Genomic DNA, 57424 nt, shown 5'->3' on the forward strand with positions numbered 1-57424 from the left:
GAAGCCTGGAACAAGCTGGTCGATCAGCCGTGGCGCATCATGACTATCGGACGCCGTAAATGGGCGCGTGGGTCGTGATCAATGCATCTTGGTATTATCCGCATCCTTGACGCCTTCATCGCTCAGCATCGCTTCACCTCCGCGCTTACGCCGGCAGATTGAGGCAAGCTACTCTGTGCAGCCACCTTGTTGGCTGTAGGGGAAGTTGCTTTTGATCCGGTGACCGGTTCCCGGACCAGAAGTCAGACGATAATGCGCGGGTTTTTCCCGATTTTAACTAAATCACATCGCTCCAGAGCGCGAAAGAGCGAGGCCATGGAAGCGATCTTCTAACCTAGCGCAAACTAGAGGCGGTTGTATTCACGCTGCCGATCGACATAATCTTTCGCGTGCGTGATGATTGGAGACGCTGAATGGAAGACCATCTGAAGGCCGCTGCGCTTGCGGCCGATATGTCAGATGCCGAGCTGATTAAAGCCTGGTCGGCCATAGGCGACCGCGACGATCTGACGAAAGATCAACAAGCTGTCATGGACGAAATGATCTTGAGGGGCTTATGCGATGAAGCGTGAGAGGCATCAGTCGGACACCATATTGATGATCGAAGCTTGCGTCCTCGCCCTGCTGATGATCATCAGCGCGGCCAGCGGGATCGTCAGTTTGGTAGACTGATACCAAAATGCATTGATCAGAACCCGTAAGCCCATACCGTCGTCCGAGGAAGATGACGTCCCAAAGCTGCTAGATGAGAGCTTGTTCCAGGCAAAGCAACGGTGGTCGACGATCTCGTCAGCGGCATCAGAGTGATGTCGGGCGGCACGAGCAGTTCCGCAGGCCCGCGCCCCGTCTTGATCGAGGCAATATTCCAGAGCCGCATGGACGTGGGCGTGGGACGATATGGCGAGATTTATGGCCGCCAGACGTCGAGCCATTACGGCATCTAGTTTCGTTCCGCCCTCTGACCACGACACTGTGATCAAGCCCGTCGGCGCACATCACCGACGCGGCACCGCTGCGCATCAGAATTTGACGCGGACGCCCGCCCGATACATGCATCCGATTACATCATACAGATTTGGGTTCACGAAATAGGGCGATTTTGCGGGGTCACGGTCGAAGAGATTGTCCACCTTGAAATAGGCCGTCACCTGCGGAGTGATATTATAGTTGCCGCCAATATCCATGTAGAAAGCGCCCGGCATGAAGTTTTGGTCGATTGTGGGGTGATTGTTCGCCGATTCACGGCAGCTCCCCGGCTGGCAGACAACATATTGATTGCCCAGCACGCCATCACTGAACCAACGCTCCAGGATCATGAACGAGAGATGCTCATTCTCGTAACTGTGGATCGCAAGGAACTTCCAGTCCGGCGCGTTACCCCAGATTGACCCCTGCCGAGGCCACTGGAATAGTACCGATCAGTCCTGAATCCGTTACGAACTTGCGCACATGGGTCGCAAGTCCGCGCAAGGTCAGACTGCCTGGCAGACCCTGAGGCTGCCGCCATTGATAGCTTGCTTCGATATCAAAACCGCTGGTGCCGATCGATGCGAGGTTGAATGCGCTGCACGCGACAGCGAAGCGGGATGCGCCACAACCTGCGCTCCATTCAGCAGCCGGGCAGCAAGTTCGGGCATCGTGATGTCCCCATCCTGCTCGACCCAGCCGATCAGCACAGCCCGATAGGGCGCCAGCTTGCCGCCACCGGGCGGAAGCCCTTGCCGCGCAGGCGCAAGCAATCCTGTCTACGCCGTCCGCTGCGCCAGACGCACGCCCGTGCCCGCACTCACCCCAAAGCGCCGCGCTGCACCTCGAGGTGACTGGCAATCGGCTATCTCTCCATTCACCCGCTCACGCAGGTCTCCCAAATAGGCTTTTCCCATGATCCACCTCCAACATCGGTCAATCACAAATTTAGCCCAGCAGGAATCCCAGCGATTCAAATTTCAAGCTCGATGCTCTAGCCAAAGCAGAAGCAGGCAGTCTTAAGTGTCTTCTGCCGGCGACCAGGCAATTATTGCTTCGCCAGCCACCTGCGATCCGACCTATTCAGTGCCCCGCACAACTTAAACATGGCTGGGACATAGTTCGGGTTCATGTCTTGATAGAGGGCGGCTGTCGCGTGTCGCTCGCCAGCTCCCAATTCGCTCGGCGATCAGAGAAGGCATACAAGACGAATGGAAAAGACGACTCCTCACATCATCGACAAAGACAGCCAGCCGACGATGTTGCCCACCCAACAGCGCGGTTCTCAGTTTTGAGCTGCTTGATCGCGCCGTTAGCACCTTTGGTGTTCCGGAAAAGATGCTGGGCAAAGCGAATATGCATTGCGGGAGGCGCAACATTCCAAAGAAAGCATTGAGGCAGCACTATCCAAGCGAAGCGGTACGTTAGAGTGGGCGTGGGGAAAGGTGAACCCGACGCGGCTATATTTCGGGGGGAAATAAAGGGGTGCGCGCCGGGTTCAGTTCTCAGGTAGCACCGTCGCAATAGCGGCGCCAGCCCCATCACGAGAAGGTGTTCCTGACGCGCGCCGCGATGACGTTGAACCTCGCCAGGAACGGTAGCAGAATAATCGCGTAGAAGAAGGCGTTCAAGCCCCCGTCTGCCTCAAGCGGGTCGCTACCAACTGAACTGCAGACGGGGTGTCCAGCGGACCGGGCAGTCTGAAACCGAATCGCGGGACGATCCGCGATAGGAATTTTTTCCCGGCTTAGGAAGCGGAATATGCTGACAAACGATGCGGTGACCCCAGCGCTGCACTGTGAAAAGGGAGTCTCAGCCATCAACGCTGGGATCCTCCGACGTCTACCCTCAACCCCCACGCTTAGGAATAAGGGCCATTACCGGTGGCGGGTGATACTGACCGGCTAACCGATTGCAAATACCGGTCAGTATCGGAGCGTCGCATGTTAGCCGCTCGTCGAACTCGCAAGTTTCTCACCAATTTCAGGGAGGTCATATAGGGTAATCGTCGGTTGCCGCCGGATGCAGGGATGATAACATAAGGCGTGAGCATCGACCCCGACCTTGACCACGAGCTTGTCGACATCGTTAACCCGCACCTTGAAGAAACTAAGGCAGAGCAGCCTACTAAATCTTCGGTGCGGTGGAACGAAATTTGGTTCCTGCTGGTGGGGTTCAGTTTGCTCTTTGGCCTGGTGGCCTGGATGCTTTTGATAGCCCCACAGGCCTCCGGCTAGATCATCCACCGCACGGCCCATAAGACTGCAACAATGTCGATCAGCGACCAGATGAACAGTTGCGTAGCGCCAATCGGTCCGCATCTTAATGCCATATGCTAAACATCGCGCCCCCTCATCGTTTCTAGTCCGCCACAAAATCACCGTTGCCCAGAGCGGGCGCGAGGCGATTGCACGAAAAAGCCCCGCAGCGAGCGATCGCGCGGGGCCAGTCGAAGGTCAGCGAGCAACGGGGGGAGATGCTCGTTGATGGCATTACACGTGAGCGAGAGGATCGTTCCACGAAAAACGATGCCGGGCTAGTTTGGCGGGCAGAAGCGGCAATGCTGGCGCTTCTTCTAGGGCACACGTGACGGCTTCGAGGGACCGCAACATTTTGCCGCGCATGTCATAATCCTTGAACCCCAGCGACTGTTAGGACGCCTCCGCAACTAGGTCGCCCAATGCTGAGATACCTGAGACGAAGATATGAAATGACACTACAGGGCACCATAGTAGATCCATCATCCTCAATATGGCTTGAATGGATGGCCGCTTCGATACCCCGACAGGACCATCGAGGCTCTCGCGGGCAGATGGCAGTTGGAAGCAAAAACTCATCTGCGCCCGGGGCGTATTGCTCTGCAATGACTGCGCCAATAGGCATCTGGCAAGTCGGATAGGCGCACAGGTTGGACCGACTCTATTCCTGATAGGAGATGAAATCCTCGACTGCTCAATCGTCCCGGAATTGGTTGATGCACTCAGCAATCATCGAACGATCAATGCGCTCCGCGATCGAATGCCATGCCGCCACCATTCCGGCATCGCCGGCAATGGCCGATTTTTCCGCCATTGAAGCGACATAGCCGAATGCTTCGGGACCATAGCAGGTCACGATCTTTTGAGCGATCGCCCAGAAAGTTTTATTTTCCAGTTCCACGCTGCTTTATGTACTGCATCTCATCTATTAGTGTCAGCCAAAAAATTTTGGCGGGTCGCTCACTGTCCGTCCAAAGAAATTTCAGCACTTAGCGTCAGCTAGCTTGGTAAGGGTTTACGCCATCATGGTATAGAGCAGGACGACGCTGCATAGCACATGCTTATGGCGACACGCGCTCTAAATACCTACAGCGCGTGAGGATAGCAAGATATGCCCTCGCCCCCTCATTGCTTATCAAGCGGCCGGCCGGTCCTTTCATCCATTAGCTGATCGATCCTTTGAGCGATCTCCCGCCAGGTCCGAGCGGACGCATCGTCGCCGGCGGTTTGCGCCTCCGCAATTTGCGCAGAAGCATATTCCGGTGCTTTCACGCCACACCGCTTTATTACCTCTTGCGCTGAGGCCCATAAGGTCCAGTCGTTCAGTTGCATGGGCGGTCCCTGGATGTTTGCCGGAACCATATCATTACCGGCGAGCGCCATCCAACAGGCAATCGGCCGGCCGCATGCCATCCATAAGCATGTTATCTCAGTCCAGCGAGAGCTCGCGCTGATATTGACTGTAGGCGGTGACGCGCGCCCTACGGAAGGCAGGAGGCAAAGTTCACATAAGAACAGATCATCTGCCTGCTGAAGGAGTAGACGGCTGGCGCGAAGACTGCCTATCTGGATAGTGGGCACGATGTGCCGAAGCGGCAATCTACAACTGGCAGGGCAAGTTTCGCGCCTTGTCGGTGTCGGTGGCGAAGCGGCTTCGGGCGCTCGAGGACGAGAAACCCAAGATGAAGCAGCTGGCACAGGTGATGCTCGATAATGCCGACTTCAAAGATTTTCTCACAACGCCAGCTGCCAGGCCAGCGGCTCGACGCAGGTGGAGGCGGCGCGGTGCCGTCGGCGAGCATGCATCGGCTCCCGTGCTGGCGCTACCCGACCAACGATGGACCACAGACTTCTTCCATGATGAGCGGGCGAAAGGGCCTTGTTCCGGATGCTCAACATCATCGACAGTGTCACCCGCAAGCGCGTATGCGCGGCGCCGGTCCTATCTCAGGCGTCGGTTGGTGCGAAATCTCACCTCGCTAATCGCCGAGCTGGGCAAGCTTGGGATGGTTGTCAGCGACATAAGCACCGAGCGGACCTCGAACGCCGTCCTTGCCTGCTGCGGCAACGTTTAGCGGCACTACATCCCAGCAATTTAGCCGATGGAGAACGGCTGCATCGAATGCTTCAGCGGTGGCGTGCGCGACGGGCTGCTCAACGAGACCCTTTTCCTGAGCCTAGACCCTATCCGCATGATGATTTGCGCCTGTCGCCCGCCGTCGGGCGGACTACAGATCCAGCAGCTTCCTTATCGTGGGACGGTCCGCAAGATGCTCGAATGGGGTATTGGCTCTCCACGGCAGCAGGCATATCTGTCAGGTCACGCGCCCCACCCTTAATCCAGGCAAGGCTCCACCGACACATATTGATCAATCAGCTGAGCTCCGCCAAAAGCAGTGAGGAACGCAACATCGGCCGCATCCCGTCCCACGCCAATCTTCGCCATGCCAGCTTCGCGCGCCATACCGGTAGCATCGACGAGATGCCATTCGCCGCCAAGGAAAATCTCGGCCACCGCATGAAAATCGGGAGGATCAACGCCAAGGGCATAAACGCTTGCTATCCTGGCGGGAATACCGGCAGAGCGAGTCAAAGTGATAAGGAGGTGGGCATAATCGCGACAAATGCCGCGTCGGGAAATGAAGGTATCAGCCGCAGTTGTCATTATGTTGCTTGAACCGGGAACATAGCGCAGATGGTCATGTACCCAGTCCCGCATAGCCATCACAAGCTCGCCGCCCTCAAGCGTCCTGAACTCCTCTTTCACAAAGCTCTGAAAGCGATCAGATTCGCAATAGCGGGAAGAAAGTAGATAGGGAATTGTTTCACCGGGCAGCAGATGCGGCGGCACCCTCTGCAGCTGTCTGCAGTCGGCCAGATTGCGGTTGACGATTATTCTTGCTCGGTAGTCGACCACCATCTTGCCCGACATGCGCAACCAAATCCGCTCCCCGATACAGTCTTGCGCAGGGACATGGGCGATATGATCGGCCTGAGGAAGAATGATGTCCTTCCATTCTATCGCCTGCTCGGGAATATCAGCTGCCTCGATCTGCAAAAGCAGATCCGTGGGGCCAGACAGCTCATAGTCAAGATGTACATGGACGTTTAGTTTCATACGCACTCCATCCCGACAATAATTTTAGATTAAAACGTCTACAAAACTATTTTTTCATAAAACCTAATAATTCATCAAATGAAAATATGTAAAAGACTTTATGCTGACGCTAATACCATTTTACCTGACTTTTATAATCATCAAAACTATCCGATATTTGAATAACCTACTGTGGATAGATATTCGAGCACGACCATGCTTTCACGCGTAATTCTTATATGATCAAGCCCTGCAACGCCGCGACGCCACCGTTTGTAACGATGGCGGCAACGTTGAACGCTATTCTCTAGCGGGCAAGATCATGGTGCCGTTTCGGGCGTTCGAGAGAAGATCTCGACCAGCCGCTCGCAAAAAGCAGGCAGATCTTTGGGGTTGCGACTGGTGATGATGGCCTCGTCGACAACCACCTCCTGGTCCACCCAATTGCCACCTGCATTTTCGATATCAGTGCGTAGCGTCGGAAAGGACGTTACAGTCCGCTCTTCGAGCGCACCGGCCTCGACCAGCAGCCAGGGACCGTGACAGATAGCGGCGATGGGCTTTTTCTGCCTCGCGAAATTGCGCACCAAGCCGACCACCTCCTGACTAGCCCGCAGCTTGTCCGCGCCAACGGTGCCGCCCGGGATGATGAGCCCATCAAATTCCTCGGCCGAGACGTTCGCCACCTGCTTGTCCACGGCATAGGCGTTGCCAGGATCAAGGTCATTATTATTGGTTTGCGCCGCGCCGGCTTCAAGACTGATTATCGTGATTTTACCGCCCGCTGCGATGACTGCATCGCGAGGCTGGACAAATTCCGGCTCCTCAGTTCCTTTCGGGGCAATCAGAATGGCTATGGATTTTCCTTCAAGGGTCATGATGGTCTCCTGCAAAAAATTGATTCAGGCAAGGTCTGTGCCGCAGAGCCGCGCTTACCTGCGACGCCCTGCGCGATTCCTACCTGCATATGCGCCGGCAGTTGCCTATGTAACGGAAGGCCGCGGCTGGTTTCACCATAGCTCATGGCTCCTGCTCGTGCAGTGTTCGCCCGCGTCACCGCCGCCATCACCTTGTCCAGTGACGACATTTTCGTCTCCGTTGTCACTGAAGCTGCCGTCCGGCCTTATTTCCCCTGCTGCGCAGCGAGAAAGCCCGCCGCATCCAGATCGACCTTATATTCCCGGTCCCAAAGACGCAGCGACGCGCAGTTTTTGAGAAAGCCCGCGATGCTTTTCGCGTCAGTCAAGGCGATCAGCCCATCATCCATGTCGCTTTCACCGATACCCGCTGCGTCGATCAACGGCAGCGCGTCTTCGGTATAGCCTATGAATTTCGCATGGGCGAAAGCGTCGCTGACGAAGTCCTTGGCCGTTTTGTCCAAAGCAAGTTGCGCCGCGCCATCAGGAGCGAGGAGTAGGGCAACCGCGTCGTAGAGCACTGATGGACCGCCATCGATCTTTTGCTTGGCGTCGACCATGCTCCCATCGTCGAGCCTTGCGCCCGCGATCTTTGGCGCGATGATTTCAAAAGTGGCACCGGCCGCTTCCACGCCCGCAACAAGTGCCTTGAGCAACTTGGATGGCGCTTCGTCACTGACCAATATGCCAAGCTTGCGACCGGAAAAACTTTCCGGTCCCCGTGCCACGATGCTGAGTGCGGGCGACGGGGGGAGATCGGTGCGGGTCGCTACCAACGCTTGCGCCGGTTCGGGCAGTTCCGTGAGGCCAAGACCTCCGGCAACTACGGTCGCAAGCGTCTCATCGATATGGCGCAAATGACCCACGATCCTTTCGCGAATGTCAGCGCGTTCGCATTTCGACAGCTCGAAAACCAGTGCATCGCCAATATGCTTTTGCTCGATAGGCGTCTGGCTGATGAAGAATTGCCGCGCCTGGCTATAATGATCGGCAAAGCTTTCGGCACGGACTTGCACCTTTGCCCCATTCACCTCCTGCGCAAAATGGCGATAGCCCCTTGTCGGGTCGGCCCGCGGATTATTATCGCCTGGTGCCCAACTATTAGGTTCATAGTTCACGCGCCCCTTCGGGTTACGCATTGCCATATGCCCGTCCTGCTGAAAATTATGGAAGGGACACCCTTTGGGAGCATTGATCGGGATATGGGTGAAGTTGGGACTGCCCAACCTCTTGAGCTGGGTATCGAGATAGGAGAAATTTCGACCCTGGAGCAGCGGGTCGTTCGAAAATCCGATGCCAGGCACAACATTTTGCGTGCAAAATGCAACCTGCTCTGTCTCGGCGAAGAAATTGTCTACATGATTGTCGAGGACAAAACTGCCGATGATCTTTACCGGAACCTGTTCCTCGGGGATGATCTTGGTGGCATCGAGTATGTCGAACTCGAAATTTTCGGCAAAATCCTCGTCAAAAATCTGAACGCCGAAATCCCACTCGGGCGGGTTGCCCTGCTCGATGGCGTCCCAAAGGTCCCGACGATGGAAATCGGGGTCGGCACCATTGATCTTGACTGCCTCGTTCCAGAGGACCGATTGCAGACCTTGCCGGGGCTTGAAGTGGAATTTGACAAATACGCTCTTTCCCTCAGCATTGATGAGGCGGAAGCTATGGACGCCAAAGCCTTCCATGAACCGGAAGGAGCGCGGAATGGCTCGGTCCGACATGGTCCACATGATCATGTGCATGGATTCAGGCGTCAGACCAATAAAGTCCCAGAAATTGTCATGCGCAGTCTGCGCCTGAGGGAAGCCGCGATCGGGCTCCTGCTTGGCCGCATGGACCAAATCAGGAAACTTCATTGCGTCCTGAATGAAGAATACCGGGATGTTGTTTCCTACAATGTCCCAATTTCCTTCCTTGGTGTAGAATTTGGCGGCAAAGCCCCGCACATCTCGAGCCAGATCGAACGAACCCTTATTGCCGGCGACCGTCGAGAAGCGCACGAACATCGGCGTCTGCTCACCAACTTCCGTCAGCATTTTCGCCGTGGTGAATTCTTCCAGGCTCTCAGTCAGCGTGAAAGTACCATGCACGCCAAAACCTCGTGCATGTACGACCCGCTCGGGGATGCGCTCATGGTCAAAATGAAAGATTTTCTCGCGAAAGTGAAAATCTTCCAGCAAGGTCGGGCCGCGTTCGCCCACACGCAAAGAATTTTGGTCATCGGCAACCGGCACGCCTTGCTGGGTCGTGAGAACCGGACTGGCCTCTGCGGGCAGCTGATGCAATTCCCCGCCAGTGCCGATCTTTGTCTCAAATTCGCCAGCCTGGGTATCGGCCCCATTGTCCTGATCGATCTTGCGCGCCATGCGACCTCCTCCTTCTGCGTTAAATTCAGGGCTGTCGCGGAATGCGCCGCTTGGACGCCCGCTGCGCATGGAAGCGCGCAGCCGCGCCTATGTTCCCTGTAATCGACCAAGACTGATCTGCATCAGTGAGATTCCCGCTCTTGCAGAAGAACATCTGCCCGCTCGCACGCGATGCGCGTGCTGGAGCTATTTTTGATCGTGGCAGTTGCTCGCTCATTGGCGGCGATCGGATGGCCTTTAGTCCATAGCCTCACGCAGCGCTTATCACCCGGCCCCACACCCGAGGATGTGCCTTTCGGCAAGCGAAGGCGCCTGTTCTTCTGGTTGCCGGGACCTGACAAGTTCCGCCATGGTACGGCTCGGCAGTTCACATCATGAGGATGTCAAGAGGGCCGCAGGGTGGGAACGAGTCTGGCGCCGCGCGAATTATCCCTTTGTCGAGCAAGCGATGAGGTCGGGACCCACTGATGCCGCGCAAAGCTCAAAAAGCTGAAGTAAAGTCGCTCGAAGGGCTCGCGCGTATCATTCCAAGCGTGATTTCGCCGAACGACCGAGCCGTCGGGCAATACGACAGCCACCAGCGGTAAAGGCTTTGTTGTGCAGAAGCACGACGCAACGCGGTTACACCATGATTTTCGCCTCGAGCTCGATGGCACGCTCAAGGGCTGGGCTGTTACGCGCGGCCCCAGTCTTGATCCCAACGACAAGCGTCTCGCCGTCCGTACAGAAGACCACCCGCTCGACTATGCACGCTTTGAAGGGACGATCCCCAAGGGGCAATATGGCGGCGGTACCGTCATGTTGTGGGATAACGGCATCTGGGAGCCAGTGCCGGGCAAGGATGCAGTCAAGACACTTGGAGAGGGACATTTGCACTTCATCCTGCACGGACACAGTATGAAGGGCGAATGGCTGCTGATCCGGCTCAAGCCTCGCGGCAAGGAAAGGAGCGAGAATTGGCTGCTTCGTAAGATCGCTGATGAGCATGCCGCAGGCTCGGACGATCTGGTTGCTATACATCTCACAAGCATCCAAAGCGGTAGAACCATGGCGGAAATCGCTTCGGGAGCTGCGGCTAAGACAAAGAAAAGGTCGGCCAAAGGCAGGGGTTTGGCAAAGCAGAGGAAGGAAGATGCCCGCGAGAAGCACATTGATGTGCCTCCTCCCTACCAGCCCGTACAACTCGCAACACTTGTGGATCATGTTCCTGCTGGCGATCGCTGGCTTCATGAGATGAAATTCGACGGCTACCGAACCTTGATTTCGTGTGCGGTGGCGATGGCAGGGCATATACGCGCTCGGGTCTTGACTGGTCGGACCGCTTTGCGTCGATCATCGCAGAGGCTGTCGCGCTCAATGCCCGTTCGGCCCTCATTGATGGCGAGGCCGTGATGATCGACGCGCAGGGAAGGACAAGTTTTCAGGCGTTGCAAGCAGCGCTCAAAGGCGATCCTGGCGAGATCCTCTATTATGCCTTCGATCTTCTCGCTGTTGACGGCGAGGACCTGACGAGCCTTCCTTTAATCGACCGCAAGAGGAAGCTGGCCGAGCAGATCGGCCAGGGATCTCCACATATCCGCTACTCTGCCGCGATGCACCGTCGGGATTGTTGCCCATCCAACACATCCAATCAGGCCTTCCTCTTCGGCAACGAGCATACCGACACCGGCCTTGTCGCCGGTAGAGAGATATGTGGCGACATCCTTTCTTGTCCGCTTGATTCCGCGAAACTCGCCAAGCAGGGCGCAAATAGGGCTTATGTCTCGTTTCGTGGGTTTACGCAGCACAACTGGTCGGGAGGCTGCTGGATTGTCAAAAACAGACCGTTTGCGCATCAATGGCTCGCTGGCCTTGGCGCTTGTCGGTCTGCTGTGAGATGATCCCCCCTTTCCCCTAACCTCGATTAAATTTCTGGCCCGAACGTCAGACACTCTTTGTTGGCGTGCCCCCTTTGACGGGCGTGCCTTGTCCGTGCCGGGCTTCTCTTGGGTCTGCTCTCTCCCGGCTCGCCCAGCTGAACCAAGCGCGAATGTCGCCGATGCCTTCCAGCTGTCGAGTGTGCCTGAGCGCAGATAGGCTTCGATCTGCTCTGGCAATGCAGTGAGGCCCTCAGGGCCGACGCCCAGCACCGGCTTGCCTGCGGCATCTGTCAGCCCGTATCGAGCAAAGTCACCAGCACCCGGTTTGCGCCGGCGCGACTTTAACAGCCGGAACCCGCGATGCTGCGCCATCTCCCGAAGCATATCGGGGTCAACATGGTGATCGCCCATGAAGCTTCTCGCCTATTATAGCCGGTCATGATCATATGATTTGCGGGTCAAGCGCGTTCCCCCCGGTGGGCGTAAAGATCGCGATATTGTCAGCTGGCGGCGCGAGAAATCCCCAGCAATCGCGCCATTGCTGGGCACAGCTCGCCTTCATCCTCCATTGCATATTCGCTGCCCCTGGAGCAGGTAGATATCTCATAGGTTGGACGAAGTTCATCAAGATGCAGTCCTTCGCGAGAAAACTCCGTCCGCCATCTTGATACCAGCTTAATTTGAACTCTCCATGACGCACCCGCGGAGATTATCAAACAACCCACCCGGCTTGGCCGGAGTGGGCAGGTATGAAGACTGCGAGAAGGCTCGCACCGACAATACGAAGCCCGATGATCCTGGTTCCTCCAGCCAAGTGACAAAATTGCAACAACTGCAGATTAACGACCGTCGTGTGAAACTAGCTCGCGATCCAACCTGTTCTATGCTCGACCTATCGCAACGAACAGGGATTTGTATGAAAAAGTTTCTTGCCGCCGCAGCGGTTATGGCCGCCTTCCCCGCAGTTGCCTTTGCGCAGGAAACTGCTCCCGATGGTACAGATGCTTTCGGGATTGAGCCTTATGTCGGCGTTTTGGGCGGCTATCACACCTTCGATCGCGGTTCTGAATTCGGCGACATTCCTGGCGAAACAATCATGAATGGCGCGCTGATCAGCGGCATTGCCGGTGTCAATGTTCCGCTTGGACCGGTCTTCGTCGGTGTTGAAGGCAACGCCACCAAGGGCTTTAGCGACATCGACTGGGAATATGGTGTCAAAGGTCGCTTCGGCGCTCGCGCTGGTGAGAGCGGCCTGATCTATGCCTCGGCTGGCTATCAGTGGGTCAATGGTAAGGGCGGTTGGCCCGATCGCAAGGACTGGATGTACGGCGCGGGCGTTGAAGTGGGGCCCAAGGAAATCGGCCTCGGCGGCGTCACGGGCAACAGCGGCGTGCGCCTGCGCGTGCAGCTCGATACCTATGACTGGGACAGCTTCCGTCCCATGGCCGGTGTCATTTTCCACTTCTAGAGTGCTGTGACGTTAGTAGCTCCGTCCGCGAAACCAGCGGACGGGGCTTTTAAATTCCTTCCCAAATGCTCCCATCGCATCCGTGCTGGAAACCTTGCCGGGTAGCGATGTCAACTTCCTATCATGATGGCGCAGACTTTTCGGTGGAGAGCCCTCGCAATCACCTTGGTGACATAGCTGGGTCATATTGCGCCCGCAGCGTCGTGACGCGACCATCATGTCACCGTTCTCAGCTGATCGATATGAGCATGTAAGGTAGAAAGAGGCGTTTCACCATTGCGTTATGACCAAGCGGGGCGGTGAACTGCCGCGATGCTCGACCGGGCGAGCGCCGATTAAGACAGTTGAGCTCTTCCACATTGCTCGAACCGCTGCTGGCCTGTGCCGGGCCATGTTTTCTATCGAAACATCGAGATCGAACGTTGATAACGGAAGCTGCGATCCCAATGGATCGCATAGTAATGCGACATCCGGCAGGGGCTGGAACGCGTTCTTTGCAAGGCACGCATACAGCTACCGCGCCGGTCCATCTGGAACATTCATATCCGGCATTTGTTCTAAAATCGGGTGGCCGATGGCCGCAATCCATATCCCTTGTAGAGGAGGACCAACCATGTTCCGCTGGGCTATCATTCTGGCTGTAGTCGCCGTCATCGCTGCCCTTTTAGGCTTTGGCGGCGTCGCTGGCCTCTCCGCTGAGCTCGCCAAGATTTTCCTTCTCGTAGCGGTTGTACTCGTTGTCCTTGGCTTCTTTTTCGGCCGGGGTGGTAGAGTAAGGTAACTGGCGATCTAAAACCGACGATTTCCTGTTTCGCCTTTTTTTGCATCCGCCACAGCCTAACGACCCTGAAAAGCGCGAGATATTGCGAATTTTCGGGGTCGATAGGCTGTTTGATGTTTCCGCTGCGGGCAGGCCAGTGCGCCCTCTCCCGAAGCAATCGACAAGACTATCGAAACCTATGCGAGATGCCCATCCCTCCAGTATCCGTAACGGGGAATTGCCCAGCGCTCCAGCCGGCCGTCGGCTCTGGGTTAAGCTGAGCAGTTCAGCAGGAGTGTCGTCCGGGCACCAGGAACCCCGCCGCGCGTTGATAGCGGACATCACCATGAAAGGATCCCAATGCCCCATCACAAGGAACGTCCTGCCCGCAAGGCCACCAGTCGCCTTGCACTCTACCTCGTCTTCGCATTCATCGTTGCAGCCATCCTGGCTTTCATCTGGGTCAACATGCACGCTTGACCGGACGATAGACCCTTAGTCCGACCCAGGCTTCGCCACCGTGCGCGCCAGTTCATCGATCTGATCGACCGGGATACGTCTTGCTATCATCGCCATAGTATCCGGCGGCAAGCGCGCGTCGATGACATTATCGTCTTGCTGCCAAAGCCGCAGGCGCGCAGCGAGATAGCCTGGCTTCTGCCCTTCAAGAATGGGCGCGGCCTTGCCGGCCGCATGACAATTGCTGCAGGCGGGCAGGGGCTGGCCGAAACGATCCAGCCCCGGTGAACTGCGTGTGGTCGCAATATTCGCCAGCCCAGGCATCGCAGAGAAATAGGTCGCGAGCCTCGCGATGTCCTCGCGCCCGGTCGTTGCAAGCGCCGTCTGCATGACTGCACTGGTGCGCTGCCCCGACCTATATTGGCGCATGCTGGCGACCAGATAGGCCGCGCTCTGCCCAGCCAGGACCGGAATATCGGATTGCCCTCTCCCCCGACCATCGACGCCATGGCAGCTTGTGCATGCCGACAAGGTTGCCGGAGCAACGCCGGGCAGACGTCTTTCCTCGCCAGCCTGGGTCAGCGCTTGATATTGCGCCGCCGTCATCTGCGGCAAGCGACGGACGAAAGCGGTCATGCGCCTCACCTCGTCCGGTCGATCAGCCGCCGCCCAGGCCGGCATGCCGGTGAATTTGACGCCATGCCGGATGATCCAGAATAATTCGCGATCCCGCCATTCCCCTGCCGTCCGGGCGAGATCTGGCGCTGGCGGGGTTGCCTGCTGCATCACGGGTGATGAACGCACACCCGGCGCGCCATGACAGACCTGGCAGGCCTGACGAAAATGCCCCGCTGCACTGACCAGTCCCTCATCGTCGATCGGATCAGAAGGCGCGTCCAGCCAGGCATAAGTCCGCACGGAATTGCGCATCGTCCAGTGAAGGAACCAGTCGGTGACACGCCAATGGCCCGACGACGCGGAAATCTGCATGGCCCCGGACCATGCGAACAGCATGCCGAAAATCCCAAGTCCGAGCAACGCGGCGATCGCGCGCTTCAAGCTGATGCGAATGATCATGCCGCCCCCCTCTGGCGAAGGAGGCTCGCCAACAGGACAAGACCGCCGATGAAATAACTGGCCCCGCCCACCAGCAGCATCAGGACGCCGCCCAGTTGCTGGTCGATCAGTGGATCCATGCCGGCCAGGTGATGATCCGCAGCCGCGTAGAGAGGCCTTGGCGCCAGGCCGATCAGGACACCAAGCAGGGTCATGTGCATCGATGTCAGCAACAGGGCACCGATGCCAGCGGCCCGATGATCGGCGCGGAGCACCGATGACCAGAGCAGCAGACCTGCTCCGAGGAAACAGAGCTGCTCGAGCCCGAGCAATGGGAAGGAGGTCATTGTCGCCGCGCGAAGGGCCGGCAGGTGCCAGAGCCAGACCGTGACAAGTTCCACCAGCATCATCGCCATAGGGGTTATGAGGGCGGGCCAGAGACGCGCAGGATCAAACCGCCCTTGCGACAGACCAAGGGCAAGAAAAGGCGCTGCAAGCGCCACGGCAATCATATGGCCTGCCATATGGCCAGTCATGCCAAGCGGAACGCCAGCCAGGAGCCAGCCGATCGGTACCAGCGCTACGCCGGCGGCAAGTGCGGCGCGTTTCATCGGCAATCCCGCAGGAAGATGACCGGAAGCGCCGTGAACAGCACCCCGACGAAGCTCAGCCCTGCCAGGAGCAAGGTCGACTTGGCCAGGAAACGCAGCCGGTCGATCCGGGTCGAGTCCTCATGGGGCGGCGGATTGCCCGGCAGGCGTGCCTGCGCCCAGGCGATCCATCCCGAAAGCCCGATCAGCAGCAGCGCAAGCATCGTGCCGATGACGAACAATAGCGGAAAACTGGCAAAGCGCCCGGCCTTGGCACAGGAGATGGCCGCCCAGAGATAGGAGGCGAGGAAATGCCCTGCCCAGATTGCTGGTGGAATGATGAGCGTCCAGAGCGTGACCTTGAGCCGCTCATGCCATTTGCCTCGTTCGCTCATGCGACCTCCGGAAACAGCCCGATCGTCGCATAGGTGACGATCGCGGTGAGCGCATAGAAATGCATGTAGACGGTGACGTTGCGCAGATCCGCGTCATGGACCGGGTCCATGCGTCCGGCGAGACTGCGGGCCAGCGCATAGCCCTGCATGATGGCGGCAACACCCGCATGACCCGCTGCCCAGATGGCGAGCGTCCACACGATTGCAGGATAGCTGTGCGCCTGCGGGTCCATGCCATGCGTCCAGGGGCCGGCAAGCCCCGCCCCGATCCCGGCAAGGCTGAGTAGCAGCGCGACCATGAGGCAGAGCCGTGCCATGCCGACATGCTTGCTGGCATGCACCTCGCGCGCGCCAAGCGTCAGCAGCCAGCTTCCAAGCCCTAGGAAGAGTGCGAGCATGGGCCAGGCCATGCCGGGCCCGTCCGCCAGAGCGACCGGCGGGAAATCTGCATGACGGGTCCAGAAGAAGAAATAGCCGAAGACGAGCCCGGAAAAAGCCGTCGCATCGGCCATCATCGTAATGAACATCGCCCACCAGCCTGGCGCCGAGGGCCCGGAGAGATAGAGCGGCAGCTCAAGGCCGTGGCCGATCGGCTTGCAGGGCTTTTCAGGAATTTCGGCCGTCCCGGTCCAGAGCCACCACAGCGCCATAGCGAGTGTGGCACCACCACTGACGAGCGCAGCCCAGTAGAGATGATAGGTGGTTAGGATGAAGACCCCGCCGAGCGCGACCGCCGTCAGCATCGGCTTGATGCTCGGGGTTCCCAGGCGGATCACTGCCAGTGGCCGGGCATCAAGGACGCTCGTGACAATCGTCTCGCGTCGCCCTTCCTCTGCATCGGGCAGGAAGAAGCGGCCCTCATCCACCTTGCGCACGAAATCTGTCTGGTCCCAGATCGGATAGCGGCTCTCGATCAATGGCACCGACCTTATGCCCCAGTCCTCGTCCTCGGGATGGGCGAGCCACTCAAGGGTGCCGGCATTCCAGGGATTGCGGGCGGCCCGAGCCCGGCGCGGAGAGAGGCTAAGATCGAGGCAAATCACCGCCACCCCCGCGGCAAACAGCCAGGCCCCCAGGGTGGAAGCCATGTTGAGCCCGCCCAGCCCCAGTTCGGCCGGATAGGTGAAGACGCGCCGCGGCATGCCCATCAGTCCTGAAAGATGCATCGGGAAGAAGGTCAGGTTGGCACCGACAAACAGCATCCAGAATGCGATCCGGCCAAGCCGGTCGGACAGCTTCTTGCCTGTCACCAACGGCCAATAATAATAAAGACCAGCAAAAAGCGGCATCAGCGTGCCGCCGATCAGCACATAATGAAGATGGGCGACGACGAAATAGCTGTCATGCGCCTGCCAGTCGAACGGTGCCACCGCCACCATCACGCCGGTAAGGCCGCCGATCACGAAAATGGCGAGACTACCGGTCGCATAGAGAAGAGGTGTGGACCAGGTGACCCGCCCTGCCCACAGCGTCGCGATGAACACGAATATCTGGACGCCGGTCGGAATGGCCACGGCTTCAGAGGCGGCCGAGAAGAAGGCCAGGCTGATCTTTGGCAGCCCGGTGGTGAACATGTGGTGGACCCAAAGCCCGAAGGACAGGAAAGCGGTGCCCACGGCCGCCAGCACGATCCACGGATAGCCCAGGAGATGGCGGTTGGCGAAGGTCGGCACCAGCATCGCGAACAGCGCGATCGAGGGCAGAAATATGATGTAGACCTCGGGATGACCGAAGATCCAGAACAGATGCTGCCACAAGAGCGGGTCCCCGCCCCGGCGCGCATCGAAGAAGGGCCAGTCGAGCAGCCTTTCCATTTCGAACAATATGTCGCCCGCAATGAGCGGCGGAAAGGCAAAGAGGATCATCACCGCCACGACCAGAATGTACCAGGCATATAGCGGCATGAGATTGAGCCGCATGCCAGGCGGTCGACATTTGAGCACGCCGACGATCAGTTCGACTGCGGCCGCGACCGACGACACCTCGATGAAGGAAAGACCGAGCATCCAGATATCGGCCCCCAGCCCCGACAGATCGGTCCGGGTGGTCAGCGGAGGATACATGAACCAGCCGCCGTCAGGGGCGGCATTGAAGAAGATCGATCCCCCGACGAACAGCCCGCCGATCAGGAAGGACCAGTAGCCAAAGGCCGACAGGCGAGGAAACGGCAGGTCGCGCGCGCCCAGCAATTGCGGCAGAAGGATGATCGACACCGCCTCGAACATCGGCACGGCGAAGAGAAACATCATCATCGAGCCGTGCAGGGTGAAGAGCTGGTTGAAGGTACCAGGCCCCACCAGATCATTGTCGGGCACGGCAAGCTGGGTGCGCATGATGAGAGCGAGCACGCCGGCAAAGAGCATGAAGCCGAAGGCGGTCAGCACATACCAGACGCCCACCTGATTATTGTTGCAGTCGGTCCAGCGCAGGAAGACCCCTCTGGGCGGCGCCCACACCGCGCGCAACCTTTCTTCCTGCGCCGCGCGAAGCGCCGGGTCATCCTGATCGTGGAGGCTCATTTCAGCCCCTTGAGATAATGGGCAATGGCAATGGCCTCCTGCTCGGACAGCTGGGGATAGGCGGGCATGCGCGCGCCTGGCTTTGCGATCTGGGGCGCACGGATGAAGGCGGCGATATTGGCGGTGGTCGGTGGCAATATCCCAGCCCCCAGCGTCCGCCTCTGTCCAAAACGGCTAAGGTCAGGCCCGATTGCCGCATCATGCGCGGTTCCCCGGATGGCATGGCAGGCGCCGCAGCCATGCGCATCGAAGAGGGACCGGCCCCTCGATGGCACTAGGCCCTTGCCGGCGCCGCGCGCGCCCGCCAGCCATGCGTCGAAATCAGCCGGGTTCATCGCGATCACGTCGAAGGCCATTAGCGCGTGCGACAGGCCGCAGAATTCCGCGCAAACGCCCCGGAAGCGGCCAGCATTTTCGGCGCGCACAACCAGCCTGTTGGTCCGTCCGGGGATCATGTCCATCTTCCCGGCAAGACCGGGAATCCAGAAACTGTGGATCACGTCCTGCGCGCCGAGTTCAAGGATCACCGTCCGCCCCACGGGAAGGCGGATCTCATTGGCAGAAACAAGTCCAGGCCCTGCGCGTGGTGCCCCATAGGCGACCCGCCACCAGAATTGCTCGCCCTCGACGCGAATGGTGAGGTCGCCAGGCGCTGTCTCGCGCGGGCGCATGGCAGGCAAAGCATAGAGAAGCAGCGCGCCAAGGATCAGGGCCGGGCAGATGGCGCCCAGCCACAAGATGATCCGCATGCCGCTACGATGGCTGAGCGCCCCTGCCGGAGCGCGAAGCGCGCGAACATAGATGAGGACCATGACCGTCACGATGATCGCCGCGCCGATGGTCAACAGGATCGCCATCTCGCGCACCTGCCGTGCTTCGGCGCCGAAGACATGGAGGGCCGACTGCTGCGCATTGCAGGCGCCAAGGCCGAGCAGTGAAATGGTCCAGAGCCATGGATTGCGCATTGCGCCCGCGTCACCCCTTTCGCGCCGCATCCGTGTGCAGCGTCTTTCATGCCAACACGCGAAGCGGCATCCGGTTCAAACATTTCTGTTTCGTAACAAGCGGATGAATTGCTGGTGTCGGCGAAACCAAAAGCCAGCCGGCGCATTAGCGAGGGATCATTCTTGCTTCGACACGGAGACCTGTCTTGCCCAGCGCCCCGCCGCGCACCCGGCCCCTGCTCCATCCGCTTCACGGCCTGCTGCTCGCCTGGCCGGTCGCCCTGTTTCCCGCTGCCCTGCTGTCGGACATCACCTATCTCAACAGCGCGGAAATCCAGTGGAGCAACTTTTCGGCCTGGCTGATCACCGGCGCGCTGATCGGCGGCGGCCTGGTACTGCTATGGGCCTTGATCGCGCTGGCGCGCGCCGAAGGGCCTGCACGCCGACAGCATGGTCTTTATCTGCTGCTGTTGGCGCTGATGTGGGTCTGCGGGCTCATCAACGCCTTCCAGCATAGTCGCGACGGCTGGAGTTCAGTCGGGACCATCGGTCTCATCCTTTCCCTCCTCAGCAGCCTGGCTGCCCTTGCCGCCGGTTGGGTGGCCTTCGCCGGCTACCGGGAGGTTCGGCCATGACCGTGCGTGCCTTCATCCTGGGCGCCAGTCTCCTGGCCCTTGCCGCCTGCGGGCGCAGCCAGTCCGGCCTTGACCAGACCGGTGCGCAGCCGGACCTGCCCGATCAGCGCCAGACATTGCTGCCGCCGATGAAAGTCGCGACGCCCGCAGGCTGGGGCAATGAAAAGCCGACGGCACCGGCCGGCTTTAGCGTGACGGCCTTTGCCACGGGGCTCGCCATTCCGCGCCAGATGCTGGTGCTGCCCAATGGCGACATTCTGGTGGCGGAAGGGTCGGGCGGTTCGGCCCCTGCCCTGCGGCCCAAGGATGTCATCGCGACCCAGATCAAGGCCATGGGGAAGACATCGGTCAAGGGTGGCAATCGCGTCACCCTGCTGCGCGATGCCGATGGCGATGGCCGCGCCGAATTGCGCAGTGCGCTCATCACCGGATTGAATGCGCCCTATGGCCTCGCCCTGGTCGAGGGCCAGCTCTATGTCGCGACACAGGACGCGCTGCTGCGCTTTCCCTATCGCGAGGGCGAAACGCGCATCACCACGCCGGGCGTCGAGGTGACCAGATTGCCCTCACGCATCAATCATCACTGGACCAAGTCGCTGGCAGCTGGCCCGGACGGATCGAAACTCTATGTCGGTATCGGCTCCAACAGCAATGTCGGCGAACGCGGCATGGCGGTGGAGGAAGATCGCGCCGTCATCTGGGAGGTAGATCGCCAGTCCGGCATGCATCACACCTATGCCTCGGGCATCCGCAATCCGACGGCACTTGCAGTTGAGCCGCAGACGCGCCGGCTCTGGGCCGTGGTGAACGAACGCGATGAGCTCGGACCGCAACTGGCGCCCGATTATATGACTGCGGTTCGCCCCAGGGCCTTTTATGGCTGGCCCTACAGCTATTGGGGACAGAATGTCGATCCGCGGGTGCGTCCGCAGCAGCCCGATATGGTGCGACGCGCGATCCGGCCCGATTATGCCCTGGGATCCCATGTCGCGGCGCTCGGCATCAGCTTCGCAACCGGCGGAGGTCTTGGCCCCGCCTATGCGCAGGGCGCCTTCGTCGGACAGCATGGCAGCTGGAACAGGCAAGATCTGGCCGGCTACAAGGTGGTATTCATCCCATTCGCCGATGGTCGGCCCGCCGGCAAGCCCCAGGACTTCCTGACCGGGTTCATCAAGGATGGACATGCGCGCGGACGTCCGGTGGGCGTAAGCTATGATCCGGTCCATGGCGCGCTGCTTGTCGCCGATGACCTGTCCAACAGCGTCTGGCGGATAGCCCCAACCCGTCGCTGACATCAGGCAAAGGGCAAGGAGAGAGGATATGGAGAAACGACAGGAAGATGGCGAAACGGTAACCCATCTCTCGAAAGTCGAGGCACGCAGCGGATCGCGAACGACCGTGACCCGATCCATATTGGTGACAAGCCTCGCGCTCGTCATCGCGGTTCTGCTCATCGTGGTTGCGATCGGCTATTTCAGGGCCGACCAGACCGGCGCAGACGAGGTCAATAGCGACAACAGCGCAAGGTCAGCCGCACCTCAGCGCTGACGTTTTTAATCAGACAGTAAAATGCCAGATTAATTGCGCCGTATGGATGGAAGGAACGCCGTCATGCCCGATGACAGGATGGCGCGTTGCGTCTATCGCCAAGTCATGGCCTCCATTTTTTCTCCGGCGCGCGCGCGCGCGAATTCGCTCAGAGCTCGTGTAGCCGATTTCCCCTGGGAGAAAACAGCACTGGGGGCGAAGGCGGATTGGCCAATATCGCTACGGACCACGGTCGAGCTCGTGCTTTCATCGGATTTTCCGATGCTCATCATGTGGGGAGAGGCGCAACTTTTCCTCTATAATGACGCTTATGCGCCCTTCCTCGGAGCCCGCCATCCCTCAGCGCTCGGTCAGTCGCTGCGCGACGTGTGGCCCGAAATCTGGTCTGAGATCTCGCCCCTGATCGACCAAGCCCTTAGCGGCGAGACGGTCTCGGTCGAAGACATGCACCTCGTCATGACCCGCAATGGCTATGCCGAAGACACATGGTGGACCTTTTGCTACAGTCCCTTGCGCAACGACGCAGGGGAGATTGCAGGCATTCTCGACGTTGCGGTGGATGTCACGCAAAAGTTTATTGACGCCCGCCGGATCGAAGAGAAACGGGCAAGGCTGGAGAAAAGTGAAGCGCGTTTTAGCGCACTGGTGAGCGCGACTTCCGATGCCATCTATCAGATGAGCGCCGACTGGCAGGAGATGCTCCAGCTCGAAGGCCGCGGTTTCCTAACCGATATGCAGGCGCCATCAACTCGTTGGCTCGAACTCTATATCCCAGTAGATGACCAGTCCGTGGTGATGGCTGCGATTGCCCATGCTATCGAAGCTAAAACGCCTCTCATGTTGGAGCATCGCGTCCACAAGGCCAATGGGACCATCGGCTGGACCGCGTCCCGTGCGGTTCCGATTCTCGACGATGACGGCCATATCCTTGAGTGGTTCGGTACGGCCACCGACGTGACCGCATCGCATCTGTCGAGCGAAGCCCTGGCCACAAGCCGGGAGAAGCTGGAACTCGCCACGCGCGCCGCCCGCCTTGGGCAGTTCGACTATTGGCCGCAGACCGGACAGCTTGAATGGGACGAGCGCTGTCGCGCCCTCTTCGGCCTGCATCCCGGCGCACCAGTCAGCTATGAAACCGCCTTTCTGGCCGGCCTGCACCCCGATGATCGCGAAGAGGCCGACGCAGCGGTCCGCGCCGCGCTCGATCCGGCGGGTGCCGGCATCTTCGACACGGAGTATCGCACGGTCGGGATCGAGGACGGGGTCGAGCGGCACATCCATGCCCAGGGCCTGGCGATGTTCGAGGGCGACGTACCGATCCGCCTTATCGGCACCGTACAGGACGTCACCGCCGACCGTCAGGCGCAGGCCAGTTTGCGGGAAGTGGAGGAGCGGCTACGCCTTGCCGGGCGGGCCACCAATGATGCGGTGTGGGACTGGAACTTCCGCGACGATCATGTGACCTGGAACATCGCCCTTGAGCATGCCTATGGCCACAGGCTCGAAAATGTCGAACCGACCGGCGAATGGTGGCTGGACCATATCCACCCGGATGACCGACAGCGGATCAACGACAGCATCCATGCGGTGATCGATGGCGAGGGGACCGACTGGACCGACGAATATCGCTTTGCCCGCTGCGACGGCGGCTATGCCGATGTCCTCGATCGCGGCTATGTCATACGCGGTCCTGCCGGGGAACCGTTGCGCATGGTCGGCGCGATGCAGGACATGTCCGCCCGCAAGGCGATCGAGCGGCAGCTCGAGGAGGATCGCCGCAGGCTTGCCGAGGAGGTCGAGACCAAGACGGCCGAGCGCGACAGGGCGGAGGAAGCGCTGCGCCAGTCGCAGAAGATGGAAGCGGTCGGCCAGCTGACAGGTGGCCTTGCCCATGATTTCAACAATCTGCTGACGGGCATTTCCGGAGCCCTGGAAATGATGCAGATACGCATAGCGCAGGGCCGGGTCGGCGAGATCGACAAATATTCTGTCGCAGCCCAGGGCGCCGTCCGCCGCGCCGCTGCGCTCACCCACCGCCTGCTCGCCTTCTCCCGCCGGCAGACGCTTGATCCCAAGCCGGTCAATTCCAACCGCCTGATCTTCGATCTGGAAGAGCTGATCCGGCGCACGGTGGGACCACAGATCGAGGTCGAGACTGTCGGCAAGGCCGGTATCTGGACGACCCTGGTCGATCCCAACCAGCTTGAAAATGCGCTGCTCAACCTCTGCATCAATGCGCGCGACGCAATGCCGGACGGGGGACGCATCACGATCGAGACTGCAAATAAGTGGCTGGACGACATGGCCGCGCGCGAACGGGATCTGGAGCCGGGCCAATATGTCTCGATCTGCGTGACCGACACCGGCACGGGCATGACACCCGAGGTGATTTCGCGCGCCTTCGATCCCTTTTTCACGACCAAGCCGATGGGCGAAGGCACCGGCCTTGGCCTGTCCATGATCTATGGTTTTGCCCGCCAGTCCGGCGGGCATGTGCGGATCTATAGCGAGATCGGCACGGGCACGACCATGTGCATCTATCTGCCCCGCCACTTCATGGAGGACGAAGGGAGTGACGATGCATCCCCGCCCCCCCTCCTGCCCGCGATGGCAGCCGACAAGGCGATGAAACGGGGCAGTATCCTGGTGGTCGATGATGAACCCACGGTACGCCTCCTCGTCGTCGAGATTGCGCAGGAACTGGGCTATGATGTGCAGGAGGCAATGGATGGTCCGGGCGCCATGCGGCTGCTGCAAAATGGTGCGGCCTTTGATCTGCTGATCACGGATGTCGGGCTACCCGGTGGCATGAACGGTCGCCAGGTGGCCGATGCCGCGCTCAGCCTCCTGCCCGATCTCAAGATCCTGTTCATTACCGGCTATGCGGAAAATGCCGTCATCGGTAACGGACAATTGGCGCCGAACATGGCGCTGGTGACCAAACCCTTCGCAATGGACGCGCTGGCCAAGAGAATTGGCGACATGCTCCCCTGATCCTTCAGGCCACGACCAATCAGCCAACGCACCTGTCGACAACATCACCAACAGCGCTGGCCGGCCTCCGGTTGGCGACTGCCATTTTGCGGCCAGCGTCCAGCAACGACTTCCACAGACGACGGATCATGTGCGGGGTCTTCCGCGTTCATGGGGCAAGCAAAAAGGACAGAGATGATGCTTGCCAACGCCCGCCGTGAAATCCTGACCCGCCCGATCTTCTCCCTCGTCGAGGCAGCCCTGCCCGCCCTTTCCGCTACGGAGAGCGAAGCGATCGAAGCCGGCAACAGCTGGTGGGACGCGGCCCTGTTTACCGGCAATCCGGATTGGGATCAGCTTCTTGCCGTGCCGCCCGCCAGGCTGACCGCCGCAGAACAGGCATTCATGGATGGCCCTGTCGAACAGCTGTGCGGCATGATCGACGACTGGCGCATGACCTGGGAAACGCACGACCTGTCGCAGGAAGCCTGGGACTATCTCAAGCAGGAAAAATTCTTCGGCATCATCATTCCCGAGGAATATGGCGGCCTTGGCTTCTCCAATTTCGCCCATAGCGAGATTGTCCGCAAGATCGCCACCCGATCCGTATCTGCGGCGGTCACTGCGATGGTCCCCAACAGCCTGGGCCCGGGCGAACTCATCCTGCGTTTTGGAACCGAGGAACAGCAGCGCTACTGGCTGCCGCGGCTGGCGGACGGACGCGAAATTCCCGCCTTTGGCCTGACCAGCCCGGAAGCCGGCTCCGATGCCGCCGCGATGGTCGACGAAGGCGTCATCTGCAAGGGTCAGTGGGACGGCGAGGAGGTGGTGGGAATCCGCCTCAACTGGCGCAAGCGCTATATCACCCTGGGTCCGGTCGCGACCTTGCTGGGCCTCGCCTTCAAGCTGCGCGATCCCGACCATCTGCTGGGCGGGCAGGAGGAGATCGGCATCACGGTCGCGCTTGTCCCCACCGACCTGCCCGGCGTGTCGATCGGGCGCCGGCATATCCCCTCGATGCAGAGTTTCCAGAACGGCCCCAATGAGGGCCATGACGTGTTCATCCCGCTCGACAACATCATCGGCGGCCCGGATCGCGTCGGCCAGGGCTGGAAAATGCTGATGAGCGCGCTGGCGGCCGGCCGGGGCATTTCCCTGCCCTCCCTGTCTGCAGCCGCCGGCGCCTTTGCGGCCCATACGACCGGTGCCTATGCGCGGGTCCGCTCCCAGTTCAACCTGCCGATCGGCAAGTTCGAAGGCATACAGGAGCGGCTGGCGCGGATCGCGGCCAATGCCTATCTGCTCGATGGCGCGCGCCGCCTTACCTGCGCGGGGCTCGATCAGGGGAACCACCCCGCCGTCATTTCCTCGATCCTCAAGCTGCATGCGACCGAACGCATGCGGACCGTCATCAACGACGCAATGGATGTGCATGGCGGCAAGGGCGTGATCGACGGACCCAATAATTATCTCGGCAACCAGTATCGCGCGATCCCGGTAGGCATCACGGTCGAGGGCGCCAATATCCTCACCCGCAGCCTGATGGTGTTTGGCCAGGGCGCGATCCGCTCCCATCCCTATCTGCTCAAGGAAATCCGCGCGGTCGCCGATGCCAATCGCGGGCGGGCGCTGGCGCAGTTCGACGATGTGCTGTGGAAGCATGTCGGCCACGCGCTCAAGACCGCGATCCGGGCCTTCGCGCGCAACTGGACCGGCGGCCTGTTTGCGCCGGCGCCCAAAGCCGGACGCGCGACCCGCTATTATCGCCAGATGAGCCGCTATGCCGCGGCCTTTGCCTTCATATCCGACATATCCTTCCTGACCCTGGGCGGCGAGCTCAAGCGGCGCGAACTCCTGTCCGCCCGGCTGGGCGACATCCTGTCGGAACTCTATCTTCTTTCCGGCGCGCTCAAGCGGTGGGAGGATGAAGGGCGCCAGGATGATGATCTTCCCCTGCTCGCCTGGTGCATGGACAGCGGCTTTGCCACGATCGAGCAAAGGTTCGTCGAGATCATCGAGAATTTTCCCGCGCGGCCCGTCGGCTGGATGCTGCGCCTGTTCATCCTGCCGTTCGGCCGCCGTCGTCATGGCCCGACGGACCGGACCATCCGCCAGTGCGCGCAGATCATCCTGGAACCCTGCCCAGCGCGCGAACGGCTGATCGACAATGTGTTCATCGGTGGCCCGGAAGAACCCGTCGCCCGCCTGACCGAAGCCTTCCGCCTGATGGTCGATACCCAGCCGATCCACGACCGGCTGCGCAAGGCATGGATCAAGGATTGGGCCAAGGCGCACGAGCGCGGCCTGCTGTCGAGCACAGAACTGGCGCAGCTTGAAGAAGCCGATCGCGCGGTCGCGGACGTCATCGCCGTCGATGATTTCGCACCCGAAGATCTGCGGCGCAATCCCGCTGCATCGGATCTGGCTCAGGCCGCCGAATGAGCCGGCCGGTCTACATTGTCGACGGCGCCAGAACGCCCTTTCTCAAAGCGCGTGGCGGCCCCGGCCCCTTCACGCCTGTTGACCTGGCGGTGCAATGTGGGCGCCCGCTCCTGCTGAGGCAGAAATTTGCCCCCACCGATTTCGATCAGGTCATATTGGGGTGCGTCAATGTCATCGCCGATGAAGCCAATCCAGCCCGCGTCGCGGCGCTGCGTCTGGGCTGCGGGACGCAGACGACCGCCTTTACCGTTCAAATCAATTGCGGTTCGGGCATGCAGTCGATGGACACTGCCTACCGCTATATTGCCGACGGTGGCAGCGACCTCATCTTGGCCGGTGGCGCCGAAGCGCTCAGTCACGCCCCCCTCGTGTTTCGGCAGGATGCGGTCCAATGGTTCGCCGCGATGCAGGGCGACAAGAACAGCCCCCTGGCCTCGCTCAAAGCGGCCAGCGGATTTCGGCCCGACTTCCTCAAGCCCATAATCGGACTGGAACGCGGCCTCACTGATCCCATCACCGATCTGGGGATGGGCCAGACCGCAGAAATATTGGCGCACCTCTTTTCAATCTCGCGGGCGGACGCGGACGCCTATGCGGTCGAAAGCCACAAGCGTCTTGCCAGGGCGCAAGCGGAAGGATGGCTGGAGGGGGAAGTTGTGCCCGCTTTTGCCAGGGATGGAACCGTCCATTCCAGGGATGATGGCGTGCGACCCGACAGCAACACAGAGAAGCTCGCGACGCTGAAGCCCGTTTTCGAGCGTCCTTATGGGAAGGTCACTGCGGGCAATAGTTCGCAGATCAGCGACGGCGCCTGCTGGACCATCCTGGCATCGCAGGAAGCCGTCGAGCGCCATGGCCTCGTCCCCCGCGCGCGGATCGTCGACAGCCAGTGGTCGGCGCTTGATCCCGCCATCATGGGCCTGGGTCCGGTGCTCGCCTCGACGGCACTCCTCAAGCGCAACGGTCTTGGATTGGCAGACATCGCCTTGTGGGAATTGAATGAAGCCTTCGCTGCGCAGGTGCTGGCATGCCTTGCGGCATGGGAGGACGAAGCATTCTGTCGCACCATATTGGGCCTTGAGGGGGCGGCCGGGCGAATCGATCCCTCGCGCCTCAATGTCGATGGCGGCGCGATTTCCCTGGGGCACCCGGTGGGCACGAGTGGCACGCGGATCGCACTGCATCTTGTTCAGGCGATGGAGCGGCTCGGGCTCAGGCGCGGCATCGCCACCCAATGTATCGGCGGCGGCCAAGGCGGCGCGATGTTAATCGAACGGCTGTGAAGGAGGCCATGATGAACGATCCTGTCTGGTCCTTTCTTGCCGATCGCGATCTTGAGACCGGTCCCGCGCCCCATCGCGCGGGCGCCCTGCATCACTGGCGCTTCACGCGAGACGCCCAGGACATTGGCTGGGCTGTCCTCGATCAGCAGGGAACGGACACCAATCTGCTGTCCCAGGCCGTGCTCGAAGAGCTTGGCCATATACTCGACATGATCGCCGACCGAGCGCCTCGGGCGCTGGTCATTCGCTCAGGCAAGAAACAGGGCTTTCTTGCCGGCGCGGATATCAGCGAATTTCGTGACATGCGCGACGAGGCGATGGTGCGCGACCGGATCGCCGCCGCGCATGCGATCGTCGACCGTCTCGAAGCGCTGACCCTTCCAACCATTGCGGTCATCCACGGCTATGCCATGGGTGGCGGCCTTGAGGTCGCGCTGGCGTGCCATCAGCGCATTGCCATCGAAGGTACAAGGCTCGGCTTCCCCGAAGTGCAGCTTGGCCTTCATCCAGGGCTCGGCGGCACGGCACGCTTCACCCATTTATGCGATCCGATCGCGGCGATGGAGCTGATGCTGACCGGCAAGTCGATTGATGCTGGCTACGCGAAAGACATGGGGCTGGTCGATGCGGTCGTCCCTGAACGGCATGTCCACGCCGCCATCATGGCAGCGGTTGAAGGGGACATGGATCAGGGCCGTCAGGCATTGCTGGCTCGCCTGAAGGAAGCCGCGCCAGTCCGACATCTGGCGGCGCGGCAGATGCGCAGCCAGGCTGAAGCCAGGGCATCCCTGGCCCATTATCCTGCGCCCCATGCGCTCATCGACCTTTGGGAAACTCATGGGGGCGACCGAGAGGCGATGAAACAGGCGGAGATCATCTCCTTCGCGCGTCTCATGATGAGCGATAGCGCGCAAAATCTCATCCGCGCCTTCTTCCTGCGGCAGAAGCTCAAGGGACTCGCGGGGCCAGGTGATAAGACGATCGCCCATGTCCATGTCATCGGTGCGGGCGCGATGGGCGGCGACATCGCGGCCTGGTGCGCCTGGCGCGGCCTGCGCACCAGCATTTCCGACGTGAAACCCGAGCCGATTGGCGCTGCTCTTGGCCGAGCCGCGAAGCTGTATGAAAAGCTCGCCCATGGAGATCGGCTCAAGGTTCGCGATGCGCTCGATCGGTTGATCCCTGACCTGGATGGTGCGGGCATCGCCAAAGCCGACCTCCTGATCGAGGCTGCCCCGGAAAAGGCCGATCTCAAGCGCACCCTCTATGCGAGCGCCGAGCCACGCATGAAGGACGGCGCAATCCTGGCGACCAACACCTCTTCCATTCCGCTTGAGCAATTGCGCGAGGGGTTGCGCCATCCCGAGCGGCTGATCGGCATACATTTCTTCAATCCCGTGTCGCGGCTCGACCTGGTGGAGGTCGTCAGCCATGACGGCGCCAATCCGGAAGTCGAGACAGGCGCAAAAGCCTTTGTCGGCATGATAGGCAAGCTGCCGGCCCCGGCCCGCAGCGCCCCTGGCTTCATCGTCAATCGCATCCTCACCCCCTATCTGGTTGAGGCCATGACGATGATGGACGAGGGCATCGCGCCCGAGACGATCGACAGGGCGGCAATCGATTTCGGCATGCCCATGGGCCCTCTGGAACTTGCCGATCAGGTCGGCCTCGATATCGGCCTTGCGGTTGCCGACATGCTGAAACGGGAACTGGACTGGCCCATGCCGGCCACGCCGATATGGCTGGCAGACAAGGTTTCGGCGGGTCAGCTGGGCCGGAAAGCCGGGAAAGGCATATATGCCTGGAAGGACGGCCATGCGGTCAAGAACAGCGCCCCGCAGCCCCCGCCGGAGATGGCGGACCGGCTCATCATGCCGATGCTCAACATGGCCGCTGCGGTCCTGCGCGAGAAGGTGACCGATGATCCCGATATCATCGACGCTGCCATGATCTTCGGCACCGGATTTGCGCCCTTTCGTGGCGGACCGCTCCATTATGCCCGCGCACGCGGGATTGGCGAGGTAAAAGCCGTGCTGGAAGGGCTGCGCGAAGCCCATGGCGAGCGGTTCCGGCCCGATCCGGGTTGGGACATGCTGCAATGAGGACCGGCGGGACCGAGCCTGTGGAACTTGGTTCGGCAGAAGAGGTAGCCGACCGCATCATCGCTCGCACCGACGGGCATATCGTCCTTGGCCTGCCGCTGGGCCTTGGCAAGGCGCCCCATATCGTCAATGCCCTCTTCGCCCGTGCCAGCGCTGATCCCGCCATCAGGCTGCGTATCTTCACGGCGCTCACGCTCGAGCAGCCCTCGCTCGGCACGGACCTCGAGCGTCGCTTCCTCGCCCCCGTGTTCGAGCGGACAATGGGCGGATATCCGCGCTTTGCCTATGCGCAGGCGCAGCGCGCGGGCGAGATGCCGGCGAATATCGAGGTGAATGAATTTTTCTTCCAGGCCGGCAGCCGGCTCGGCAATGGAGATGCGCAGCGCCACTATATCGCGGCCAACTATACCCATGCGATGCGCTATCTGATCGACCAGGGCGTCAATGTCGTGGCGCAGATCGTGGCGCGACGGGCAAACAGCTATAGCCTGAGCTGCAATAGCGACATGACGCTCGACCTGCTTGCCGAGCGCGATCGGGGCCGGGCCGATTTTGCCCTGATCGGTCAGGTAAATGACGAGTTGCCCTTCATGCGCGGGCCGGCCGAAATCCCGTCTGATCGGTTCGCGATCATCCTCGACAGCGCTCAGACACGCTTTCCCCTCTTCGGACCGCCACGCCAACCCGTAAGCCCTGCCCAGCACGCCATCGGCGCCCATGTTGCCGCACTGATAGCCGATGGCGGCTCGCTTCAGATCGGCATCGGCGCGATCGGCGACGCGATCGCCCACAGTCTGATCCTCCGGCAGGAACGGCCCGATGCCTATCGCGCAACGCTCGACCGGCTGGGCGCTCCCGAGCCATGGGAAACCGGCCCCTTTGAGGAAGGCCTATATGCGCCGACCGAGATGCTGGTCGACTGTTTCCTCGATCTCATAAGGGCCGGCATCGTCAAGCGTGAAGCGGATGGCGCGATCGTGCATGGCGGCTTCTTCGTTGGCCCGCGCAGCTTCTACGCCGCGCTGCGGGACATGGACGAAAAGCTGCGCAATCGCATCCATATGCGCGAGATCAGCTATATCAATGCGCTGTTCGGCGACGAAGCGGCCAAGCGCAAGGCGCGGCAAAAGGCCCGTTTCGTCAACAGCGCCATGATGGTCACGCTGCTGGGCGCCACAATCTCGGACGGGCTTGAAGATGGTCAGGTCGTCAGCGGCGTGGGCGGACAGTATAATTTCGTGGCGCAGGCACTCGAACTCGACGGCGCGCGTTCGATCATCACCCTGCCCGCCACCCGGCGTCACAAGGGCGAGACCCGGTCCAATATTGTCTGGAGCTATGGCCATGAAACCATCCCGCGCCATTTGCGCGACATGGTCGTGACCGAATATGGCGTTGCAGACCTGCGCGGCCAAAGCGATGAGCAGGTCATCCAGCGCCTGATCGCCATTGCCGACAGCCGTTTTCAGCGCGAACTTGTGGAAAAGGCACGGTCCGCAGGCAAGATAGCGCCCGACTGGGACATTCCCGAAGCACACAGGGATAATCTGCCCGAGCGGATCGGCGCGGCCATGCCCATCGAGACGTTCCCGCCCTTCCCGTTCGGCACGGACTTTACGCTGATCGAGCAGCGGCTGCTGCCGGCGATGCAATATCTGGCAGACCATGCGGCAAGGCCCGCCCAGCTGGCCACTCTGGTTGCGCGCGGCCTGCGCGGTGGTCAGCCTGACGAAGCGGAATTGGCCGCGCTCGAGCGCATGGGGCTGGATGCGCCCCATGGCGTCAGGGAGCATAGCTACCGTGCGCTCATCCTGGGGGCCCTGCGCAGTGCCGGACAGTAAGGACAGGAAAGCGGCGACCAGGGCAGGCGTCATCTCGGCAGACAGGGGAATGGTCCAGATGCATGAAGCCAAGGATAGCCCGCACCCCGATCTTGACGCGGAAGAGGCCGCCCATGTCGAGGAGCGCAGCACGGGTTCGACAAAGGTCGTCCATGAGGTCGTGCGGCTCCAGGGCGAGGAAGAGCTGGATCGACCGATCCTGGCACTCATGCTTTCTGGCCTCGCCGCCGGCCTCGCGATCACCCTGTCGCTCATGTCCGAGCTGTTCCTGCGGGCAAGGCTGCCCGACACAGACTGGGCGCCCCTCATCTACCTGCTGGGCTATCCGGTCGGATATCTGATCGTGATCATGGGGCGGCTGCAGCTCTTTACCGAAAGCACGGTCACAGCGGTGCTGCCGGTCGCGACCCGTCCGAGCCTTGGCAATCTGGGCCGGCTCGCGCGCCTGTGGGCCTGCGTGCTGGTGGGGAACCTTGTCGGCGTCACGCTCGTGAGCGCGCTGATGGCCGGTGAGGTCATCATCACGCATGAACAGCGCATCGTGGCGCTGGATATTCTCGCCAAGCTCGAATGGCAGGACTGGTCGAAAACCCTGATGCTCGGCATTCCGGCGGGCTTCATCATGGCCGCGATTGCCTGGGCTTTGCCCAATGCCAAAGGCAGCGAATTCTGGGTGATCTTCCTTCTGACCTATGTCATCGGCCTTGGCGGCTTTTCGCATGTCGTCACCGGCTCGTCCCAGATCAGTTTCCTCTGGCTGAGCGGCGAGGTCAGCTTCCAGCAGGCCTGGTTCGGTTTCTCCCTCCCTGCACTCATCGGCAACATCATCGGTGGCAGCGGCCTGTTCGCGGTCCTGGCCCATGGGCAGATGCGAAGCGACCTAACCGAATGAGGGGGCGATGCCGGCATGGCCGCCAGGGCGGTTGGCGTCCTGCAGAAAAGGTCGGATGGAGGCGCCTGCCGCGGGCGGCATGACACCCGTTGGAAGCCTCGCTCAGCATGATGGCCGCATCGCCCGTCGAGCCACGCAACGATCGCCTGGTTCAGGTGTTGGAAGGACGGCGCGGGTGCGAGGCGGGGACATCCAATGCAACGGTCCGTGCCAGGAGAGGCCCCGAAATCCTGATGCCTTGCCCGGAGCTCGCCAATGTCCAGAATGACCGTTTCCGACCTCTTCACCCAGACGCTCCATCTGGCTGGGGTGAAACGCATTTATGGCGTGGTGGGCGATAGCCTCAATGGCATCACCGAAAGCCTGCGGCGTCAGGGCAAGATCGACTGGATCCATGTTCGGAACGAGGAGGCAGGCGCATTTGCCGCCGGTGCGGAGGCGCAGCTGACCGGTGAACTGGCCGTTTGCGCGGGGTCCTGTGGCCCCGGCAACATGCATCTGATCAACGGCCTCTATGATTGCCACCGAACCCGGGTTCCCGTCCTCGCCATTGCCGCGCAGATCCCCAGTGCCGAGATAGGCTCCAACTATTTTCAGGAAACCAAGCCTGAAGCCCTGTTTAAGGATTGCAGCGTCTATTGCGAGACCATTTCCGATCCTGACCAGATGCCGCGCACGCTCGAGACGGCTATACGTGCTGCGGTAGGGCATCGCGGCGTTGCCGTCGTATCGATCCCCGGCGACGTGGCGCTTCAGGCCGCCGAGGGAAAACTCGCGCGATCAATCGAGGCCCTCCTGCCCGCCCGGCCCCTGATCCACGCGGCGCCCCGCGAGATCGAGAAACTGGCAACCCTGCTCAACGAGGCTGGGCGCGTCACGATCCTTGCCGGGCGAGGCTGCAGGGATGCCCATAAACAATTGCTGCAGATCGCCGGTGCGCTCCAGGCGCCCATCGTTCACGCGCTGGGCGGCAAGGAATGGGTCGAACATGCCAATCCCTATGATGTGGGCATGACCGGTCTAATCGGCTTTTCGTCGGGCTATGAGGCGATGATGGCCTGCGATCTCCTGCTGATGCTCGGCACCGATTTTCCCTATCGTCAATTTTATCCGACCAGGGCGAAGGTCGTGCAGATCGACATGCGCCCTGAAAATCTGGGACGCAGGACACCGATCGATCTTGGCTTGGTGGGGGATGTCGGTTCGACGATCGAAGCCCTTCTGCCCTTGCTCAAAGGCGGTCGCGACACCGCCTTCCTTGCTTCAGCCAAAGACAATTATGCCAGGGCGCGCGAGGGACTGGACGAGCTTGCCGATGGCAAGCCGGGCGGGATCCTGCATCCCCAGCATGTCGCGCGGGTTCTAAGCGAACAGGCAAGCGACGACGCGGTCTTTGCCTGCGACGTCGGCACGCCGACAGTCTGGGCGGCCCGCTATCTCAAGATGAATGGCCGTCGCCGACTGCTTGGCTCCTTCAACCATGGTTCGATGGCCAACGCGCTGCCGCAGGCCATCGGCGCGCAAGTTACCTATCCCGATCGGCAGATCGTCACCTTGTCGGGCGATGGCGGCCTAGCTATGCTGATGGGCGAGTTACTGACCCTGCGGCAGCTCAAACTTCCAGTGAAGATCATCCTTTTCAACAACGGTACCCTGGGCTTTGTCGAGATGGAAATGAAGGCGGCCGGCCTTGTCGAAACAGGTGTCGCGCTCGACAATCCGGATTTTGCGGCCATGGCGCGCAGCATAGGCATCCATGGCGTAAGGGTGAGCGATCCCGGCGATCTCGACAGCGCGATGCGGGACGTTCTGTCGCATCCCGGCCCGGCCTTGCTGGATGCCGTCACCGCGCGAACCGAACTGTCGCTCCCGCCCAAGGTCACGCTTGAACAGATGAAGGGCTTCACCCTCTATATGGCCAAGGCGATCATGAGCGGCCGCGGCGATGCCATCATCGAACTTGGCAAGACCAATGCCGGGCTGCTGCGAAAGCTGTTCTGAGGACTATTTTGCTTTCGATAGGTGCGTTTCATCCAGGAAGTGGCACCAGTGCGGCTTAAAAAGCTGCGTGCAATTTGCATAGCAGTGCAGTTTCAAAGGCCCCGGTCTTCTACCTGTGGAGAGTGGCCCGGCCATCACACACGCCGCTGAAATTCTGAAGCACGCCGCATAGCTCTGTCGGACACGTGGCGCGGCAGCCAGCAGCGTCATCCGACATCAGGCACGGTATACCGGCCTTGCCGGACGGGTGCTTATCATTTGGTCAACGGCCGCCCTGCTCTTTGATCTGAATGGCAGAAATGGGTTCCGTTCGGATATGGCCGAGGTCAAGGCGATGGTCTCGATCGAAGAGATCGAGGAGGATCTCGAAACCGTAGTTTGCAACATCCTGGCACCGCTTTACGAGCGGTTCGACGGCTACGTCCTGCCGGCCAGACTGGTAGGCGCACAGCTCAATCTTCAGACCCTCGATTAGCCGCCAAAACTAGCTCTCGCCGTCAACGCGCGCTTCGTCCACACCTACCCCACTTTTTTAGGCATTCACTCGGCAGCAAGGGGCTGCACCTCCTCTGCGGCCCAGATCTTGCAAGGCGCGAGCTCGGTCGGCTGCCTCGAGAGCGACCCTTTGGGCAGTGACGAATGCCTCGATTTTTCCGGTCACCTGCAAAGTAGCGATCGCGGCAAGGCCGCTGCTGCGGCCATGAAGCTCGCTGCTTTGGCAGGTGCCCAAGAATATGGTGATCCCATAGCTGATCTTTACCTTGAGCAGGCTCTGAACGCCGGCGCTGGACAATGGGATCTCATCTCCAGGGGTCCGGAAATGACATGGGCTTGGGCTACCATTACGTCCCAAATATGAACGCTAGTCAGGCTCGGCGCCGGCGTCTGCGTTTCATCAAGGCCCGACATCATCGCCGCCGGCTCGAACGCGGGCCCCCTCCCGCGGGCCAAAGCCAAGGGCCTCTGCCACCCGAGCATTCCAACCATAAGGGTCTGCCCGGATTATGGGCGCATCGTCATCATCGAACAATATTGTCGAATAGAAAAGGCGAACAGGTATCTCCCGCGGCAGTTCGACAAAGCTTTCCTTGCCGGTCGCGCGCGCCTTAGTCCATTGATCGAGTATGCCTTCGTCCCGAGCTATCCTCTCGGCAAAACCAATCGCATCCTCCACTCGAACGCAGCCATGGCTGCGCTGGCGCTGAACCTCGGCAAACAACTGCTTGGCCGGCGTATCATGAAGATAGATTTCGTGGTCGTTCTTCATGTCGAACTTGACCAGCCCCAACGAGTTTTTGGGGCCTGGCTGTTGGACGATCCAGCCATCCTTCCAGACCATGTCATTGCGCTTCATATAGCCAGCGCCCTTGCCCGCGATCTCTTTGTTCTGAATCGACCGAGGAACCGTCCAGGTCGGATTGGCCACCAGCCGATAGATGGGCGATCCAAGCTGGGGCGTTTCGGTGTCCGGTTCGCCCACCACAACCTTGCGCGTGTCGGCAATCTTCCCATCGCGCCAATAAGTGAGGCGCGCGGCGGCGAGGTTGACGTCGATCCGCGTTCCGGGCGTCGCCCGGTCAAGCCACCGCATCCGCTCCATGGCAACGGCGATTTCCCGCGCCCGATCGGCATCCGACAGGTTGAGGATTTCAAGGGCCTTTTCGCCGATCACGCCGTCGGGCTTGATGCCATAATCGACCTGCATATGCTTGACGGCGCGCACCAGCGGCTCGGCGTAGCGATCGCCGGCATTGCCGACCCGATCCAGATAGCCCGACGCCACCAGCTGCCGTGCGATCGCGGGCATGCGGTTGTCGGATGTTCCAGGATCGATCGGCTTTCCTGCGTCCGGGATGGTTTTTTCGGTATCGCTTCCCTGCTTCCCAAGCGCCATATAGGCCCGCGAAAGATTGCGATAGTCTTCCTCCTGCGGCGCAAGGCCATCGAGCCAGCCACGCAGCTTGCCCGATGCCAGCGCGTCTTTCAGCCCGCGTTCGAGATCCAGCTTGGGGGCGCCCAGAGTGTAGACCTCATAGAGCTTTTGGGGATCGCTCGCGCCACCAGCCAGCGCCCTGGCATAGCGCAGGGCGCTTCGGGTAAGCGCGTCCTGACCGGCGCCTGTTCCTGGCTCGCCTTCAACGGCGAAGGAGAGATGGTCGAGGCCATGCGCGGCGCGACTGTCAATGGCCTGCTTGAGATCACGAATTGCATCCTCGTTCCATTGCGCTTGCCGCTGCGCCGATGCCGTGGCGGCCGCGTTTCCACCAGACTGGCTGCCGCACGCGGCCAGGGTCAGGGCGATGGCGACCATCGGAAGGGCGACAAGGGACTTGGGCACGCATTTCTCCTTACAAGCTCTTTCCTGCAACGCGCGACCCTGGTCGAGGCTCCGGCGCATCGGCGCGGCCTTGCCATTGATCGGAGGCCACAGGCCGATGACGCCCCTCAGGCGACAAATTCGGCAGGCGTGTCGGCCTGCAGCATCTGGGCGAGACGGGCTGCATCCCAATTGCTCAGGCGAATGCAGCCGTGACTTTGTGAGCGCCCAATCAGGGTGGGTTCGGGGGTTCCGTGGATACCATAATGGGGTTTGTCCAGATCGATCCAGACGACCCCTACAGGGCTATTGGGACCTGGATTAAGCTGCGCTTTCTTATCGCTGCTGTCCGCATCCCAGAAAAGATCAGGATTATAATGATAGGTGGGCATGAAGGCAGTCGTCCTGATCATCCATTTCCCCACCGGCAACGGATCATGGTCGCTGCCTGTCGTTGCGGGGAACTGCGCAATGAGCCGATCCTTCCCGTCATAAACCCGCAGCACGCTCTGCGATTTACTCACAATGATCCTGGCTGCGCGGGGCTGGGTCGCACTTATATTGAGATCGGCCAGTACATCCCGCCATCTTGACGGGAGACCCGGATCATAGGCCCGATCAGAAGGGAGCAGTCCCGGTAGCAGTAATTCCATTCCGGCTTTGGGAGCGTTGAGACCAGGATTGAGCTGCAATAGGGTATCGCTGCTTGTATGGAAACGCTCGGACAGCTTTTCTAGAAGGTTGCGATAACCAAGAAAGGGAAGCGAGGCCTGATCAATGATCCTTGAGGGTATGTCCGGTGTGAAAGATGCCTCCAGCGCTTCGGCTCGCAGAACCATGCGGATAAGCGTTGGCGCCCTGTCGCTAGCCAGAGCCTTGCGGCTTGCGGCATCAAGGGCCCCGCTTTGCTCTAGTCCGCGCGCCTCCTGAAAGGCCTTGAGGGCCATCACGAAGAAGCGGCCATGCTTTCCATCGATTATGCCGGGCGCAAAGCCCGCTCGGTCGAGCTCGACCTGGGCCTGGAATATGGCCGGGTCGATGCTTGCTGGAAAAGTGGCTGGCGCGCCCGTCTGATCCGTGGCTGGCACGGCGGCCTGTACCCAAGCCGCAAAAATGAGACCAACCGAGGCCAAAATCCGAAATTTCCATGGAACCGATCTGTTCACGTTGTCAGAATCACTTTATATGACAGGAGCATAGGCAACGCCTGCGGGCTGCCTTTATCTCCCTGAAGCATGTTCGGGACCAACGACATTTATGATATTCGATCGACGGTCGGCGCTGTTTGGCGCTGCAGCTTGCGGTATGGCGCAGTTATTTTCCAAGCCCTCATGGGCAGCGATTCCCGAAAGACGGCTTGCCTTTCGCAATCTGCATAATTCCGAGCATATCGACATCTGCTATTTTTCTGGCGGACGCTTCCGGAGGGATGGCATCGCCGAGCTCAATCATTTCATGCGCGACTGGCGGACGGGCGAGGCGATCAGGATGGATACGAGCTTACTCGACACGCTTGTCCATCTCCAGGCAGCGACTGGCGCAGACAAGCGCGCCTACTTCACCCTGATCTCGGGTTATCGCTCGCCAAAGACCAATGGCAGGCTGCATCGCAATTCGACGGGCGTGGCGTCCAAGAGCCAGCATATGCTTGGCAAGGCAGTCGACATAAGGCTCAAAAATATTCGCCTCACCAATCTTCACAAGGCCGCCCTCTCGCTGCGTGCAGGCGGGGTGGGCTATTATCCCGAAAGTAATTTCGTCCATGTCGATACTGGCCGGGTCCGGCATTGGTAGGACGGGTGTCCTGCCAAAGTGAGCCATCAGGAGGAAATGGCCTGTGGTCCTGACCGCATGCAAGACGGAGCGATCTTGCGACGCATCTTCCTATGTTTCTTGAAGAACTGGCCGCGGCACAGGGCCAGGTAAGGTAAGTTGCTCGGTTTCAAGCCCTTTACATCAGGCCCGGCGCCGATCTGCCGCAGGGCTGCGCGTCAGTGTAAATGACGGCGGTCGGCGCGCGGCTTGGAAATATTCCGGCCGTCACCGACATCTTCAGATGGTAGAAATCACGCACTTGGCCCTACCGGCTCACGAAGGGCCGGTCCAATCTTTCGAGCACGTTAAGGTAATTCAGGACAATGGCCAGCCTGACTCTTGCCTGCCCAAAGGACATAACAGGCCGTCCTTCCGCAGCCAGAGTGAGGATGGGACGGAGATCAGGCGGCTTTTGCCAGCAGCGAGATGTCGAACGGCTTTGCTGCAAGCCCATGCTGCACACGGATCGATTCCAAATAGTCAAAAATGCTTACGACAACATTGTCCTGCGTGCTCATGTCGCTCCGACTATTTTCGAGCCGCCCGCTATTGACGAGAATTTCAAGCGCAGCCCGCGCTCTTGCGACACGGCTCTTGATCGTTCCGACCGCAACACCAACAATCTGCGCTGTTTCCTCATAGGAGATGCCGGCGGCCCCTACCAGGATCAGCGCCTCCCGCTGAGGGACGGGCAATTGCATCAATGCCCGTACCATGTCGCGCAGTTCGACGCTCGTTTCCTGGTCGGCAGGCGCTGCAAGGAAGCGATCAGCGACAAGATCGTCCCATTCGCCAACGAACCGATTGCGCCGCATTTCACTGAGAAAATGGTTGCGAAGGATCACGAACGCCCAGGCACGAAAATTAGTACCCGCAATGAAGCGGTCACGCGCACGCCATAGCTTGAGCATCGTCTCCTGGACCAGATCGTCCGCTATATCCCGATGCCCCGCCAAACTCCGCGCGAATGCGCGAAGCTGTGGAAGAACCGCAGCAAGCTCGGCCTTGAAATCCGTGTCACAAAGGCACGGCATCTCAGCCAAGGCGTTTATCTCATTCTGCATGTCGCTTCCTTCCACCGTTGGTACAAAGAACCTTTCGCCCACCTATCTGTTCCCCTAGACCAGTTATCGGCACGTCAAAGCCGACCGCCGTTTGCATGGGTCCTTGATCTGGCCATCCGCCAGCCGAGTGGTCTGAAATTGGGCAATGATCGGCAGGAAACCCTGCTGGTCGCCGTTCGAGTCGTGCAACGCAGGTGCCCGCTGCAGCCGTAGGCAAAGCAGCAGGTCTTAAGAAAGCAGCGCGCAATTTGCTTGCGGCTACGCCCCGTAATGCCTGGTCTGGCTTCCGGACGCGGCACGTCGGCACGAGTGCGCGCGAGCCGTGCCGCCGCGCCCGCCTACCAATTGGCCCGAGATCTTTTCTCGCTGACGCGCAAGATGTGAAGCGCCAAGCCAACCAGTTTTCGCACATCAGAGATTTGACCATGTCGGAACGTTTGCCCGGCGTAACCCCGCGGATCAGTGCTGATCCTGGTTGCCTCGTCCCCTGCCAGCATATTGGAAACGATCTTTTGCCCGGCGCCCGAGCTGTTCGCTGTTCCAAGCGATCGGGTATTTGCAGCGCGATGATAAGCAGCTGACACTGACAGGCTGGTTTTGCTCATCACATAATCTCCTTTGCCTTGAAGAACTCATTGCCGCCCCGCGAGTTCTGATGGCGAAGAATGGATGGTTGCCTCGAGCGAGCATCATTTGTCCACGTCCCTTTGAGGAGATGAACTATGCCGCTCAAGGCACTGGCGCTTAACTGCACGCTCAAGGCAGACGGGGTCGAGGAGAGTTCTACCGATGCAATGATCGCCGTCCTGGCGGAAGCCTTCAAGCACAATGATGTGATAGTCAGCGAAACGGTCCGGATTGCTGCTCTCGACATCAAGCCAGGTGTCACTTCCGACGAAGGCAATGGCGACGCCTGGCCGGCACTGCGCGAGAAGATACTCGCCCATGACATTCTGATCCTTGGCGGACCAATCTGGATGGGGCAGATCAGCAGCGTTGCCAAAAGGGTGCTGGAGCGGATGGATGCCTTTCTTTCCGAGACCGACAATCAGGGCCGGATGCCAAGCTATGGGAAGGTCGCTGTTGCGGCCATCGTCGGCAATGAGGATGGCGCACATTTTTGCAGCGCCCAGCTGTTCCAGGCATTGAACGACGTGGGCTGGACGATCCCGGCTGTTGCCGCCTGCTACTGGGTCGGCGAAGCGATGGGGTCGGTTGATTTCAAGGATCTCGACAAGACGCCCGAGATGGTGACGAAGACAGCCAAGATGGTCGCCAGCAATGCAGCGCATCTGGCCGGCCTGCTTCGCTCCAGCCCCTATCCCGGTTGAGTCCTGTGGCCGATCTGCCGCGCAGGTTCCGCGACAATATCGTCCTTTATGGCGCCCTTTTCGCCAATGTCGGGATCGCCATCGCCAAATTCGTAGCGGCGGCGATCAGCGGCTCGTCTTCCATGCTGACGGAGGGGGTTCACTCGCTGGTCGACAGCGGCAACCAGATCCTGCTGCTCTATGGCCAGGCTAAGGCGAGGCGTCCAGCCGACGTCACCCATCCCTTCGGCTATGGCCGCGAACTCTACTTCTGGGCCTTCGTCGTCGCGATTCTGATCTTTGCTGTTGGCGCCGGTGTCTCGATCTATGAGGGCTGGCTGCACATTGCTGAGCCTGAAGCTTTGCGCGATCCCACGATCAATTATGTGGTGCTGGCAGTCGCCGCGCTCCTTGAAGGCTCAAGCTGGGCCATTGCGGTGCGCGAGTTTAATGCAAAGCGGGGATCGAGCAGTTGGTGGCTATCGGTTCGCCGTTCGAAAGATCCTGCGGGCTTCATCGTCCTGTTCGAGGATAGCGCAGCGTTGATCGGCCTTGGTATTGCTGGGATTGGCGTGTGGGCCAGCCATCATTTTGCCGATCCACGGATTGACGGTCTCGCATCGATCGTGATCGGTCTCATTCTGGCTGGTGTCGCCATGCTGCTCGCGCGCGAAGCCAAAGGACTGCTGATCGGCGAAAGCGCCAATCCGGCGATCATTTCGGCTTTATGGGCCATTCTCGACCAACGTCCGCAGATCAGCGCAGTCAATCATGTCCGCACGATCCACACGGCGCCCGATGCAGTGTTTGTGGCGATTAGTGCCGATTTCGTCGATGACCTGCCGATGGGAGAAGCAGAGCACCTGATCGAAGACATTGAGCGTGAAATGAAGGCTTGCGTCCCTGATCTAACCTCCATCTACATCAGACCGGAAAAGCAGGCAGATGCCGTGCAGCAATCGCGGCCGAGCTAGTCTGAGCCATCGCCCTTAACTGGAGGGATGAAGCTGACCTGCGCCAGCCGCCAGGCCCTGTCCTCGCCTTGCGGCCAATAATCGCGCGGATGACGGCACTGCGCCGGGGGATGGGCGTCATGGACTTCGGCCCGGATGAGGCGGCCGGTCTCACGCAGTCGGATCGTGGCACCGGGAAATTCTGCATGAAGCCGATCGCATAAACTTTGCGCATCGTCCGAAAGTTCAGTGCTCGACAGCGCCCTTGGCGCACCATCAACCAGTTCGGCTGTTGAGGATCGCAATGCCTTGATCCCGTCATTGAGGACGTCGAGCGAAATGATGGCAGCCGCCACCGAGTCTGCCCACCACCAACCAAGTCCAAGACCTATGATGCCAGCGAGCCCGGCTGCCCCAGTAAGCCAGTTCGCCTTGTTCATGAGCGCATCTGTATGCAACAGCTTGTCGTTGAGCGCCTTCGCCAGAGGCAATTCTTTGCGACCAATAAAGAGCGGCGGAATGAGGGAATAGATCTGCGCGGCAATCATCAGCCAGCCCAGCCAGATATCCTGACCCAGAATGACGATCGAACCGACGGTCGCGTGCTCCTGCGAGCCAAGGGCCATCACGGCATTATAGAGAAGCAATGCACCGACCGCTGTGAGCGCGACCGCAGCGACGAAGAAGCCAAGGCCGTTGACCCGCTCAAAGCCAAAGGGGAAACGGCGCGAGCGATGGGCATGGCGTTCCATATGCGCGGCAATCAGGAACATGATAGGGGGTACAAGCCCCAGCGTGTCCTCGATCCAGGCGGTCTTCATCGTCTGGCTCTGGCCAAGCACCAACCCCATCGTCACGATGATCGTGAGCGTCCAGAAGATGTTCCAATATTCCAGGCGTACCGCCCGCGCCATGGGCTCACGCAGTTCGTCGGGAAGGCTTGTATCGCTCATTCTTCGCGGGCCTCCTGCGAGACTGCGCGGCTGGCGCGCTCAACTGTCATGATCCACCGGTTCTCGCCATTGCGCATCGCCGCCTTGAGTTCCAGCGGTCCCTCCTTCGTCCCGGTCTTCAAGAGGGGCGGGCCAAAGGCCACATTCATCGCCCAGGGGCTGTCGGCCTGGAAGCGCCCGATCACCAGGTCAAGTGTGCCATCATCAAGCTGCGCGAAAAGCCCCTCGCCTGTGCCTGGCCGCCAATGCACCTGCGCGCCGGTTCGTCGCTCGATTTCATGAACCAGCCGTTGGACCTCTGGTGCCCCGTTAACGGCAGGATCGGCCAGCGCCACGGTGAAGGCTCGCTCTTTGGCAACGCGTGTCGATGTGCCGGCCGGATCGCGCGGCAGAACGTTGCAGGCGGCAAGCAGGAGCATGGGCAGGACCATAACACCCTTCATCGGTCGTTCGCCCTTTGCCCGCTGCTGCTGTCAGAAGGATAGGGATCAAACCTATCCCGAATTGGGAGCGCGCGTCGCTCCGGCTCGAATTCTCGCATGCGCGCTGCGAATGAAGAAAGGACGAACTCATTGCCGCGATAGCCTCCTGCGAGCAAGACATCGGGCTTATGTGATGTCGCTCGGCTGACCGCCGCCACGTCTATCCGAGCGCCCGTCGACGCAGCCCATTGGGGCTCCAGCTTCAGGCCAAGGACCTCGACGGAGCCTGCAAAGGCAATATCATGCTTCAGGGCCTGGGCAGGATCGAGCTTCCAGCCGTGCCCCGGAGGTAAAAAGACCTCGCACCGCATATCATATTGTCCACTCAGACCTGCCGCACAATGCGCCATGCTACCCTTCGAGATTGTTGCTGAGAGATAACGTCCGGAACTGCAAAATATCCAAGCGATTGCGCGTAAAAGATTCGTCGATGCAACCAACGCGATTGGGACAAGCATCAGACACCAATAACGCTGAACGTCAGTGCAGCGATACGCCATCTGAACGGACGACGAGGACATCGCGCCAACGCAATATTGCACTGCATTCTTGTAGACGCTCACTTCATCAGGCTCAGTTCATGCTAAACCGCAATCAAAGCGTAAGGCCGGCCAAATTTTTCTGAAACGACAAATTGCGCGCAATTATACACAGGGACGCCGCGCGGGGTCTTACCCTCGAACGCACCGCGGTGCGCATGCCCATGGACAGCAAAGCGGACATTATCGAACCGGTCGATGGCGTCGGCAAGCCGGGAAGAACCGAGAAACGGAAATATCTCAGGCGGCTCGCCCACGACCGTCTCAGAGATAGGGGAATAATGCAGAACAGCCACAACGCGGTCGGTTCTTAGCGTGCGAAGGGCATTCTCCAGCTTGCGCGCCTCATTGATCGACTCTTCAACGAAGCCCTTGATTGCCGGTTCGCCAAATGCGCCCAATTCGCCGCGACCAAAGCCCCCCACGAAGCCCTTAACCCCGGCGAACCCAACACCTTTTATTTCGACAGCCTGCTCATCCAGAACCGTGACCCCGGCGCTTTGAAGAATACGGGTCACCTCGTCTGGCTGACCGCATTCAAAGTCATGATTTCCAAGCACCGCGACGGCCGGGATCCTACATGCCTGTAAATCTTCTGCCAATATTTCCGCCTCGCGCCTTTTGCCAAAATTGGTCAGATCGCCACACAGCGCAAGAATATCGGCCTTGTCGGAGATTTCCGCGAACATTTCGCGATATCGATGTTCCGACGTCTCGCTTACATGAAGGTCGCCGATCGCGGCTACGGTAAGTCTCCCGGCCGGCACCGCATCACTTGTTTCGGTCATGGCTTTCCTCCAGTCCTTTCCCGACAACATCAGCAAATCCCCAATCGGTGATGTCGACCAGATAATCGCGTGGAGAGAGCAATCTTCCACGACAAACCCGAATTTTGGGGACAGGAAGCTCCGCCCGGGTTTCCAGCCTGCCAAGAAGCTCTTCGAACAGCCAGAGCGGAATGCAGTGCCGTTCGGTTGGATAGACGAAGCGGAAGTGGAGCAAATGGATCAACAGCAATTCCCAATGCAGTTCCATCGCGTCCAGCATGCGCTGCCAATCGATGGTCTCGTGCTGCTTGAGGATCATGTGCGCGACATCTGCGCCGTCATAGCGATAGCGATCCTGGATGAAGAGCTTGGAGAGGATGAATTCAGTGGGCGGTGTGATGCGGACACGGGTTCCGTAGACCTCGGCGTAGAATTCGTCGCGAAACCATTCTTCGGTCACCGGCAGGCTGGCCGACGAGATATTGTAGATCACATCGAAGAAATTGCCATCCTTCCAAACCTTCCCGATCCAGCGCTCGTCCTCGAATTCGACGTCATGGCCCAGATGACGGAAGTGGGCCAGGATCCGTGGCGCATCGCCTGCCTTGCAGAAGACATCCAAATCCTTGGTCGGGCGAGATATCCCCGTATGACAGCCTAAAGCGTAAGTACCTGAAAGCATAAAGGGGATGCCCGAGGCGACCAGCTCTGCGAGACTATTAGCATAAAACTGCCTTGCTTCCGGCGGTGGGTCAAACGCGGCGGGATCACACGTCATGGTAACATCTTTGTCAGCATAGAGCGGGTAACCAGCGGGCCGACTATCCGTTCCGATATGTACTGCCCGATGCAGGCGAAGCTGCGCCGGTCTGACAGAAATCCCGGCAGCCAAGCAGGTTGCCGCCAATGGTACAGCCAATCGCTTCCGTCCTAACCCTTCTCACCATGCCGAAAGCCGCTTGAGCGCCGCCTACCTTGCCCTCTCGCTAATTCTTCCGGGTCATACAGAGGTGACACCAATGCGAGGTTAGGGTCGACACAGAGCTATTGAGCGATCTTTCCGCGACTTGGGACGGGAGGCCGGCAGCAGCATTTCTTTAGGGAGCTTCTGCGAATGTCTTGGCTCAGCCGCGCTGCGTGTCTGCACGTCAGCGATTCAACCAAATATGGCAATGACATGTTGGACGGTGGGCCAGGCGCTGGAGCGTTCGCGAACGCAGCTGGACCGATAGCAGCGGCACGGCTTGACGGCCCTTCTGACTTAGATTTGATCTCACTCCAACAGCCAGGCTTCCGCCGCGAAAGCGGATTGAAAGAATTGCACATTAGCACGCGTGGTGAGGCGCTGTGCCTGTAGGCGGGCAAGGGTGGAACCGCAAATAAAAGCCAGTTTGCGCGAACGCGTCGTCGGAGAGGCCATGAAGTCTGCAAAAGCAATCACGATATCCTGAGCCTGAATGGCCATTTCTCGAATATCGGCAAGTGTCAGATGACCGTAGCCGTCAAGTTGCCCCAGCCCCTCGCGATAGGCATGGGCGAAACTAGCGACGTCCTGTTGGGTGAAAAAGCCAGCCAGCTTTACCCTCATCAAATTATTGTGCCGGTCCGGCACGATCGTGAATTCCGCGCGCATTGGAACACTCCTCCCACCAAAACGCGCGGACGTGATGGGAGTTCAAAACGACCCTTTGGAATATTGTTGAGCCGCAGCGGCCTGACGTTTCAGTTATTTTGCAAGGCGTTTCGCGTGGGAAAAGCTATTGTGCTTTGGCTTATCGGCATGCTGATCCGCGTCATCATCCTGCTGTGGCTTGTATTCCATTGATGCGCTAACAGCATGCCCATTTTATCATACGTTTGCTAATGCTCGGCTCTACTTAGAAGACCAATTTAAACTTGCCTATGCTATCTGGTTTATTTCCTTCGTTTCAAACCACTCGACGAAAACCGATCTCTATAACCACGAGCAGCCTACCGCGCTTTGAGGCAAGTGGCGTAGGCGCTTTGCGTTGATGGATTCGGCATCGGAGCGCATCCTTGCCACTCGCGGCATTCCATCACTAATCGGGCAGACGCATGCCGTCCCAGGCGAACAGGCCGCCACTGTCAGCATGGGTGAGGCGATCGACCACACCGAGCAGCTTTTCAGCCGCATAGTCTGGCGTAAAAAGCTTGTCCGATGGAACACCGCGTCGGAATGGCGCGGAAAGGTTGCTTTCGACGGTACCGGGGTGCAACGCCGCGACGATGGCTTGGGGATGTGTTCGCCTCATTTCGATCGCGAAATTGCGTATCATCATATTTAGGGCGGCCTTGCTTGCGCGATAGGCGTGCCATCCCCCCAGACGGTTGTCACCGATGGAGCCGACTTTTGCTGAAAGAACGGCGAAAACACAGCGTCCCTGTCTTGGAAGTCGGGGCATCACATGTTTGGCGATGAGCGCTGGACCGATCGCATTTACTGCATAAAGCCGCGCCAACGTTGCGCCATCAAGTGCCCGCAAGGTTTTCTCAGGAACGATGTTTGACGCTTGATCGTGCAATAAGCCGGTGCATACGAGCACCAGCCCAATTGGTTGGGGAAGGGCTGCAGCAGCTTCAGCAATCGACGCTTCGTCGTCGAGGTCGAAACGAAAGGGCCTGCAACCAGCCACCGGGAGGATCACAGCCCGCGACCCGGCCATGACCGCGCTGAAACGCCCATTTTTGGCCAGGCTTGCTGCCATCGATCCCCCGATTGCTCCGCTTGAGCCAAACACCGCAGCGGTCATGTTTCCAGTGCCGTCTCCACCCGCTCTATCTTCCATGCCTGAAATCTCCCTCTAACCTCGCGCCATTTTCACCCATTGTTCCGATCATTTTTTCAGCCAGTCGTACGCCCGAAAGCCAGGCCCCTTCTACCGTCGGCTCGGTGCACCAGTCGCCGCATGCTCCCAGCCCTAGCGCGGGATTCCAGATGACATTGCCCGATTGTCCGCGTGGCCTTGAATAGCGCCACCTATGAGCCTTGATGAATGAGGGCTCTGGGAGATCGATGCTGATTTCTGCGGCGAAAGCCTCGAGCAACAGCGGCGCCACTTCGGCGGGCGACAACTCCAAATGATCGCGCGACCACTGCCCGTTGGCATGAAGGATCCAACATTCCTCTTCGCCTCTTGCTGGCTTGGAGCGGTTGCTGGCGACAAGGGAGAAGATTCCCCAATCCGACATCAAATGCGTGGCAACAGGGAGTGGGCGGGCAAATTCGACCATAACGGCCCAGCAGGGCGAAGACCGGACAGATGCTGCGTCGCGCGCGGCGTCAAGATCATGGAGGGAAAGAAGCGGAGCGGCCTGTTCGGCCGGAACGGCGACGACCAATGCATCAAAAGATCCTATGCGGCCGGCGTGGCTTTCGAGCATCCACCCGTAACCCTTCCTGACAAGCGACCGGGCTTGGAAACCGAACATGATTTCATGCCCCCTGCTCTGCTCGGCAATGAGACTTGCCATCGACGTGACGCCCACCCATGCGTTCGGGGGGCCTAAATCCCAGCGCGCCACCCAGCCGGCCCTTTGCCAGTTCATGACTTGGGCGCGGAACTGGGGATCGCAAGCCGTAAAAAAGGGTGCCCCCAGGTCCCAGGACGAATTCCCGATCGTAACGGTAGTTAGGCGCCCCCCTGGGCGGCGCCCCTTGTCGACCAGTATGATATCGCCGATGGAGCGCAGCCGCTCGGCACAGGCTAGACCAGCAACGCCTGCGCCCACAATCCCGATCCGCGGTCTCATATTTCTTGACCCTCCCTCGAAGCGAAAAAATTCTGGATGTTACTAGGGTCCCGATCGAGGCAACCGAACATCTTGCCGATCAGCATGCTCGAGGATTTTCCATCATGCCCGACGCAATAATTCTTCCACATGCGCGGCAGCGGGTCGCGCATATCGAGAATAAAGCCGCGATCAGCCTCTGATGGGATCGTGTGGGCGGTGCAGCTTGCTTCACCGCTCTGATGATAGGGCAACACCCCCGCAAATATGAGTTTCATCATGTTTCTGACAGCTTCACCGCCAGCCCAACACCAGCGGATGCGTCATAACGTTCTAGGCTTTTCGACAGGTCTCTGCGATATGGCCTAACGGGAAGGGAAGCACAGTGCCAAAGACAATGGATCCAAACTCCCTCATCACCAACAGCCGAGTTGCCGCCGTGGTCAGCGATCCCCGCATGGCGGACAATCCGATCGTTGCCTGTAATGAGGCCTTCATCGAGTTGACGGGCTATTCGAGGGAGGAGGTGATCGGCCGTAACTGCCGGTTCCTGCGGGGGGCCCGAACCGAAAGAATGCAGGCGGCGATGCTTCGCGATGCCATCGCACAGGTTCGCCCGACGATGGTTGAGCTGATCAACTATCGCAAGGACGGCACGGCCTTTCGTAACGCCGTGATGGTCGCCCCCTTGTTCAACGGCGACGGTGAAATCGAATTCTTCCTCGGCTCACAAATGGCCATAGACGATACGCAGGCCAATCGCCATCAGCAGGCAAGTGCTCGTATTGAAAGGCTCAGCCGGCGGCAACTCCAGATACTTCAAGCGCTAGCGCAAGGACGCCTCAACAAGCAGATCTCCTTCGAACTTGGCGTGACCGAACGGACCATCAAGATGCACCGTGCCGCACTGTTGCGCGCTTTAGAAGTGCGCACGGTGGCGGAAGCGATCCGGGTCGCCATCGAGGCCGGCTTTTAGCACGTTCGTTGGGCAGCGAAACGGGTCAGTTCAAGGAGACCTGCGGCACTGTCACCAAATGACTCAAGCAGAGTCTTGCAGGACGCAAGAAGACGCTCCGCCTCCCTAGCTGCCGCTTCGGATCCCAGCACCAAGATGGCATTTTTCCGTTTGTTGGCGGCATCCTTACGCAGAGCCTTGCCGACTGCTCGCTCATCGCCAGCTGCGTCCAGGAAGTCGTCTTGCAACTGGAACAGCAGGCCGAGATTTTCCGCAAAGGATCGGAGTTGTGCCCGACGGCGCGCATCTGTTCGACCTAGCAGGATGCCGGCTTCGACGGCAAAGCGTACGAGTGCGCCCGTCTTCCCGGAGAGGCAGGCGATCAATTCCTCTCGAGTTATGTTTTCGCTAGGGTAAAGATCCATCATTTGGCCGCCTGCAAGCCCGTCCTGCCCCATCGTCTGCGCAAGGCGTAGCACCAATTGAGTACGTACTTCCGCTTCGGGATGTGTCCTTGGATCGGCCAGTATCTCGAACGCGAGGGCAAGCAAGGCGTCGCCAGCCAGTACCGCAGTAGCCTCGTCGAAGCGCCGATGCAGGGTCGGCCTGCCCCGCCGCAAATCGTCGTTGTCCATGCAGGGGAGGTCGTCGTGAACGAGGGACTGGGCATGAACACATTCGATTGCAGCAGCCGCGCGCAGCGCCATCTGCCTCGACCCGCCAAGCATATGGGTAACCGTAACGGTAAGAGCAGCGCGAAACCGTTTGCCACCCCCGGTCGCCGCATAGCGCATGGCATCGGCAAGCCGCATGCTGCGCGAAGGAGAATGACCGATCGCTTCGAGTATGGCCTCGTCTACGTCTTTGTGAATGTCGGCCGCGAACAACAACGAAGTAGACGGCTTGCGGTCATCCAGCGCAACCGATACCGGCCGGAACTTCATCGCTTCCTCGGCCCCCGCCATTTCGTTGAATGCGAAGCCTTGTTCGCGCAGCCAACCGCACACTTCTTCGATCACCTCGTCAGGGGCCGACGCTGCCGCGCTAAGGCCAACTACGGAGGCGCCGGCTGGAAAGCATCGCGGCAAGTCGTCCGCCCCTTCCACCAGAATTGCTTGGGGGCAGCCGGCCGCTACCGCAGTTTCTACCAATCGGCGCGCGTTAGAGGACGTGGTATCGCCAACGATCAGCATGACATCGCATTGCGCTGCGATCGCGGCAACAGCGGTCTGGCGGTTTGTTGTCGCATAGCAGATGTCACTTGAGCGCGGACCGACACAGTCAGAAAAACGGGCCTTGATCGCCTCGATCACTGTCGCCGCCTCGCCTACGGAGAAGGTGGTCTGAACAGCGTAGGCGACCGGCGTCAAGGCAGCAAGTTGCAGCGCGTCCACGTCGGCCACATTACCCACCACGAAGATTTCTCTGCGGGGGATCTGGCCGATCGTTCCGATGATTTCCGGATGGTCGACGTGTCCTATAAGAATTACACGGCGACCTTGCAGGTGCCACTGAACCACTTCTGAATGCACTTTGGCGACCAGGGGACAAATCGCATCGACGACACGTAGATTGGCTTGCTGGGCTTCCGACTTCACGATTGCAGCGCTACCATGTGCAGATAGTATCGTGACAGCCCCCTCAGGTATTTCGCTTACTTCCTGAACGAAGACTGCGCCGCGCTGCTCAAGGCTCTCGACCACCCGGCGATTATGCACGATCGCGCGTCGAACATACACCGGAGCGCCATAGGCTTCCAATGCATCTTCAACAGCCCTGATCGCGCGCCGCACTCCTGCACAAAAACCACGCGGATTGGCAAGCAGCACAGATTTCCCCCCAACCGAGAGAGCATCATCGATATTTGGGTTTGGTGCATGCATCCTGATCTATCCTATCGCGCTGACATCTTGGCGACTTTTCCCGTTTTTTCCACCCTCCCCTTTGGACAGGTGGCGATCTGACGAGGATATTATACGCAACAGGACCATTCCGATCCTCTATAATGGCGAATTAGTTTATGCCCTCCAAACCGTCCGCTATCGTTATTGGGTCTGGTTTTGGAGGACTGGCACTGGCGATACGTCTGCAGAGCGCGGGTATCGAGACCACCGTGATCGAAGCGCGAGACCGGGCAGGCGGCCGGGCCTATCATTGGGAGCGAGAAGGGTACATTTTCGATGCCGGTCCAACCGTAATTACAGACCCTTCCTGTCTGGAGGAACTTTGGTCTCTGTCGGAAAGCGCAATGGACAAGGACGTGACGTTGCGGGCGGTGGACCCATTTTATCGCCTTGTCTGGAACGATGGTACACAGTTCGATTACTCAAACGATGATAGCCGGCTGGAAGCGGAAATTCGCAAGCTCGACCCTCGCGATGTCGATGGCTACCGCCGTTTCCTGGACTATTCGCGCGCAGTATATGAGGAAGGCTATGTGAAGTTAGGGGCGGTCCCGTTTCTCAATTTTAGAAGCATGCTCAAGGCAGCGCCGGCACTGGCGCGCTACAAGGCGTGGCGCTCGGTCTATGCAACGGTTGCCTCCTTTGTGCGCAGCGAGAAGCTGCGGCAAATATTGTCATTCCACACTTTGCTGGTAGGCGGCAATCCTATGGAGACAAGCGGCATTTATGCTCTCATCCACAATCTCGAGAAAACTGGCGGGGTGTGGTGTGCAGTGGGCGGCACCAACGCACTTATTGATGGGCTTGTAACCTTGTTTGGCCGGCTTGGCGGAAAGCTTTTGCTGAACGAAAAAGTCGAAACGATCACTTACGAAGGCCGCTATGTCACGGGCGTAATTACCCAGTCAGGAATGCAATTAGCTTCTGATCAGGTCGCCAGTAACGGTGACATAGTGAACACCTACGGAATGATCACACACTCGCCTGAAGCAATTCGTAAGTTTAAATCTCTAAAATCCAAGAGATTCTCCCCCAGCTTGTTCGTTGTGCATTTCGGGTTGGACGGTACATTCCCCGATATCGCGCATCATTCAATTCTATTTTCCGATCGCTACGGCCCATTGCTTGAAGATATTTACAAGAAAGGTCGCCTTCCCGAGGATCCTTCGATCTACCTGCACAATCCCGGCGCCAGCGATGCGACGGTCGCCCCACCGGGCAAATCAGCATTCTATGCCTTGGCTCCCGTGCCACACCTCGGCGTTGCACCGATCGACTGGTCCAAGGAAGGGGAACGTTACCGCAAAATTGTCATTGAGCGCATCCGCGCCCTGCTAATCCCCGACATTGAAGATCGCATTGAAGTCTGCTTCCACTATACGCCGCGAGACTTTGAGAGCGATCTCGGCGCTCATCTAGGTAGCGCCTTCAGCTTGGAGCCGACACTGACACAAAGCGCCTGGTTCCGTGCCCACAACCGCGACGATCATTTCGAGAATCTCTTTTTTGTTGGAGCAGGCACTCATCCTGGCGCGGGCATCCCCGGAGTGGTGGGAAGCGCGAAAGCGACAGCAGGATTGATGATTTAGCTGACTGGCTGCGGCACATCATCAGAACACAGGAAATCCCGTCTTCTGGACAATCGCTCCGCAAGGAATCTTTGAAGTCGGAGAGGTTAACGATCGAAATCGCGAAAGAAAAGGACCTGTATCTTTTTACCCGGACGCGTCTTTTCATCCTTCTAGAACTTTGCTTGATCGTGGCTGATATAACTTATCTAAGGAAGCAATAAAGCAGTCTCAATCGCAAGGTTACGTCCGAAAAAGCAATAATTTGAACGAGCACATTCGCTTTCCCGATCGGGAAAAAGCAGCTTGCCAGTCACCAGAATCCGCCTTACTTTCCCGATCGGGAAACGAGGCGATCTTTATGCACGAAAATCTATTGGAGGACGCTGCATCCTACTCACGGCGGTTCGGCGCGATGATCCGCCGTGAACGTGAGGCTCATGGCTTACGACTCGAGGACTTATCCGCGGCAACGGGGGTTGGTATCCGTTTTCTCCATGACCTGGAGACAGGCAAACCTACATGCCAGATCGGTCGATCCCTTGTGGTCGCAGCAGCTATCGGTCTCGACGCGATCAAGCTGCTTGAACTGGCATCAGAACCACATGATGGACAGGGCAGTTCGCGATGATTGCGCTCTTTGTATTTTTCGGAAGTCGACATGTCGGGGATGTGGTTCACGAGAACGGTCCGCGCTTCATTTATGATGAAGTATGGCTCGGTTCACGCGACGCCTTCCCAATCTCCACATCCATGCCACTGCAGACGAAGCGCGTTCCCGCCTAGACGTTGCTGCCTTGGGCGGCGAATCTGCTGCCGGAGGCAGAGCAATTAACGATGGTGGGGCGCCAACTTGGCATCGCACCTGGTGACATTCTCGGTATGCTATCCGCTATCGGCCGGGATACTGCCGGCGCGCTCTCGTTCGGCACACCAGGATTAACCAGCGAAAAATTCTGGAAACCGATCAGGGACGAGACTGATCTTGAACGCATCATTGAGGAATTGCCGCAAAAGCCATTCCTAGCTGGCGACGACGGGGTATCCATGTCCCTGGCGGGCGTCCAAACCAAACTTGCCTTGGCGCAGGATGTCAATGGCACCCTTCATGTCCCTCTGGAAGGTGCACCATCGACGCATATCCTCAAACCCGATAGTGATCGGCTTGTTGGGAGCGTCCAGAATGAGGCCTTTTGCCTTACATTGGCTCGCCTGTGCGGGCTCACCGTCCCTGCCATAACAACTGGCAAAGCAGGCAAGCGCCAATATTTTCTGATCGAGCGATATGATCGCGTGCAGCGCGATGACGAATGGGTTCGCCTTCATCAAGAGGACTTCTGCCAGGCACTGGGCCGCTACCCGAGCGAAAAATACGAACGAAAAAGCAGTGGCCGAGGGCCCACGATCGTAGATATGGTTGGCATCTTGCGGAAGCATGGCCTCGCTCCTGACGCTCTGTCCATGATTGATTATGTGGCCTTCAACATACTTGTTTGCAACACCGATGCGCATGCCAAGAACTATTCGCTAATGGTCCAGCCGGGAATGGCTAGGCTTGCCCCCCTCTACGATGTGATGTGCGCAGATCCTTATGATGGGATAACTCGAAACCTCGCCCAAACAATTGCCGGCGAGAGTCGAGGTGATCATATCAAGCAGCGCCACTGGGTGAGGATGCTCGGAGCGGGCAAATTTCAACCCAGGCTGATGCTGCGCCGCATACACCGTCTGGCAACTTCAGTACTTGGCAATCTTGAGAAGGCGCTTGCCCAGGTCGACGCTATGCCAGCTGGAGGCCACGCGATCATGCCAGCCGTTATGCGTGCGGTTGAGCGACGGTCCCGTGCAGTTCTCGCAGGTCTTGAAGAGCTATGAGCATGGAGAAACGCACCTCGTGCAACAACTCCACAATGCAAACAGTCTGGCTTCCGTCGACTTTCGACCGACTCAAGCCGCTCTGGCATGACAGCGATAACGTCAGGTTACGCCAGAACCTGGTAGGGTCGTCTAATCGCTGCCAGTTTTGCAAGCAGATATTGAGCTAATCGTATGCCGGGTTCAGGGTCGTCTTCGCGGTCAGCATGAGTTGCCGCATGTTGGGTCTTCGTAGGACGGAACTTTCCAATGTGGACGGCGCATTCGGACAGCGTCCGATGCATCCCATCAGTCGGAATGGTCCAGGCCACGTCCCGGCAGGGACGAGTCCGCTCGTTGGCTGCCTGCCAGCGAAATTGCTATGCTGGGGCGCCGGCGGTCCTGTCAAACAGCTCGTCTGACTTGAGCATGGCATGCATTACGACGGAGAGTTTCCGCGCCACGGCCACTGCGGCCCGTTTGAAGCCGATGCGTTCGCGAAGCTTGAGACCCCAGTCTCGTAAGGCACTCTCAGCCGAGCTGCGGGTCAGGATGACGCACGCCGCTTCATACAGAAGGGCTCGTACTTGGTGGTCGCCGCGCCTGGAGATATGTCCGTCGTAATCCACCCGTCATGGAGATTAGCACGATCGGCCTCAATTTGGCCAAGAACGTTTTTCAGGTTCACGGTATCAGCGCGACCGGTGAGGTCGTCATTCGCAAGGCGCTGCGACGATCGCAGATGCTACCGTTCTTCGAGAAGCTGCCGCCGTGCCTGGCAGGCGCCGAGTCTTGCGGGACGTCGCACCACTGGGCGCGCGCACTGACCAAGCTGGGTCATGAGGTTCGGCTGATGCCCGCGGGTTACGTGAAGCCTCACGTAAAGCGCGGAAAGAACGACGCCGCCGATGCTAGGGCAATCTGCGAAGCGGTTACACGTCAGACGATGCGGTTCGTGCCCATCAAGTCGCGTGAGCAGCAGGCGGCGTTGTCGCTGCATCGCGTTCGCCAGCTGTTGATCAAACAGCGCACGCAGCTGGTCAACATGATGCACAGCTTGCTCGCAGAACTGGGCGTCGCCATCCCGGTCGGGATCGTGAAGGCACTGCAGATGGCGCGGGAAATCGTCGACGGCGACTCAAAGATCGATCTGCCGACCGAGGCGACCAACGTCGTTGCCATGTTGGCAGGGCAACGGCTCCAGCTTCACGCCCAGTTACAAGCTCGACCTGCGTCTCGCCGCTCTGCAGCGGAGCGACGAGCGGGCCCGGCGTCTGGCGACGATCCTTGGTATCGGGCCGGTCGGCGCGACCGCACTCGCCGCGTCGGTAACCGGTCCAAGCCAGTTCTCGTCAGGGCGCCAATTCGCCGCCTGGCTAGGGCTGACCCCGCGACAGAGTTCGAGTGGTGGCAAGGAACGCTCGGGGCGCATTACCAAGATGGCCGACCGATATCTGCGGCAGCTCCTGGTTGTCGGCGCAACCGCGCTCGTCCGATACGCCAAGGAGAAACCCAGCACGGTCGATCCGCGCTTCGTCGCATTGCTCGCAGAAAGCCCGCGCGTGTCGCCTCGGTCGCCATCGCCAACAAGATGGCGCGGATTGCATGGGCGGTCATGGCGCGCGGCGGCGTCTTCGAACGCGGGCATGCGCCGATGCTGGCGGCAGCATAGATTAAGAGTCTAGCTGAGGACATCAGCTTCACGAGGTTGTGAGAGCGAAGGATGTGATGGCAAAACCGGCCGGACCGGGAACAAGGACAACCCAAGGAATGTCATAGGCGTAATAGCGTGCAAACCCGATCGGACCTTGTTCGCGAA

Annotated in this window: 50 protein-coding genes and 5 pseudogenes; 27 read left to right on the forward strand and 28 right to left on the reverse strand. The window is 59.6% G+C overall.

Annotated elements, in window-relative coordinates; all coding sequences use genetic code 11:
- Window positions 1–413 precede the first annotated feature (413 nt).
- Window positions 414–572 carry a hypothetical protein gene (locus JQK15_RS15450; RefSeq protein WP_214866314.1) on the forward strand — a complete coding sequence of 53 codons (159 nt, stop codon included), beginning with the start codon at window positions 414–416 and terminating at the stop codon, window positions 570–572.
- Between the two features lie 6 nt (window positions 573–578).
- Here the strand turns inward: JQK15_RS15450 and JQK15_RS15455 are convergent, their stop codons facing one another.
- Both JQK15_RS15455 and JQK15_RS26895 read right to left on the reverse strand, forming a co-directional pair.
- Window positions 579–932 (reverse strand): hypothetical protein, encoded by a 354-nt coding sequence (locus JQK15_RS15455; RefSeq protein WP_214866315.1) that lies wholly within the window; start codon window positions 930–932, stop codon window positions 579–581.
- 87 nt (window positions 933–1019) lie between these two features.
- A complete protein-coding gene (locus JQK15_RS26895; RefSeq protein WP_353047205.1) occupies window positions 1020–1316 on the reverse strand; it encodes a hypothetical protein in 297 nt (98 codons plus the stop codon).
- Window positions 1317–3011: 1695 nt separating this feature from the next.
- On the opposite strand from JQK15_RS26895, the gene JQK15_RS15465 reads away from it, so the two are divergent.
- Entirely contained in the window at window positions 3012–3203 is a 192-nt protein-coding gene (locus JQK15_RS15465) for a hypothetical protein (RefSeq protein ID WP_214866316.1), read from the forward strand.
- Between the two features lie 715 nt (window positions 3204–3918).
- On the opposite strand, the gene JQK15_RS15470 is transcribed toward JQK15_RS15465, so the two are convergent.
- The 5 genes from JQK15_RS15470 to JQK15_RS15490 all read right to left on the reverse strand — a co-directional run bounded on the left by JQK15_RS15470 (window position 3919) and on the right by JQK15_RS15490 (window position 9607).
- Entirely contained in the window at window positions 3919–4125 is a 207-nt protein-coding gene (locus tag JQK15_RS15470) for a hypothetical protein (protein ID WP_214866317.1), read from the reverse strand.
- Window positions 4126–4349: 224 nt separating this feature from the next.
- Complete coding sequence (locus JQK15_RS15475; RefSeq protein ID WP_251007773.1) at window positions 4350–4556, reverse strand: DUF6961 family protein; 207 nt, start codon at window positions 4554–4556, stop codon at window positions 4350–4352.
- 1003 nt (window positions 4557–5559) lie between these two features.
- Window positions 5560–6342: a transglutaminase-like domain-containing protein gene (locus JQK15_RS15480; protein ID WP_214866318.1), complete on the reverse strand. Its 783-nt coding sequence runs from the start codon at window positions 6340–6342 to the stop codon at window positions 5560–5562.
- A gap of 299 nt (window positions 6343–6641) precedes the next feature.
- Complete coding sequence (locus JQK15_RS15485) at window positions 6642–7199, reverse strand: type 1 glutamine amidotransferase domain-containing protein (protein ID WP_214866319.1); 558 nt, start codon at window positions 7197–7199, stop codon at window positions 6642–6644.
- Between the two features lie 245 nt (window positions 7200–7444).
- Window positions 7445–9607 (reverse strand): catalase, encoded by a 2163-nt coding sequence (locus JQK15_RS15490; protein ID WP_214866320.1) that lies wholly within the window; start codon window positions 9605–9607, stop codon window positions 7445–7447.
- 517 nt (window positions 9608–10124) lie between these two features.
- On the opposite strand from JQK15_RS15490, the pseudogene JQK15_RS15495 reads away from it, so the two are divergent.
- From JQK15_RS15495 to JQK15_RS27665, 3 genes and pseudogenes are all read left to right on the forward strand, one after another.
- Window positions 10125–11193, forward strand: a pseudogene (locus JQK15_RS15495) (DNA polymerase ligase N-terminal domain-containing protein); the annotation flags it as partial.
- Window positions 11194–12382: 1189 nt separating this feature from the next.
- Window positions 12383–12934, forward strand: coding sequence for an opacity protein (locus JQK15_RS15500; RefSeq protein WP_214866321.1), 552 nt, complete (start codon window positions 12383–12385; stop codon window positions 12932–12934).
- Window positions 12935–13325: 391 nt separating this feature from the next.
- A complete protein-coding gene (locus tag JQK15_RS27665) occupies window positions 13326–13715 on the forward strand; it encodes a DUF1328 domain-containing protein (RefSeq protein WP_502956825.1) in 390 nt (129 codons plus the stop codon).
- Here JQK15_RS27665 and JQK15_RS27670 read toward each other — a convergent pair.
- The 6 genes from JQK15_RS27670 to JQK15_RS15530 form a co-directional block, all read right to left on the reverse strand.
- The gene (locus JQK15_RS27670) at window positions 13599–14042 is read right to left on the reverse strand and encodes a hypothetical protein (protein WP_502956827.1); all 444 of its coding nucleotides are present in this window, start codon (window positions 14040–14042) and stop codon (window positions 13599–13601) included. The genes JQK15_RS27665 and JQK15_RS27670 overlap by 117 nt on opposite strands.
- Before the next feature lie 147 nt (window positions 14043–14189).
- Window positions 14190–15230 carry a c-type cytochrome gene (locus tag JQK15_RS15510; RefSeq protein ID WP_214866323.1) on the reverse strand — a complete coding sequence of 347 codons (1041 nt, stop codon included), beginning with the start codon at window positions 15228–15230 and terminating at the stop codon, window positions 14190–14192.
- Window positions 15227–15820: a cytochrome c oxidase assembly protein gene (locus tag JQK15_RS15515; RefSeq protein ID WP_214866324.1), complete on the reverse strand. Its 594-nt coding sequence runs from the start codon at window positions 15818–15820 to the stop codon at window positions 15227–15229. Before JQK15_RS15515 ends, JQK15_RS15510 begins: the two co-directional genes overlap by 4 nt.
- The gene (locus JQK15_RS15520; RefSeq protein ID WP_214866325.1) at window positions 15817–16194 is read right to left on the reverse strand and encodes a hypothetical protein; all 378 of its coding nucleotides are present in this window, start codon (window positions 16192–16194) and stop codon (window positions 15817–15819) included. The genes JQK15_RS15515 and JQK15_RS15520 overlap by 4 nt, the downstream gene beginning before the upstream one ends.
- The gene (locus JQK15_RS15525) at window positions 16191–18713 is read right to left on the reverse strand and encodes a cbb3-type cytochrome c oxidase subunit I (protein ID WP_214866326.1); all 2523 of its coding nucleotides are present in this window, start codon (window positions 18711–18713) and stop codon (window positions 16191–16193) included. Before JQK15_RS15525 ends, JQK15_RS15520 begins: the two co-directional genes overlap by 4 nt.
- Complete coding sequence (locus JQK15_RS15530) at window positions 18710–19678, reverse strand: cytochrome c oxidase subunit II (RefSeq protein WP_214866327.1); 969 nt, start codon at window positions 19676–19678, stop codon at window positions 18710–18712. Before JQK15_RS15530 ends, JQK15_RS15525 begins: the two co-directional genes overlap by 4 nt.
- Window positions 19679–19863: 185 nt before the next feature.
- Between JQK15_RS15530 and JQK15_RS15535 the strand changes: the two genes are divergently transcribed.
- From JQK15_RS15535 to JQK15_RS15585, 11 genes are all read left to right on the forward strand, one after another.
- Window positions 19864–20292 carry a DUF2231 domain-containing protein gene (locus JQK15_RS15535; RefSeq protein ID WP_214866328.1) on the forward strand — a complete coding sequence of 143 codons (429 nt, stop codon included), beginning with the start codon at window positions 19864–19866 and terminating at the stop codon, window positions 20290–20292.
- Window positions 20289–21584, forward strand: a complete 1296-nt coding sequence (locus tag JQK15_RS15540; RefSeq protein WP_214866329.1) for a PQQ-dependent sugar dehydrogenase — start codon at window positions 20289–20291, stop codon at window positions 21582–21584. Before JQK15_RS15535 ends, JQK15_RS15540 begins: the two co-directional genes overlap by 4 nt.
- 28 nt (window positions 21585–21612) lie before the next feature.
- Window positions 21613–21840, forward strand: a complete 228-nt coding sequence (locus tag JQK15_RS15545) for a hypothetical protein (protein WP_214866330.1) — start codon at window positions 21613–21615, stop codon at window positions 21838–21840.
- A 42-nt stretch (window positions 21841–21882) separates the two neighbouring features.
- Entirely contained in the window at window positions 21883–24834 is a 2952-nt protein-coding gene (locus JQK15_RS15550) for a PAS domain-containing protein (RefSeq protein WP_251007774.1), read from the forward strand.
- 174 nt (window positions 24835–25008) lie between these two features.
- The gene (locus JQK15_RS15555; protein WP_214866332.1) at window positions 25009–27255 is read left to right on the forward strand and encodes an acyl-CoA dehydrogenase; all 2247 of its coding nucleotides are present in this window, start codon (window positions 25009–25011) and stop codon (window positions 27253–27255) included.
- Window positions 27252–28538 carry an acetyl-CoA C-acetyltransferase gene (locus JQK15_RS15560; RefSeq protein WP_214866333.1) on the forward strand — a complete coding sequence of 429 codons (1287 nt, stop codon included), beginning with the start codon at window positions 27252–27254 and terminating at the stop codon, window positions 28536–28538. The genes JQK15_RS15555 and JQK15_RS15560 overlap by 4 nt, the downstream gene beginning before the upstream one ends.
- Window positions 28539–28549: 11 nt before the next feature.
- Window positions 28550–30640 carry a 3-hydroxyacyl-CoA dehydrogenase NAD-binding domain-containing protein gene (locus JQK15_RS15565; RefSeq protein WP_214866334.1) on the forward strand — a complete coding sequence of 697 codons (2091 nt, stop codon included), beginning with the start codon at window positions 28550–28552 and terminating at the stop codon, window positions 30638–30640.
- 20 nt (window positions 30641–30660) lie between these two features.
- The gene (locus JQK15_RS15570) at window positions 30661–32481 is read left to right on the forward strand and encodes an acetyl-CoA hydrolase/transferase C-terminal domain-containing protein (RefSeq protein WP_353047207.1); all 1821 of its coding nucleotides are present in this window, start codon (window positions 30661–30663) and stop codon (window positions 32479–32481) included.
- A 49-nt stretch (window positions 32482–32530) separates the two neighbouring features.
- Window positions 32531–33373, forward strand: coding sequence for a formate/nitrite transporter family protein (locus tag JQK15_RS15575; protein ID WP_214866336.1), 843 nt, complete (start codon window positions 32531–32533; stop codon window positions 33371–33373).
- Between the two features lie 255 nt (window positions 33374–33628).
- Window positions 33629–35374: a ubiquinone-dependent pyruvate dehydrogenase gene (poxB, locus tag JQK15_RS15580; protein WP_214866337.1), complete on the forward strand. Its 1746-nt coding sequence runs from the start codon at window positions 33629–33631 to the stop codon at window positions 35372–35374.
- 316 nt (window positions 35375–35690) lie between these two features.
- Window positions 35691–35849 (forward strand): hypothetical protein, encoded by a 159-nt coding sequence (locus tag JQK15_RS15585; protein ID WP_214866338.1) that lies wholly within the window; start codon window positions 35691–35693, stop codon window positions 35847–35849.
- Window positions 35850–36269: 420 nt separating this feature from the next.
- Here JQK15_RS15585 and JQK15_RS15590 read toward each other — a convergent pair whose 3' ends face one another.
- Entirely contained in the window at window positions 36270–37712 is a 1443-nt protein-coding gene (locus JQK15_RS15590) for a L,D-transpeptidase family protein (RefSeq protein ID WP_270094077.1), read from the reverse strand.
- Window positions 37713–37819: 107 nt separating this feature from the next.
- Window positions 37820–38731 carry a L,D-transpeptidase family protein gene (locus JQK15_RS15595; RefSeq protein WP_353047210.1) on the reverse strand — a complete coding sequence of 304 codons (912 nt, stop codon included), beginning with the start codon at window positions 38729–38731 and terminating at the stop codon, window positions 37820–37822.
- Between JQK15_RS15595 and JQK15_RS27455 the strand changes: the two genes are divergently transcribed.
- Complete coding sequence (locus tag JQK15_RS27455; protein WP_353047214.1) at window positions 38654–38923, forward strand: hypothetical protein; 270 nt, start codon at window positions 38654–38656, stop codon at window positions 38921–38923. The two genes, JQK15_RS15595 and JQK15_RS27455, sit on opposite strands and share 78 nt — an antisense overlap.
- A 25-nt stretch (window positions 38924–38948) precedes the next feature.
- Window positions 38949–39485, forward strand: coding sequence for a peptidoglycan L,D-endopeptidase MepK (mepK, locus tag JQK15_RS15600; protein WP_214866339.1), 537 nt, complete (start codon window positions 38949–38951; stop codon window positions 39483–39485).
- A gap of 422 nt (window positions 39486–39907) precedes the next feature.
- Here mepK and JQK15_RS15605 read toward each other — a convergent pair whose 3' ends face one another.
- Both JQK15_RS15605 and JQK15_RS15610 read right to left on the reverse strand, forming a co-directional pair.
- Window positions 39908–40570, reverse strand: coding sequence for a sigma-70 family RNA polymerase sigma factor (locus JQK15_RS15605; RefSeq protein ID WP_214866340.1), 663 nt, complete (start codon window positions 40568–40570; stop codon window positions 39908–39910).
- A 338-nt stretch (window positions 40571–40908) separates the two neighbouring features.
- Entirely contained in the window at window positions 40909–41175 is a 267-nt protein-coding gene (locus JQK15_RS15610) for a hypothetical protein (protein WP_214866341.1), read from the reverse strand.
- Window positions 41176–41292: 117 nt separating this feature from the next.
- Here JQK15_RS15610 and JQK15_RS15615 point away from each other — a divergent pair, with 117 nt between their 5' ends.
- Window positions 41293–41901, forward strand: coding sequence for a flavodoxin family protein (locus JQK15_RS15615; protein WP_214866342.1), 609 nt, complete (start codon window positions 41293–41295; stop codon window positions 41899–41901).
- Window positions 41902–41906: 5 nt separating this feature from the next.
- The gene (locus tag JQK15_RS15620) at window positions 41907–42854 is read left to right on the forward strand and encodes a cation diffusion facilitator family transporter (protein WP_214866343.1); all 948 of its coding nucleotides are present in this window, start codon (window positions 41907–41909) and stop codon (window positions 42852–42854) included.
- On the opposite strand, the gene JQK15_RS15625 is transcribed toward JQK15_RS15620, so the two are convergent.
- From JQK15_RS15625 to JQK15_RS15645, 5 genes are all read right to left on the reverse strand, one after another.
- The gene (locus JQK15_RS15625; protein WP_251007776.1) at window positions 42851–43654 is read right to left on the reverse strand and encodes a cation efflux transmembrane domain-containing protein; all 804 of its coding nucleotides are present in this window, start codon (window positions 43652–43654) and stop codon (window positions 42851–42853) included. The two genes, JQK15_RS15620 and JQK15_RS15625, sit on opposite strands and share 4 nt — an antisense overlap.
- A 128-nt stretch (window positions 43655–43782) precedes the next feature.
- A complete protein-coding gene (locus JQK15_RS15630; protein WP_214866345.1) occupies window positions 43783–44229 on the reverse strand; it encodes a transporter substrate-binding domain-containing protein in 447 nt (148 codons plus the stop codon).
- Window positions 44230–44851: 622 nt separating this feature from the next.
- Window positions 44852–45595 carry a metallophosphoesterase family protein gene (locus JQK15_RS15635; protein ID WP_214866346.1) on the reverse strand — a complete coding sequence of 248 codons (744 nt, stop codon included), beginning with the start codon at window positions 45593–45595 and terminating at the stop codon, window positions 44852–44854.
- The gene (locus tag JQK15_RS15640; RefSeq protein ID WP_214866347.1) at window positions 45579–46352 is read right to left on the reverse strand and encodes a nucleotidyltransferase family protein; all 774 of its coding nucleotides are present in this window, start codon (window positions 46350–46352) and stop codon (window positions 45579–45581) included. Before JQK15_RS15640 ends, JQK15_RS15635 begins: the two co-directional genes overlap by 17 nt.
- A gap of 495 nt (window positions 46353–46847) precedes the next feature.
- The gene (locus tag JQK15_RS15645) at window positions 46848–47207 is read right to left on the reverse strand and encodes a hypothetical protein (protein ID WP_214866348.1); all 360 of its coding nucleotides are present in this window, start codon (window positions 47205–47207) and stop codon (window positions 46848–46850) included.
- Between the two features lie 66 nt (window positions 47208–47273).
- Here JQK15_RS15645 and JQK15_RS27305 point away from each other — a divergent pair, with 66 nt between their 5' ends.
- Complete coding sequence (locus JQK15_RS27305) at window positions 47274–47399, forward strand: hypothetical protein (protein WP_285236570.1); 126 nt, start codon at window positions 47274–47276, stop codon at window positions 47397–47399.
- Between the two features lie 235 nt (window positions 47400–47634).
- On the opposite strand, the gene JQK15_RS15650 is transcribed toward JQK15_RS27305, so the two are convergent.
- The 4 genes and pseudogenes from JQK15_RS15650 to JQK15_RS15660 all read right to left on the reverse strand — a co-directional run bounded on the left by JQK15_RS15650 (window position 47635) and on the right by JQK15_RS15660 (window position 49605).
- Window positions 47635–48381: an SDR family NAD(P)-dependent oxidoreductase gene (locus JQK15_RS15650; RefSeq protein WP_251007777.1), complete on the reverse strand. Its 747-nt coding sequence runs from the start codon at window positions 48379–48381 to the stop codon at window positions 47635–47637.
- A complete protein-coding gene (locus JQK15_RS15655) occupies window positions 48371–49117 on the reverse strand; it encodes an NAD(P)/FAD-dependent oxidoreductase (RefSeq protein WP_353047211.1) in 747 nt (248 codons plus the stop codon). The genes JQK15_RS15650 and JQK15_RS15655 overlap by 11 nt, the downstream gene beginning before the upstream one ends.
- A 45-nt stretch (window positions 49118–49162) precedes the next feature.
- Window positions 49163–49345: pseudogene (locus JQK15_RS27460) on the reverse strand (NAD(P)-binding protein); the annotation flags it as partial.
- Complete coding sequence (locus JQK15_RS15660) at window positions 49342–49605, reverse strand: hypothetical protein (protein ID WP_214866350.1); 264 nt, start codon at window positions 49603–49605, stop codon at window positions 49342–49344. The gene JQK15_RS15660 and the pseudogene JQK15_RS27460, both read right to left, overlap by 4 nt.
- A 116-nt stretch (window positions 49606–49721) precedes the next feature.
- On the opposite strand from JQK15_RS15660, the gene JQK15_RS15665 reads away from it, so the two are divergent.
- Window positions 49722–50300, forward strand: coding sequence for a PAS domain-containing protein (locus JQK15_RS15665; protein WP_214866470.1), 579 nt, complete (start codon window positions 49722–49724; stop codon window positions 50298–50300).
- Here JQK15_RS15665 and ispH read toward each other — a convergent pair.
- Complete coding sequence (ispH, locus tag JQK15_RS15670) at window positions 50297–52162, reverse strand: 4-hydroxy-3-methylbut-2-enyl diphosphate reductase (RefSeq protein ID WP_214866351.1); 1866 nt, start codon at window positions 52160–52162, stop codon at window positions 50297–50299. The genes JQK15_RS15665 and ispH overlap by 4 nt on opposite strands.
- Before the next feature lie 137 nt (window positions 52163–52299).
- Here ispH and JQK15_RS15675 point away from each other — a divergent pair, with 137 nt between their 5' ends.
- The 4 genes and pseudogenes from JQK15_RS15675 (at window position 52300) to JQK15_RS15685 (ending at window position 55626) form a co-directional block, all read left to right on the forward strand.
- Window positions 52300–53772, forward strand: coding sequence for a phytoene desaturase (locus JQK15_RS15675; protein ID WP_214866352.1), 1473 nt, complete (start codon window positions 52300–52302; stop codon window positions 53770–53772).
- Window positions 53773–54016: 244 nt separating this feature from the next.
- The gene (locus JQK15_RS15680) at window positions 54017–54382 is read left to right on the forward strand and encodes a helix-turn-helix domain-containing protein (RefSeq protein ID WP_251007778.1); all 366 of its coding nucleotides are present in this window, start codon (window positions 54017–54019) and stop codon (window positions 54380–54382) included.
- Window positions 54379–54666: pseudogene (locus JQK15_RS26900) on the forward strand (HipA N-terminal domain-containing protein); the annotation flags it as partial. The gene JQK15_RS15680 and the pseudogene JQK15_RS26900, both read left to right, overlap by 4 nt.
- A 132-nt stretch (window positions 54667–54798) precedes the next feature.
- A complete protein-coding gene (locus JQK15_RS15685; protein WP_251007803.1) occupies window positions 54799–55626 on the forward strand; it encodes a HipA domain-containing protein in 828 nt (275 codons plus the stop codon).
- A gap of 359 nt (window positions 55627–55985) precedes the next feature.
- Here the strand turns inward: JQK15_RS15685 and JQK15_RS15690 are convergent.
- Window positions 55986–56234, reverse strand: a pseudogene (locus JQK15_RS15690) (IS110 family transposase); the annotation flags it as partial.
- A 5-nt stretch (window positions 56235–56239) separates the two neighbouring features.
- Here JQK15_RS15690 and JQK15_RS15695 point away from each other — a divergent pair.
- Window positions 56240–57277: pseudogene (locus JQK15_RS15695) on the forward strand (IS110 family RNA-guided transposase).
- Window positions 57278–57424: the final 147 nt, after the last annotated feature.

It is taken from the genome of Sphingobium sp. BHU LFT2 (assembly GCF_018604485.1).
In the GTDB taxonomy this organism is placed as follows: domain Bacteria; phylum Pseudomonadota; class Alphaproteobacteria; order Sphingomonadales; family Sphingomonadaceae; genus Sphingobium; species Sphingobium yanoikuyae_A.

Excerpts from the sequence above, each read along its gene's own strand:
- JQK15_RS15605 (WP_214866340.1), bottom strand. The coding sequence starts at position 40,570 with ATGCAGAATGAGATAAACGCCTTGGCTGAGATGCCGTGCCTTTGTGAC.
- JQK15_RS15515 (WP_214866324.1), bottom strand. The coding sequence starts at position 15,820 with ATGAAACGCGCCGCACTTGCCGCCGGCGTAGCGCTGGTACCGATCGGC.
- JQK15_RS27665 (WP_502956825.1), top strand. The coding sequence starts at position 13,326 with ATGTTTTCTATCGAAACATCGAGATCGAACGTTGATAACGGAAGCTGC.
- JQK15_RS27455 (WP_353047214.1), top strand. The coding sequence starts at position 38,654 with ATGCTTTCCATCGATTATGCCGGGCGCAAAGCCCGCTCGGTCGAGCTC.
- JQK15_RS15630 (WP_214866345.1), bottom strand. The coding sequence starts at position 44,229 with ATGAAGGGTGTTATGGTCCTGCCCATGCTCCTGCTTGCCGCCTGCAAC.
- JQK15_RS15455 (WP_214866315.1), bottom strand. The coding sequence starts at position 932 with ATGGCTCGACGTCTGGCGGCCATAAATCTCGCCATATCGTCCCACGCC.
- JQK15_RS15585 (WP_214866338.1), top strand. The coding sequence starts at position 35,691 with ATGGCCGAGGTCAAGGCGATGGTCTCGATCGAAGAGATCGAGGAGGAT.
- JQK15_RS15525 (WP_214866326.1), bottom strand. The coding sequence starts at position 18,713 with ATGAGCCTCCACGATCAGGATGACCCGGCGCTTCGCGCGGCGCAGGAA.
- JQK15_RS15550 (WP_251007774.1), top strand. The coding sequence starts at position 21,883 with ATGGATGGAAGGAACGCCGTCATGCCCGATGACAGGATGGCGCGTTGC.
- JQK15_RS15575 (WP_214866336.1), top strand. The coding sequence starts at position 32,531 with ATGGTCCAGATGCATGAAGCCAAGGATAGCCCGCACCCCGATCTTGAC.
- JQK15_RS15660 (WP_214866350.1), bottom strand. The coding sequence starts at position 49,605 with ATGATGAAACTCATATTTGCGGGGGTGTTGCCCTATCATCAGAGCGGT.
- JQK15_RS15540 (WP_214866329.1), top strand. The coding sequence starts at position 20,289 with ATGACCGTGCGTGCCTTCATCCTGGGCGCCAGTCTCCTGGCCCTTGCC.
- JQK15_RS15500 (WP_214866321.1), top strand. The coding sequence starts at position 12,383 with ATGAAAAAGTTTCTTGCCGCCGCAGCGGTTATGGCCGCCTTCCCCGCA.
- JQK15_RS15640 (WP_214866347.1), bottom strand. The coding sequence starts at position 46,352 with ATGACGTGTGATCCCGCCGCGTTTGACCCACCGCCGGAAGCAAGGCAG.
- JQK15_RS15560 (WP_214866333.1), top strand. The coding sequence starts at position 27,252 with ATGAGCCGGCCGGTCTACATTGTCGACGGCGCCAGAACGCCCTTTCTC.
- ispH (WP_214866351.1), bottom strand. The coding sequence starts at position 52,162 with ATGCATGCACCAAACCCAAATATCGATGATGCTCTCTCGGTTGGGGGG.
- JQK15_RS15545 (WP_214866330.1), top strand. The coding sequence starts at position 21,613 with ATGGAGAAACGACAGGAAGATGGCGAAACGGTAACCCATCTCTCGAAA.
- JQK15_RS15480 (WP_214866318.1), bottom strand. The coding sequence starts at position 6,342 with ATGAAACTAAACGTCCATGTACATCTTGACTATGAGCTGTCTGGCCCC.
- JQK15_RS26895 (WP_353047205.1), bottom strand. The coding sequence starts at position 1,316 with ATGATCCTGGAGCGTTGGTTCAGTGATGGCGTGCTGGGCAATCAATAT.
- JQK15_RS15450 (WP_214866314.1), top strand. The coding sequence starts at position 414 with ATGGAAGACCATCTGAAGGCCGCTGCGCTTGCGGCCGATATGTCAGAT.
- JQK15_RS15615 (WP_214866342.1), top strand. The coding sequence starts at position 41,293 with ATGCCGCTCAAGGCACTGGCGCTTAACTGCACGCTCAAGGCAGACGGG.
- JQK15_RS15490 (WP_214866320.1), bottom strand. The coding sequence starts at position 9,607 with ATGGCGCGCAAGATCGATCAGGACAATGGGGCCGATACCCAGGCTGGC.
- JQK15_RS15625 (WP_251007776.1), bottom strand. The coding sequence starts at position 43,654 with ATGAAGACCGCCTGGATCGAGGACACGCTGGGGCTTGTACCCCCTATC.
- JQK15_RS15565 (WP_214866334.1), top strand. The coding sequence starts at position 28,550 with ATGAACGATCCTGTCTGGTCCTTTCTTGCCGATCGCGATCTTGAGACC.
- poxB (WP_214866337.1), top strand. The coding sequence starts at position 33,629 with ATGTCCAGAATGACCGTTTCCGACCTCTTCACCCAGACGCTCCATCTG.
- JQK15_RS15685 (WP_251007803.1), top strand. The coding sequence starts at position 54,799 with ATGTCCCTGGCGGGCGTCCAAACCAAACTTGCCTTGGCGCAGGATGTC.
- JQK15_RS15530 (WP_214866327.1), bottom strand. The coding sequence starts at position 19,678 with ATGCGCAATCCATGGCTCTGGACCATTTCACTGCTCGGCCTTGGCGCC.
- JQK15_RS15650 (WP_251007777.1), bottom strand. The coding sequence starts at position 48,381 with ATGGAAGATAGAGCGGGTGGAGACGGCACTGGAAACATGACCGCTGCG.
- JQK15_RS15665 (WP_214866470.1), top strand. The coding sequence starts at position 49,722 with ATGGATCCAAACTCCCTCATCACCAACAGCCGAGTTGCCGCCGTGGTC.
- JQK15_RS15475 (WP_251007773.1), bottom strand. The coding sequence starts at position 4,556 with ATGCAACTGAACGACTGGACCTTATGGGCCTCAGCGCAAGAGGTAATA.
- JQK15_RS15520 (WP_214866325.1), bottom strand. The coding sequence starts at position 16,194 with ATGAGCGAACGAGGCAAATGGCATGAGCGGCTCAAGGTCACGCTCTGG.
- JQK15_RS15555 (WP_214866332.1), top strand. The coding sequence starts at position 25,009 with ATGATGCTTGCCAACGCCCGCCGTGAAATCCTGACCCGCCCGATCTTC.
- JQK15_RS15510 (WP_214866323.1), bottom strand. The coding sequence starts at position 15,230 with ATGATCATTCGCATCAGCTTGAAGCGCGCGATCGCCGCGTTGCTCGGA.
- JQK15_RS15610 (WP_214866341.1), bottom strand. The coding sequence starts at position 41,175 with ATGAGCAAAACCAGCCTGTCAGTGTCAGCTGCTTATCATCGCGCTGCA.
- JQK15_RS15635 (WP_214866346.1), bottom strand. The coding sequence starts at position 45,595 with ATGACCGAAACAAGTGATGCGGTGCCGGCCGGGAGACTTACCGTAGCC.
- JQK15_RS15645 (WP_214866348.1), bottom strand. The coding sequence starts at position 47,207 with ATGCGCGCGGAATTCACGATCGTGCCGGACCGGCACAATAATTTGATG.
- JQK15_RS15675 (WP_214866352.1), top strand. The coding sequence starts at position 52,300 with ATGCCCTCCAAACCGTCCGCTATCGTTATTGGGTCTGGTTTTGGAGGA.
- JQK15_RS15485 (WP_214866319.1), bottom strand. The coding sequence starts at position 7,199 with ATGACCCTTGAAGGAAAATCCATAGCCATTCTGATTGCCCCGAAAGGA.
- mepK (WP_214866339.1), top strand. The coding sequence starts at position 38,949 with ATGATATTCGATCGACGGTCGGCGCTGTTTGGCGCTGCAGCTTGCGGT.
- JQK15_RS27670 (WP_502956827.1), bottom strand. The coding sequence starts at position 14,042 with ATGGTGATGTCCGCTATCAACGCGCGGCGGGGTTCCTGGTGCCCGGAC.